General features: G+C 76.4%; 54 protein-coding genes (1 of these 54 running past the window's edge). 35 read left to right on the top strand and 19 right to left on the bottom strand.

What is annotated here, in order from left to right; translation table 11 throughout:
• Nucleotides 1-658 carry the 5' portion of a DNA polymerase IV gene (gene dinB / locus KJP73_RS07275; protein WP_213282130.1) on the bottom strand. Its footprint begins 557 nt before the window's first position, so the window shows 658 of its 1,215 coding nt (coding positions 1-658); its start codon is at nt 656-658; the stop codon falls past the left edge of the window.
• A 218-nt stretch (nt 659-876) separates the two neighbouring features.
• Between dinB and KJP73_RS07270 the strand changes: the two genes are divergently transcribed.
• The 12 genes from KJP73_RS07270 (at nt 877) to KJP73_RS07215 (ending at nt 14,274) form a co-directional block, all read left to right on the top strand.
• Nucleotides 877-1,329 carry a hypothetical protein gene (locus KJP73_RS07270; protein WP_213282129.1) on the top strand — a complete coding sequence of 151 codons (453 nt, stop codon included), beginning with the start codon at nt 877-879 and terminating at the stop codon, nt 1,327-1,329.
• A 228-nt stretch (nt 1,330-1,557) separates the two neighbouring features.
• Entirely contained in the window at nt 1,558-2,439 is an 882-nt protein-coding gene (locus KJP73_RS07265; RefSeq protein WP_213282128.1) for a manganese catalase family protein, read from the top strand.
• Between the two features lie 14 nt (nt 2,440-2,453).
• Nucleotides 2,454-3,317 carry a hypothetical protein gene (locus KJP73_RS07260; RefSeq protein WP_213282127.1) on the top strand — a complete coding sequence of 288 codons (864 nt, stop codon included), beginning with the start codon at nt 2,454-2,456 and terminating at the stop codon, nt 3,315-3,317.
• On the top strand, nt 3,314-3,844 hold the full coding sequence (locus KJP73_RS07255) for a phage holin family protein (RefSeq protein WP_213282126.1): 531 nt from the start codon (nt 3,314-3,316) through the stop codon (nt 3,842-3,844). The genes KJP73_RS07260 and KJP73_RS07255 overlap by 4 nt, the downstream gene beginning before the upstream one ends.
• Nucleotides 3,837-4,490, top strand: coding sequence for a DUF3618 domain-containing protein (locus tag KJP73_RS07250; RefSeq protein WP_213282125.1), 654 nt, complete (start codon nt 3,837-3,839; stop codon nt 4,488-4,490). The genes KJP73_RS07255 and KJP73_RS07250 overlap by 8 nt, the downstream gene beginning before the upstream one ends.
• An 81-nt stretch (nt 4,491-4,571) precedes the next feature.
• Entirely contained in the window at nt 4,572-5,003 is a 432-nt protein-coding gene (locus tag KJP73_RS07245; RefSeq protein ID WP_249669182.1) for a DUF6098 family protein, read from the top strand.
• Between the two features lie 60 nt (nt 5,004-5,063).
• The gene (locus tag KJP73_RS07240) at nt 5,064-6,092 is read left to right on the top strand and encodes an ABC transporter ATP-binding protein (RefSeq protein ID WP_249669181.1); all 1,029 of its coding nucleotides are present in this window, start codon (nt 5,064-5,066) and stop codon (nt 6,090-6,092) included.
• The gene (locus KJP73_RS07235) at nt 6,089-6,769 is read left to right on the top strand and encodes an ABC transporter ATP-binding protein (RefSeq protein WP_213282123.1); all 681 of its coding nucleotides are present in this window, start codon (nt 6,089-6,091) and stop codon (nt 6,767-6,769) included. Before KJP73_RS07240 ends, KJP73_RS07235 begins: the two co-directional genes overlap by 4 nt.
• On the top strand, nt 6,766-10,047 hold the full coding sequence (locus tag KJP73_RS07230) for a hypothetical protein (protein WP_213282122.1): 3,282 nt from the start codon (nt 6,766-6,768) through the stop codon (nt 10,045-10,047). The genes KJP73_RS07235 and KJP73_RS07230 overlap by 4 nt, the downstream gene beginning before the upstream one ends.
• A 44-nt stretch (nt 10,048-10,091) precedes the next feature.
• On the top strand, nt 10,092-12,710 hold the full coding sequence (locus KJP73_RS07225; protein WP_213282121.1) for an FtsX-like permease family protein: 2,619 nt from the start codon (nt 10,092-10,094) through the stop codon (nt 12,708-12,710).
• A gap of 213 nt (nt 12,711-12,923) precedes the next feature.
• Nucleotides 12,924-13,187, top strand: a complete 264-nt coding sequence (locus KJP73_RS07220; RefSeq protein ID WP_213282120.1) for a hypothetical protein — start codon at nt 12,924-12,926, stop codon at nt 13,185-13,187.
• Between the two features lie 109 nt (nt 13,188-13,296).
• On the top strand, nt 13,297-14,274 hold the full coding sequence (locus tag KJP73_RS07215; RefSeq protein WP_213282119.1) for a M15 family metallopeptidase: 978 nt from the start codon (nt 13,297-13,299) through the stop codon (nt 14,272-14,274).
• Here the strand turns inward: KJP73_RS07215 and KJP73_RS07210 are convergent.
• Nucleotides 14,265-15,173, bottom strand: coding sequence for a formate/nitrite transporter family protein (locus KJP73_RS07210; protein WP_213282118.1), 909 nt, complete (start codon nt 15,171-15,173; stop codon nt 14,265-14,267). The two genes, KJP73_RS07215 and KJP73_RS07210, sit on opposite strands and share 10 nt — an antisense overlap.
• A gap of 117 nt (nt 15,174-15,290) precedes the next feature.
• On the opposite strand from KJP73_RS07210, the gene KJP73_RS07205 reads away from it, so the two are divergent.
• Both KJP73_RS07205 and KJP73_RS07200 read left to right on the top strand, forming a co-directional pair.
• Nucleotides 15,291-16,937 (top strand): GGDEF domain-containing protein, encoded by a 1,647-nt coding sequence (locus KJP73_RS07205; RefSeq protein ID WP_213282117.1) that lies wholly within the window; start codon nt 15,291-15,293, stop codon nt 16,935-16,937.
• A gap of 40 nt (nt 16,938-16,977) precedes the next feature.
• Nucleotides 16,978-17,775: an NAD-dependent epimerase/dehydratase family protein gene (locus KJP73_RS07200; protein ID WP_213282116.1), complete on the top strand. Its 798-nt coding sequence runs from the start codon at nt 16,978-16,980 to the stop codon at nt 17,773-17,775.
• Nucleotides 17,776-17,830: 55 nt separating this feature from the next.
• Here KJP73_RS07200 and KJP73_RS07195 read toward each other — a convergent pair whose 3' ends face one another.
• Nucleotides 17,831-18,439 carry a DinB family protein gene (locus tag KJP73_RS07195; protein WP_213282115.1) on the bottom strand — a complete coding sequence of 203 codons (609 nt, stop codon included), beginning with the start codon at nt 18,437-18,439 and terminating at the stop codon, nt 17,831-17,833.
• 50 nt (nt 18,440-18,489) lie between these two features.
• On the opposite strand from KJP73_RS07195, the gene KJP73_RS07190 reads away from it, so the two are divergent.
• From KJP73_RS07190 to KJP73_RS07170, 5 genes are all read left to right on the top strand, one after another.
• Entirely contained in the window at nt 18,490-19,485 is a 996-nt protein-coding gene (locus KJP73_RS07190; RefSeq protein WP_213282114.1) for a phosphotransferase family protein, read from the top strand.
• A gap of 115 nt (nt 19,486-19,600) precedes the next feature.
• A complete protein-coding gene (locus KJP73_RS07185; RefSeq protein ID WP_213282113.1) occupies nt 19,601-20,395 on the top strand; it encodes an ANTAR domain-containing protein in 795 nt (264 codons plus the stop codon).
• Between the two features lie 177 nt (nt 20,396-20,572).
• Nucleotides 20,573-21,280, top strand: a complete 708-nt coding sequence (locus KJP73_RS07180) for a GAF and ANTAR domain-containing protein (protein WP_213282112.1) — start codon at nt 20,573-20,575, stop codon at nt 21,278-21,280.
• 138 nt (nt 21,281-21,418) lie between these two features.
• Nucleotides 21,419-21,958, top strand: a complete 540-nt coding sequence (locus KJP73_RS07175) for a flavodoxin family protein (RefSeq protein ID WP_213282111.1) — start codon at nt 21,419-21,421, stop codon at nt 21,956-21,958.
• 48 nt (nt 21,959-22,006) lie between these two features.
• The gene (locus tag KJP73_RS07170) at nt 22,007-22,861 is read left to right on the top strand and encodes an aminotransferase class IV (protein WP_213282110.1); all 855 of its coding nucleotides are present in this window, start codon (nt 22,007-22,009) and stop codon (nt 22,859-22,861) included.
• A gap of 21 nt (nt 22,862-22,882) precedes the next feature.
• On the opposite strand, the gene KJP73_RS07165 is transcribed toward KJP73_RS07170, so the two are convergent.
• Both KJP73_RS07165 and KJP73_RS07160 read right to left on the bottom strand, forming a co-directional pair.
• Complete coding sequence (locus KJP73_RS07165; RefSeq protein WP_249669180.1) at nt 22,883-24,058, bottom strand: M20/M25/M40 family metallo-hydrolase; 1,176 nt, start codon at nt 24,056-24,058, stop codon at nt 22,883-22,885.
• A gap of 92 nt (nt 24,059-24,150) precedes the next feature.
• A complete protein-coding gene (locus KJP73_RS07160; protein WP_213282109.1) occupies nt 24,151-25,437 on the bottom strand; it encodes a sensor domain-containing phosphodiesterase in 1,287 nt (428 codons plus the stop codon).
• Nucleotides 25,438-25,575: 138 nt separating this feature from the next.
• Between KJP73_RS07160 and KJP73_RS07155 the strand changes: the two genes are divergently transcribed.
• Nucleotides 25,576-25,785: a hypothetical protein gene (locus tag KJP73_RS07155; RefSeq protein ID WP_213282108.1), complete on the top strand. Its 210-nt coding sequence runs from the start codon at nt 25,576-25,578 to the stop codon at nt 25,783-25,785.
• 80 nt (nt 25,786-25,865) lie between these two features.
• Here the strand turns inward: KJP73_RS07155 and KJP73_RS07150 are convergent, their stop codons facing one another.
• The 3 genes from KJP73_RS07150 to KJP73_RS07140 form a co-directional block, all read right to left on the bottom strand.
• Entirely contained in the window at nt 25,866-26,450 is a 585-nt protein-coding gene (locus KJP73_RS07150) for a Dps family protein (protein WP_213282107.1), read from the bottom strand.
• A 97-nt stretch (nt 26,451-26,547) separates the two neighbouring features.
• Nucleotides 26,548-27,450, bottom strand: a complete 903-nt coding sequence (ligD, locus tag KJP73_RS07145) for a non-homologous end-joining DNA ligase (protein ID WP_213282106.1) — start codon at nt 27,448-27,450, stop codon at nt 26,548-26,550.
• Nucleotides 27,450-28,376, bottom strand: a complete 927-nt coding sequence (locus tag KJP73_RS07140) for a DNA ligase (RefSeq protein ID WP_249669185.1) — start codon at nt 28,374-28,376, stop codon at nt 27,450-27,452. The genes ligD and KJP73_RS07140 overlap by 1 nt, the downstream gene beginning before the upstream one ends.
• Before the next feature lie 75 nt (nt 28,377-28,451).
• Here KJP73_RS07140 and KJP73_RS07135 point away from each other — a divergent pair, with 75 nt between their 5' ends.
• The 5 genes from KJP73_RS07135 to KJP73_RS07115 all read left to right on the top strand — a co-directional run bounded on the left by KJP73_RS07135 (nt 28,452) and on the right by KJP73_RS07115 (nt 32,654).
• Complete coding sequence (locus tag KJP73_RS07135; RefSeq protein WP_213282104.1) at nt 28,452-29,465, top strand: Ku protein; 1,014 nt, start codon at nt 28,452-28,454, stop codon at nt 29,463-29,465.
• Nucleotides 29,466-29,468: 3 nt separating this feature from the next.
• Nucleotides 29,469-30,536, top strand: coding sequence for a PHP domain-containing protein (locus KJP73_RS07130; protein WP_249669179.1), 1,068 nt, complete (start codon nt 29,469-29,471; stop codon nt 30,534-30,536).
• Between the two features lie 187 nt (nt 30,537-30,723).
• Complete coding sequence (locus KJP73_RS07125) at nt 30,724-31,005, top strand: HU family DNA-binding protein (protein WP_179686257.1); 282 nt, start codon at nt 30,724-30,726, stop codon at nt 31,003-31,005.
• A gap of 137 nt (nt 31,006-31,142) precedes the next feature.
• Nucleotides 31,143-31,547, top strand: coding sequence for a Fur family transcriptional regulator (locus tag KJP73_RS07120; RefSeq protein ID WP_213282103.1), 405 nt, complete (start codon nt 31,143-31,145; stop codon nt 31,545-31,547).
• Between the two features lie 42 nt (nt 31,548-31,589).
• The gene (locus KJP73_RS07115) at nt 31,590-32,654 is read left to right on the top strand and encodes a threonine aldolase family protein (RefSeq protein ID WP_213282102.1); all 1,065 of its coding nucleotides are present in this window, start codon (nt 31,590-31,592) and stop codon (nt 32,652-32,654) included.
• Nucleotides 32,655-32,745: 91 nt separating this feature from the next.
• Here the strand turns inward: KJP73_RS07115 and KJP73_RS07110 are convergent, their stop codons facing one another.
• Entirely contained in the window at nt 32,746-34,593 is a 1,848-nt protein-coding gene (locus tag KJP73_RS07110) for a DEAD/DEAH box helicase (RefSeq protein WP_433995155.1), read from the bottom strand.
• Nucleotides 34,594-34,873: 280 nt separating this feature from the next.
• Nucleotides 34,874-35,290: a CoA-binding protein gene (locus KJP73_RS07105; protein WP_213282100.1), complete on the bottom strand. Its 417-nt coding sequence runs from the start codon at nt 35,288-35,290 to the stop codon at nt 34,874-34,876.
• 174 nt (nt 35,291-35,464) lie between these two features.
• On the opposite strand from KJP73_RS07105, the gene KJP73_RS07100 reads away from it, so the two are divergent.
• From KJP73_RS07100 to KJP73_RS07065, 8 genes are all read left to right on the top strand, one after another.
• Nucleotides 35,465-36,076 carry a CDP-alcohol phosphatidyltransferase family protein gene (locus KJP73_RS07100; protein ID WP_213282099.1) on the top strand — a complete coding sequence of 204 codons (612 nt, stop codon included), beginning with the start codon at nt 35,465-35,467 and terminating at the stop codon, nt 36,074-36,076.
• On the top strand, nt 36,073-37,095 hold the full coding sequence (locus tag KJP73_RS07095) for a DUF881 domain-containing protein (RefSeq protein ID WP_249669178.1): 1,023 nt from the start codon (nt 36,073-36,075) through the stop codon (nt 37,093-37,095). Before KJP73_RS07100 ends, KJP73_RS07095 begins: the two co-directional genes overlap by 4 nt.
• Nucleotides 37,092-37,424 (top strand): small basic family protein, encoded by a 333-nt coding sequence (locus tag KJP73_RS07090; RefSeq protein ID WP_213282098.1) that lies wholly within the window; start codon nt 37,092-37,094, stop codon nt 37,422-37,424. Before KJP73_RS07095 ends, KJP73_RS07090 begins: the two co-directional genes overlap by 4 nt.
• 5 nt (nt 37,425-37,429) lie before the next feature.
• On the top strand, nt 37,430-38,224 hold the full coding sequence (locus KJP73_RS07085) for a DUF881 domain-containing protein (RefSeq protein ID WP_213282097.1): 795 nt from the start codon (nt 37,430-37,432) through the stop codon (nt 38,222-38,224).
• Between the two features lie 144 nt (nt 38,225-38,368).
• Nucleotides 38,369-38,881 carry an FHA domain-containing protein gene (locus KJP73_RS07080; RefSeq protein WP_213282096.1) on the top strand — a complete coding sequence of 171 codons (513 nt, stop codon included), beginning with the start codon at nt 38,369-38,371 and terminating at the stop codon, nt 38,879-38,881.
• A complete protein-coding gene (ftsR, locus tag KJP73_RS07075; protein ID WP_349628296.1) occupies nt 38,878-39,687 on the top strand; it encodes a transcriptional regulator FtsR in 810 nt (269 codons plus the stop codon). The genes KJP73_RS07080 and ftsR overlap by 4 nt, the downstream gene beginning before the upstream one ends.
• Before the next feature lie 57 nt (nt 39,688-39,744).
• Entirely contained in the window at nt 39,745-40,311 is a 567-nt protein-coding gene (locus tag KJP73_RS07070) for a bifunctional nuclease family protein (RefSeq protein ID WP_213282095.1), read from the top strand.
• A 142-nt stretch (nt 40,312-40,453) separates the two neighbouring features.
• Nucleotides 40,454-41,038 carry a MerR family transcriptional regulator gene (locus tag KJP73_RS07065; protein WP_213282094.1) on the top strand — a complete coding sequence of 195 codons (585 nt, stop codon included), beginning with the start codon at nt 40,454-40,456 and terminating at the stop codon, nt 41,036-41,038.
• 79 nt (nt 41,039-41,117) lie between these two features.
• Here the strand turns inward: KJP73_RS07065 and KJP73_RS07060 are convergent, their stop codons facing one another.
• Genes KJP73_RS07060 through KJP73_RS07030 form a run of 7 tightly spaced genes read right to left on the bottom strand, consistent with a single transcriptional unit; the run spans nt 41,118 to nt 51,580 of the window.
• Nucleotides 41,118-41,924, bottom strand: coding sequence for an endonuclease/exonuclease/phosphatase family protein (locus KJP73_RS07060; RefSeq protein WP_213282093.1), 807 nt, complete (start codon nt 41,922-41,924; stop codon nt 41,118-41,120).
• Entirely contained in the window at nt 41,921-45,337 is a 3,417-nt protein-coding gene (locus KJP73_RS07055; protein WP_213282092.1) for a GH36-type glycosyl hydrolase domain-containing protein, read from the bottom strand. The genes KJP73_RS07060 and KJP73_RS07055 overlap by 4 nt, the downstream gene beginning before the upstream one ends.
• Nucleotides 45,330-46,202 (bottom strand): hypothetical protein, encoded by an 873-nt coding sequence (locus KJP73_RS07050; protein ID WP_213282091.1) that lies wholly within the window; start codon nt 46,200-46,202, stop codon nt 45,330-45,332. Before KJP73_RS07050 ends, KJP73_RS07055 begins: the two co-directional genes overlap by 8 nt.
• A complete protein-coding gene (locus KJP73_RS07045) occupies nt 46,199-48,442 on the bottom strand; it encodes a glycoside hydrolase family 3 N-terminal domain-containing protein (RefSeq protein ID WP_213282090.1) in 2,244 nt (747 codons plus the stop codon). Before KJP73_RS07045 ends, KJP73_RS07050 begins: the two co-directional genes overlap by 4 nt.
• Nucleotides 48,442-49,347 carry a carbohydrate ABC transporter permease gene (locus KJP73_RS07040; protein WP_213282089.1) on the bottom strand — a complete coding sequence of 302 codons (906 nt, stop codon included), beginning with the start codon at nt 49,345-49,347 and terminating at the stop codon, nt 48,442-48,444. The genes KJP73_RS07045 and KJP73_RS07040 overlap by 1 nt, the downstream gene beginning before the upstream one ends.
• On the bottom strand, nt 49,344-50,294 hold the full coding sequence (locus tag KJP73_RS07035) for a carbohydrate ABC transporter permease (protein WP_213282088.1): 951 nt from the start codon (nt 50,292-50,294) through the stop codon (nt 49,344-49,346). Before KJP73_RS07035 ends, KJP73_RS07040 begins: the two co-directional genes overlap by 4 nt.
• Nucleotides 50,291-51,580: an extracellular solute-binding protein gene (locus KJP73_RS07030; RefSeq protein ID WP_213282087.1), complete on the bottom strand. Its 1,290-nt coding sequence runs from the start codon at nt 51,578-51,580 to the stop codon at nt 50,291-50,293. The genes KJP73_RS07035 and KJP73_RS07030 overlap by 4 nt, the downstream gene beginning before the upstream one ends.
• A gap of 187 nt (nt 51,581-51,767) precedes the next feature.
• Here KJP73_RS07030 and KJP73_RS07025 point away from each other — a divergent pair, with 187 nt between their 5' ends.
• Nucleotides 51,768-52,850 carry a LacI family DNA-binding transcriptional regulator gene (locus KJP73_RS07025; RefSeq protein ID WP_213282086.1) on the top strand — a complete coding sequence of 361 codons (1,083 nt, stop codon included), beginning with the start codon at nt 51,768-51,770 and terminating at the stop codon, nt 52,848-52,850.
• Between the two features lie 10 nt (nt 52,851-52,860).
• Here KJP73_RS07025 and KJP73_RS07020 read toward each other — a convergent pair whose 3' ends face one another.
• A complete protein-coding gene (locus KJP73_RS07020; RefSeq protein WP_213282085.1) occupies nt 52,861-53,631 on the bottom strand; it encodes a ParA family protein in 771 nt (256 codons plus the stop codon).
• A 102-nt stretch (nt 53,632-53,733) separates the two neighbouring features.
• Here KJP73_RS07020 and KJP73_RS07015 point away from each other — a divergent pair, with 102 nt between their 5' ends.
• The gene (locus tag KJP73_RS07015; protein WP_213282084.1) at nt 53,734-54,408 is read left to right on the top strand and encodes an MBL fold metallo-hydrolase; all 675 of its coding nucleotides are present in this window, start codon (nt 53,734-53,736) and stop codon (nt 54,406-54,408) included.
• Nucleotides 54,409-54,579: 171 nt separating this feature from the next.
• Here KJP73_RS07015 and KJP73_RS07010 read toward each other — a convergent pair whose 3' ends face one another.
• A complete protein-coding gene (locus KJP73_RS07010; RefSeq protein WP_213282083.1) occupies nt 54,580-55,845 on the bottom strand; it encodes an endo-1,4-beta-xylanase in 1,266 nt (421 codons plus the stop codon).
• Nucleotides 55,846-56,117: the final 272 nt, after the last annotated feature.

Genomic DNA, 56,117 nt, shown 5'->3' with positions numbered 1-56,117 from the left:
CCGCGACGAGGATCTGCCGGGGCAGGGCCGCCACGTCGCCCGCCGTGGCGAGGCCGTACGCGTGCAGCTTGCGGGCGGTGACCTCGCCGACCCCCCAGAGCTGCTCCAGCGGCAGCGGGTGCAGGAACGCCTCCTCGCCGTCGGGCTCGACCAGCAGCAGACCGTCGGGCTTCGCGACGCGGCTGGCGACCTTCGCGAGGAACGGCGTGCGGGCGACGCCCACGGTGATCGGGAGGCCGACCTCGTCGCGGACGCGCGCCCGCAGCCGCGCCCCGATCTCCAGCGGCGGGACGTCGATGCGGTGCAGCCCGTGCACGTCCAGGAACGCCTCGTCGATGGAGACGCCCTGCACCGCCGGCGTCGTGTCCTCGAAGATCGCGAAGACGGCGCGGCTGGCGGCCACGTACGCGTCGAACCGGGGGCGCACCACGACGAGGCCGGGGCACAGGGCGCGGGCCTGCCGGCCGCTCATGGCCGTCCGCACGCCCCGGCGCTTGGCCTCGTAGGACGCCGCGAGCACCACGCCGCCGCCCACGGCCACGGGCCGGCGGCGCAGGCGCGGGTCGTCCCGCTGCTCGACGGCCGCGTAGAACGCGTCGAGGTCGGCGTGCAGGATTGCCGCGCGCCGTGCCCCGCCGTCCTCGATGCCGTCGTCCATAGAACACATGTTCGACCCGGGGTCTGACACGGACGCGTCCCCGGTCGCCGAGATGGCAGAACGCGCCTGCCCGACCGGGGGAGCGCCCAGGCGCGCCCTGCCATCTCGGCGAGGAGGGGAGCGGGAGAAGGGCGGGAGCGGGGAGCAGCGGAGCGCGGGAGGCGGCGTCGCAGCGCGGCCGACGCGCGCCGCCGGCACGTCCGGCCGACGATGGCCGCATGACTCAGGACCACACCCCCGCCGACCGACCCGACCCCGGCCACCTGCCCCCGGACGGCGTCCCCGACGACGTCGTGGAGGCCGTCGGCGGCGTCACGGCGGCGTTCGAGGTGATCGAGCACGCCCGCGGCATGCTCTACGCGTTCCACCGCCTGGTCGGGCGGGCGGACGCGGAGCTGGCCGAGGCGCTGGACCGGCTCGAGGCGGCCGGCCACCCGGAGCTCGCCGACGAGCTTCGTGCCGAGATCGTCGGGCGCAACGTGCTCGAGGGGCGCTGGACGTTCCAGATCGTGGAGGACTTCGACGACGGCTACTACCGCGCCTTCGCGGACGCCGAGCGCCGCACCCGGGAGCGTCTGGTGGCGGGTCGCCGGCACGTCTACGAGTCGCAGCTGAAGGAGCGGAACCGCACCCACGGCCTGCCGGGCCACGAGGCGCGCCCGACGGCCTGAGCAGGCCGATGACGAACGGTTCGCGAACCGTTCACGTGGCGCGTTCGCCCGTTCGGACCTAGCGTCGAACACGGCGGGGACGTAGGGCCCCCCTGATCGCACCGACGGAAGAAGCCCGTCGGCGCCACCCCCGGTGACGTGGGCGGATGCCGAGGAGGCGCCTGCCCGCACGGCCGGGCTCTCGCAGAACCAGGACGATGCCCCGGTCGACGGGGCGCGGAGGTCGCGATGTTCTTCCACCGTCAAGAGCTGCAGCACAAGGCCAGCCCCGACAAGCCGGACGCGGTGTACGCCCGCAAGCTCCAGGAGGTCCTGGGCGGGCAGTACGGCGAGATCACGGTCGCCATGCAGTACGGGTTCCAGTCCTGGAACATCCACATCCCGGGCAAGTACAAGGACCTGCTGTACGGCATCGGCGCGGAGGAGTTCGGCCACGTCGAGATGCTGGCGAAGATGATTGCCCAGCTCCTGGAGAAGGCCCCGATCGGCATCACCGAGGAGGCCGTCCAGAAGGACCCGACCGTGGCAGCGGTCATCGGCGGGACCGACCTGCAGCACGCGATCGTGGCAGGCGCCGGCGCCCGCCCGGTGGACTCGATGGGCAACCCGTGGAGCGCGGGCTACATCACCGCGAGCGGCAACCTGCTCGCGGACTTCACCGCGAACGCGAACGCCGAGATGCAGGGCCGCGTGCAGGTGGCGCGGCTCTACCACATGACCGACGACCACGGTGTGCGCGACCTGCTCGCGTTCCTGCTGGCGCGCGACACGATGCACCAGAACCAGTGGATCGCCGCTGCCCGGGAGCTGCAGGAGGAGGGCCACGAGGGCATCCCCGTGCCGAGCAACTTCCCGGTCGGGCAGGAGGACCGCGACGTGTCCTACCAGTACATCAACTTCTCCGACGGGCCGGACGCCGACAAGGGCTCGTGGGCATCCGGCCCCACCCCGGACGGCCTGGGCGAGTTCACCTACGTGGCGGAGCCGCCGGCCGGTGTGCCGATGCCGCCGCCCACGCAGCCGGATCCGCGCCTGTACGGCACGTCCGCCACGCCGAACCCGGTGGAGAAGGTCGCGGGCAAGCTCAAGGACACCCTCAAGAGCGAGTGAAGGGGAGTAACACGATGAGCACGAACGACACCGGCGGACGAGCCGCCGCGGCAGCGGGCACCGCCCGCGACGAGGCGTCGGGCCTGGCCCACGCCGCCGCGGGCAGCGGCCAGGACCTGCTGCACGAGGTGAAGGGACAGGCCGGCGACGTCGTCTCCGAGGCGACGGGACAGGCGCGTGACCTGCTCGGCGAGGCCCGTGCGGGCCTCCAGGGGCAGGCCTCGAGCCAGCAGGCCAAGGCCGCTGCCGGCCTGCGGTCCCTGGGCGACGAGCTGGGGCGGATGGCCGACAGCTCGGAGCAGGGCGGCCTGGCCGCCGACCTCGTGCGCCAGGTCGCAGGGCGCACGGGCACCGTGGCCACCTGGCTCGAGGACCGCGAGCCGGGTGACCTGCTGAGCGAGGTCGCGAACTACGCGCGGCGCAAGCCCGGCACGTTCCTCGTCCTGGCCGCCGGGGCCGGCGTGCTCGCGGGTCGCCTGACCCGGGGCCTGAAGGACGCGTCCTCCGGCGGGAGCACGGGCACGACGGGCGGCACGGGCGCCCCGGCGCGCGTCAGCGGCTACCCCGCCGGCTCGCCCGCGGCGACGACGCAGGACCTGTCCGGGGCGCTCGGCGCCGCCGGCGGGCCGGGCGTGGTGGCCGGCGGAACGGCCGTCGTCTCCGACATCGACGCCGAGTCCGGCGGGCAGCACCGCGAGCCCGGCCCGGCCCTCGGCGACACCTGGGCACCCGTGGCGCCGAGCGAGGAGCAGGCGTGGGAGGCCGCCGGCGGCGACGCCCCGGTCGCGACGACGCCCGAGTACCTCCCGGACGCCGACGACGCGGGCACGGCCGGCGGCGACCCGCTCGCGGGCGTCCGTCGTGAGGACCAGCCATGACCGGGCCGGGGGACCCGACCGTCGCGGCGAGCCCGGGGGCCAACCCCCTCGGCGCGACCGGCACGACCGGCGCTGCGGGTGCGACGGGTGCGACCGGTGCCGCGGGCACCGTCCCGCCCGCCGGACCGGGCCCGGACGCGGCCGACGACCGCCCGTCGATCGGTGACCTCATCGGCGCGGTGACGGAGGACCTGTCGCTGCTCGTGCGGCAGGAGGTCGAGCTCGCGAAGGCCGAGCTCACGCAGAGCGCCAAGCGCGCCGGGACCGGCAGCGGCCTGCTCGCAGGCGCGGGGGTGGCAGGGCACTTCGTGCTCCTGTTCCTGTCCGTCGCCCTGTGGTGGGGGCTGCCGATCGGCAAGGCGTGGTCGGCCGTGGTCGTCGCCGTGATCTGGGGCATCATCGCCGCCGTCCTCGCCCTGCGGGGGCGTGGCGAGCTCCGCCGGGTGAAGGGCGCGCCCCGTACCGCAGACACCGTCAAGAAGATCCCGAACGCCCTGAAGGGTGACGAGGAGGCGAACCATGAGTGAGGACCCGGAGCAGATCCGCCAGCGGATCGAGGCCACGCGGGCGGACCTGTCGGCGAACGTGGACGCGGTCGGCGACGCGCTCGACCCGCGGCAGATGGCGCAGAGGCAGGCCGACAAGGTCAAGGGCCGCGTCAGCGCCGTCAGGGAGCGGGTGATGGGCACCGTGCAGGACACCCGCGAGTCGGTCTCCGGCAGCGCGCACGGCGCGGCGCACGGCGTGCAGGGCTCGGCGCAGTCGGCGGTCGACTCCGCCCGGTCCGCGGCGGGCTCCGTCGCGGCCGGTGTGAAGGGCGCCCCGTCGACGGTCGCGCAGAAGGCGGAGGGCAACCCGCTCGCCGCCGGGCTCGTCGCGTTCGGCGTGGGCCTGCTGGTCTCCTCGCTGCTGCCCTCCTCGCAGAAGGAGCAGCAGGCGGCGCAGGCCGTCAAGGAGCAGGCCCAGGCCGCCGTCCCGCAGGTCAAGGAGGCCGCGCAGAGCGTCGCCGACGACCTGCGCGAGCCGGCCCAGCAGGCGGTGCAGGCCGTGAAGGACCGCGCGACCGAGGCGGCCGGGACGGTCAAGGAGCACGGCACCGAGGCCGCGTCCGACCTGCGCGACCAGGCGCAGTCGTCCGCGCAGACGGTCCGCGAGGCCCCGCAGCAGGGCTGAGCCACGACACCGACGCCCCGCCGGAGCTGTTGTCCGGCGGGGCGTCGGCGTCCCCCCAGGAGGAGGAGGAGGAGGTGCGGCATGACGGTGGAGGGCGGGGCGGACCTCGCTCTGGTGCAGCGGCTCGACGAGCTCGTCGAGCTGGTCGAGGTGCTGGGGACGACGGCGTACGTGCGGGTCAGCGCAGGCCCCGAGGCGGACGCCGGCAGCCCCAGCACGGACGGCGAGAGCGGGGCGACGCTGCCCGGGCTGAGCGTGAACCGGCTGAGCCCGGAGCCCTGGTGGCAGCGCCCGGTGCGCCAGTGGGTCGCGCGGCAGATCTGCCAGTACGTGCACCTGGCCGGCGGCGAGCGGTACCCGTGGGTGCTGACGGGCCGGGAGGTCGGCCGGGGGCCGGACAGCGAGCCGCTCGTGACCGACGTGCACCCCGTCGCGCGGCTGGCACCCCCGCTGGTGGAGGAGGCGGTGCGCGAGTACCACGCGGCCCTCGACGCCGGACGGATGCCCGGCTGACCCTGCCGGTGGCGCGCGCCGGACGGTAGTGTCCGCGGCGTCGCGTCGATGGAGGGCACCGTGCAGCAGAGCGTCGTGGAGCGGCTGGGCGCGGGCCTGGCCGCTCCCGCCGAGTTCGGGCGCGAGGCGCTGGTCGTGTGCGACGCGGTGGTGCGGATCTTCCGCTCGGGCGGGGTCGAGGTGCAGGCGCTGCAGGGCCTGGACCTGCTGGTCGAGGCGGGCGAGATGATCGCCGTCGTCGGGGCGTCCGGTTCCGGCAAGTCCACGCTCCTGCGCATCCTGGCGGCCGCCGACGCGCCCAGCGCCGGGCGGGTGCGCGTCGGCCCCTGGGACCTCGGGGCGCTGAGCGCCGCCGACCGTGTCGCGTACCGGCGGACCGTCGTGGGCTCGATCCGCCAGCAGACCGCGCGGAACCTCGTGCCGTACCTCACCGCCCGGCAGAACGTCGCGCTCCCGCTGACCCTCGCCGGCCGGTCGCGGCGCGCCGCCCGGACCCGCGTCACCGACCTGCTGGAGCTCGTGGGGCTCGCGGACGCCGCGGAGCGCCGGCCCGGGGAGCTGTCCGGCGGCGAGCAGCAGCGCGTCGCCATCGCGGTGGCGCTGGCCAACGCCCCGCGGCTGCTCCTGGCGGACGAACCCACCGGCGAGCTCGACACCGCCACGGGGCAGCAGGTGTTCGACGCGCTGCGCGCCGCCCGGCGCGAGACCGGCACGACGGTCGTCGTCGTCACCCACGACCCCGCGGTCAGCGGGCAGGTGGAGCGCACGGTGGCGATCCGCGACGGTCGCACCAGCAGCGAGGTCCTGCGGCGCGAGCACGTCGCCGAGGACGGCGTGCGGGGGGTCGTCGCCGAGGAGTACGCGGTGATGGACCGCGCCGGCCGGGTCCAGGTGCCGCGGGAGTACCGGGAGGCCCTGGACCTGACCCGCCGCGTGCGGCTGGCCCTGGAGGCGGACCGGGTCGAGGTGCGGCCCGACGGGTCCGGCCGCCGCGACCGCGACCACCGCGACATCGCCGCCGCGCCCACGGCCCCGGCGGAGCGCCGTCCCCGCGACGGCCGCCGCCGCAGCCGGCGGGGTGCCGCGTGACGGCACCGCTGGTCCGCGTGCGCGGCGTGACGCGCACCTTCGGGTCGGGACGGTCCGCGGTGCACGCCCTGCGCGGCGTCGACCTCGACGTCGCCCCCGGAGAGCTCGTGGCGCTGGTCGGCCGGTCCGGCTCCGGCAAGACGACCCTGCTGAACGTCGTCGGCGGCCTGGACCGCCCCGACGCGGGGACGGTGCACGTCGACGGCACGGACGTCACGACGCTGGACCGCGCCGGCCAGGTGCGCCTGCGCCGGGACGTGCTGGCGTTCGTGTTCCAGACGTTCGGCCTGGTGCCCGTGCTCAGCGCCGCCGAGAACGTCGCCGTCCCGCTGCGGCTGCGGTCCCTGCCCGTGGCCGACCGGGAGCGCCGCGTCGCGCTGCTGCTCCGGCTCGTCGGCCTCGAGCACCACGCCGGCCTGCGCCCCGACGAGCTGTCCGGCGGGCAGCAGCAGCGCGTCGCCATCGCCCGCGCGCTGGCCGGCTCGCCGCGGCTGCTGATCGCGGACGAGCCGACCGGTCAGCTCGACACGGAGACGGGGCTGGCGGTCATGGCGCTCATCCGCGGGGTGGTCGAGGCGGAGGGGATGGCCGCGGTCGTGTCGACGCACGACCCGGTGATGATCGACCTCGCCGACCGGGCCGTGCGCCTGGTCGACGGGCACGTGCTGCCCGCATGAGCACGGCGTGGGCGGCCGCCGCCCCGGGCACGGTGCTGCGGCGCGCCCGGTCCCAGCGCGGGGTGCTGCTCGCCGTGACGGCGACGGCGCTGGTGGCGCTCACGGTGCTGGCGACGTGCGGCCTGCTGCTGACCGCCGGGCGCCGCGACGCCCTCGACGCGGCACTGGCCGAGGCCGCGTCGGGCCGCACCGACGTGGTCGCGCGCCTGGCGCCGGCGCCGCAGGAGTCGGACCCGGTGGCCGCCGCCGGGCTCGCCGCCGACGCCGGCGCGGTCGTCGCGGACGTCCTCGCGCCGCTGCCGGCGCGCACGTCGACCTGGACGGAGTCGCCGTTGCTCGCGCTGCCGGGCACGGTGGCCGGCGCCGAGGGCGAGCCGGCGTTCGCGTACCTGGCGGACGCGCCGGGGGTGCAGGACGTGGCGCGGCTGGTCGACGGCGCGTGGCCCGCCGCGGCCGGGGAGCCCTGGCAGGTGGCGGTCCCCGCGACCACCGCGCAGGCCCTGGGGCTGCGGGTCGGCGACACGCTGACCCTCGCCGCCTCGGCGGACTCCGGCCCGGGCGCCGTGGCCGCGACCACGGTGCGGGTGACCGGGGTGTTCGTCCCGGACGCCCCGGTCGGTGGCACGTCGCCGTGGGACCGCGACCTGCTGGGCGGCGCGGGCGTGGACCCGGACCACGACCGCCCCGGCACGTCCGGCCGGCGGCAGTCGCCCGCGGCCGGGCCGTTCGTGCTCCCGGAGGGGTCCCTGGCGGCGCCCGGGCCGGCGGCAGGCGCGCCATCCGGCCCGGGGCCGGGCACGGGCGTCGGCGCGGTCAGCGTGCTCGCGCGGCCCGACGCCGTCGGCGCGTCGACCGCGGCCCTCGCGGACGTCGCCCGCAGCACCCCGCGGCTGCGCGCGCTGCTGTCCGAGCGGCTGGCCGAGCGCACGACGCGCGTCGTCGTGCGCACATCGCTGCCGGCGGAGCTCACCGCTGCGACCACGCAGCACCGCGTCACCGGCGCTGCCGTGCTCGTCGGCGGGCTGGTGTGCGCGGCGCTCTGCGGGGCGGCGCTGCTGCTGGCCGGGCGGCTGCTGGCCGTCCGGAGGTCGGCCGAGCGCGCCCTGCTCCTGGACCGCGGCGCCGCGGCCGGTCAGGTCGCGCTGCTCGCGGTGGTGGAGGCGGGCGCGCTCGTGCTCGTGGCGGCGGTCCTCGCCGTGCCGGCGGCGCTGGCTGCCTACCGCGCGCTCACGGCGCTGCCCGTGCTGGCCGACGCCGGGCTTCGGCCGGCCGACGCGCCGACCGGGGCCCTGCTGGGCACCGTGGCGTGCGGCGCCGTGGCGCTCGGCGTCGCCCTCGTCGCGCCCGCCACCCGCACCCCGGGCGGCCGGCGGGGTGCCGCGCGGGCGGGGCGGCGGTTCGCCCGGTCCGGGGGCGACGTGCTCCTGCTGGCCCTGGCGGTGCTCGCCGGACTCCGGCTGCGCGCCGCTGACGGCTTGAGCGATGCGGTGCGGGTGCTCGCGCCGGTGCTGGCCCTCCTCGCGGTGTCCGCCCTCGGGCTGCGGCTGCTCCCGCTGCTGGCCCGCGGGGCGGAACGCCGGGCGCGGGGGTCGCGGGGCTTCGTGCTGCCGGTCGCGGCGGTGGACGTCGCCCGGCGCCCCCGCGCGGCGACCGCCCTGCTGCTCACCGTCCTGGCCACCGCCGGCGCCACGTTCGGTGCGTCCTGGGCGGCGACGTGGGACCGGTCGCAGCAGGAGCAGGCCGACGCGGGGGTGGCGGCCGCGGTGGTCGCCGCCGACCTCCCCGGGACGCTGCTCGACCAGGGCGCGCTCGCGCGGTCCGCCGACGGGTCCGCACTGCCCGCCACGGACCGCGCCACCGCGCTCGGCACGCTGGTCGGCGCCGGGTCGGGGGAGGCCGCGACCCGGCTGGTCGCCGTCGACACCACGGCCGCCGAGCTGACGGGACGCCTGCCGGCGGGCGGGACCTGGGCCGGGCTCACCGCGGGACTCGCGCCGCAGACACCGGCCGACGCGGTCCCCGTGCTCCGGGACGCCGGCGGCGTGCCCCTGGAGGTGACGGGGTCCGCGAGCGGTGCGGTCCCGCTGTCCGTCACCCCGACCGTGGTGCTGGACGACGGGCACGGCGCACGCGTCGCGGCCGCCGGCGACCCGGTCCCGCTGGACGGCGTCACCCACCCGCTGCACGCGGTGCTGCCGGGCGGGAGCGACGCCCCGGGCACGGTGCACGTCGTGGCGGTGCTGCTGCGCGTGACCGCGGACGTGCCACCCGGCGACGACGGAGCTGCGCCCGCGGACGCGACGGTGACCGTGTCCTGGCGGCCGGCTCCCGGGTCCGGCGACGGGCCCGCCGGCTGGTCCGGTGTCCCGACGACGGAGGCGTCGGAGACGCTCGAGGCCGTGGCGGCCGACGTCGACGCGGCAGGCGTCACCGCGTCGACCACGGTGGACGTCACCCGCGCGGGGCTCGTACCCGCCGACCTCGTGGTCTCCGGCCTCGGGCGCCCCGGCTCGCTGCCGGTCCTCGTCAGCGCCGACCTCGCGCGTGCCGCGTCGCTCGAGGTCGGCGACGCGCTCGACGTCCTCGCGGGCACCGCGACGCTGCCGGCGCGGGTCGCGGGCGTCGCGCCGTACGTGCCGGGGGTCCCGCGCGGTCCGGCGCTGCTCGCCGACCTCGACGCCCTGTCCCGCGCCGCGCTCACCCAGGCCGACGCGTCCGCGCTCGTCGACCGCTGGTGGCTCGACGGGACGCGCCCGGCGGCCGCGGCCGCCGCGCTCCGGGACGCGGGAGCGACCGTCACGGTGCGCGCGGAGGTCGCCGCGGACCTGCGGGACGGCCCGCTGCGGGTCGGGGTGCTCGCGGCCCTCGGGCTCCTGGTGACCGCCGCGGTGGCCCTCGCACTGGTGGGCGCGGTCCTGCACGCCGCCGGGACGGCCGACGACCGGGGCCCGGAGGTGGCGCGGCTCCTGGCGCTCGGGGCGTCGCCGCGGTCCGTGGTCGGGGTGCACCTCGTCCAGCACGCGGCGGTGGACCTGCTGGCCGTCGCCACCGGGGCGTGCGCGGGAGCGGTGGTCGCCCGCGCGCTGGCCCCCGCCCTCACGGTGTCGGACACCGGTGCGGCACCCGTCCCCGGCGCGCTGCCCGTCTGGCCGTGGCCGGTGGAGGCCGGCCTGCTCGCGGTCGTGCTGGTCGGGTCGACGGTGGTGGTGCTCCCGGTCGTGCTCGGCCTCGTGCGCCGGGCGGCCGCGGCGCACCTGCGGCTCGGGGACGTCGAGTGACCGGCCGGCACCGTCGGAGGCCGGCGTCCGGCGCGCGCGGACCGGTGTCCGGGCTCGACCTGGTGACGCTGCCGCACCGCGCGGCGGCGCACGCCGGGCCGCTCGCGCTCGTCGCCGTGCTGGTCGCGATCGCCACCGCGCTCGGGTCCGCCGCCCCGCGTGGGGTCGCCCGGGTGGCGGACGACGCCGTCGCGTCCGCGGTCGAGCGGGCGGGCAGCCGCGCGGACGTCGTCGTCACCGCCGCGACCGGCTACGAGGACACCGCCAGCGCCACGAACCCTGACGCGGCGTCGGACGCGGCGACCGCCGCCAGCCAGCTCGAGGCGGGCCTGCACGCGCGCCTCGGCGACGTGCTGGCGCCGCCGGTCGCCGTCACCGCGTCCGTGCCGCTCGCGCTGAGCGGGCCGAGCACGTCGGGGGCGACGGCCACCGGGTCCACCACGGTCCGCCTCGCGTGGGCGCACGGCGCCGGTGACGTCCGGTGGACCGCCGGCACCGCCCCGCAGGACCAGGACGACGCCGTGCAGGTCGGGCTGTCGGAGGCCGTCGCCGAGGCCCTGGACGCCGGCGCGGGCAGCACGCTCCTGGCCAGCGACGCCGACGGCCGCACCGTCACGCTCGCGGTCAGCGGGGTGTTCCGTGCGCCGGAGCCGGACGACCCGCGGTGGACCGACCTGCGCGACCTCCTGGCACCCACGACCGCCGTCGTGGGACCGGCGACCAGCACGGCGGTCGCGGCGCTGCTGTCGGACGCGTCCCTGCCCGGCGCGCTGGCGGCGCTCGACCCCCGGACCGTGGTCCGCACCGTGCGGTTCGCGCCGGTGCCCGCACGGATCGGCACCGCGGAGGCCCGGCTCGCGCTGAGCGAGCTGCCCGCGGTGCAGGCCGCGCCGGTGGTGCTCGGCTACGCCGCCGCGCGCGCGAGCGTCCACACCGACCTGGACGGGACGCTGGCCGCGGCCCTCGCGGACGTCGACGACGCGCGCGACGCGACCGCCGGCCTGGTCATCGGGACCGCGACGGTCACCGCGCTGCTGCTCGCCCTCACGGCCGGCCTCCTGGCGCGGCGACGCACCGACGACCTCGCCGCGCGGCGCACCCGCGGCGCCACGCTGCCCGCGCTCACCGTGGAGCACACCGTCGAGGCGGTCGTCGTCGCCGTCGTGGGCGGGGTCGCGGGCGTGCTGGTCGCGCGCCTGCTGGTGCCCGGCCCCCTCGTGCTGACGCAGGCGCTGCCCGTCGCCGCCGTGGCGGCCGTGACCCTGCCCGTCGCCGTGCTGCACCGGGTCCGGTCCGCCGCCGACCCGGTGCCGCGCCGGTCGGACGACGGCAGTGCAGGCGGCGGTCCGCGCGACGGGAGCGGCGCGCGGCGCACAGCGGCGGAGCTGGCCCTCGTCGTGCTGGCGGCCGGGGCGCTCGTCGCGCTGCGGGGCCGCGAGCCGGGTGGCGCCCCGGACCCGCTGGCCTCCGCCGCGCCCGTGGCGACCGCCGCCGTGGGGGCGCTGGTCGTGGCGCGGCTGCTGCCCCTGGCGCTGCGGCGGCTCGCCCCGGCGGTGCGGCGGGCCCGCGGCGCCGTGCCGGTGCTCGCGCTCGCCCGCGCCCGGTCGGACGGCCCGGGCGCGCTGCCGCTCCTCGCGCTCGCGACGGCGGCCGCCCTGGTCGTGGTCGCCGCGTCCGGGGCGCAGCGCGTGGGACGGGACCAGCAGGTCGCCGCCCTGGAGTCCGTGGGTGCCGACGTCCTCGTGCACGGTGCACCCGACGCCGGACTGGCGGCGTCCGCCGACGCGTGGTCCCGCGCGGCGGGCGTCACCGCCGTCGTGGCGGGGAGCGTCGCGGACGACGTGCCCGCCGTGACGGACGCCGGCCGCACGCGGGTGCGCCTCGTCGCGGCGGACCCGGCCGCGCTCCGGCGCCTCGCGGCGGTCACCGGCGGCCCGGCGACCGCGACGACGGACCGGGGAACGGGCGCGCCCGGGGCCACCGGCGCCGCCGTCGAGGTCACGTGGGCCGGGGAGGACCGCACCGTGCACCCGCTGACCGGCGTCCCGGCGCCCGGCTGGGGCGCCGTCGCGGGTCCGGCGGGGGAGCGCGCAGTGCTCGTCGTCGACGTCGCGGAGCTCGGCGGCGTCGAGCAGGCCGCACCGGACACGGTGTGGCTGGCCGGGCCCGGGGCAGCGGCGGCGGTGCGCGCGCAGCCGGCGGACGGCGAGGTGCTGGTCGTGCAGCGGTCCGCCGTCCTCGCCGGGCTCGCGTCGGAGGTGCTGCCGCGCGCGCTGGTCGTCGCCGGCCGGGCGACGGCGGTGCTGCTGCTCGTGCTCGTCGGGCTCGCGGTGCTGGTCTCGGCCGCCCGCGGGGGTCCGGGACGCCGGCGGGCGCTCGACACCCTGCGCACCGTCGGCCTGACCGACCGGGAGGCGGCCGCCGTGGCGGCGGGCGAGGTGCTGCCGGGCGTCCTGGTCGCGACCCTGGCCGGGGCCCTCGTCGGCGCGGGCGTGTCGGCCCTCGTCGCGGGTCGCGGCACCGGCGCGGCACCGGACGTCGCGTGGGCGTGGGCCGCGCTGCCGGTGGCCGTGGGGACCGCTGCCGCGCTGGTCGTCGTCGCCGTCGAGCAGGTCCGGGGCGGGACGCACCGGCTGGGCGACGTGCTGCGCGCGTCCGGCTGACCGCCGCCGCCGCACGGCTCCGTCGCCACCTACTCGCCCACCCGGGCACCACTCAACGGTCCCGGTCCCACCACCCAGGCCCCACTCAGAGGGTGCCCCACGAGCACCCCACATCGGCACCGGCCACCACTCAGCCCGCGCGTGGCGACCACGATGGACGGCGACCCCGCGGCCGCTGGACGGCCCCACCCCCTGCCCACCCGGGAGCGTCCCATGAGAGCACTGCTCGGCACGTCGCCCGTCCTGGCCGGCTCCGCCGCCCCGCTCACGCAAGCCCGCCTGCTCGCGGCCCTGCTCGCGCGGCCGATGCCGGGCGAGGAGCTGGACCGGTGGGTGCGGCGGAACGACGGCGCGGGTGCCGTCGACGCGCTGCTCGCGGCGGGCTCGGTCCGGCGCACCGCCGGGGGCGGCCTCGCGCTCGACGGCCGCCGCCGGAGCACGGCGCTGGACGCGCTGGCCCGCGACCTCCGGCTCTGACCGCAGGTCCGGCCGCCCGGCAGCGGCTGGCGGGGTGGGCTGGCACTCGGGACCCGTTCCGACGGACACTGGGGTCGACCCCGCCCCTTCCGTGACCAGGAGCACCGCCGTGACCTCGCGCCCGCAGCACGCCCGGGGACGGGTCGCGGGCGCGCACCGGAGGCGCCAGGGCGCGCCGCGCGCCGTCGCCCGGGCCGGTCAGGTCGCCTCCACGGTGGCCGTCGGCGTCCTGGCCGTCGGGTTCGCGCTGCAGGGTGCCCCGGCGGACGAGCCCGACCGCCCGGCGGCGGCCTCGGCCGTCGAGGCCCCGGTCGCCGCGGCGCCTGCCGGCCCCGGACCGACGCGGTCGTCCGAGCCCTCGGTGAGCCTGGGACCCGTGCCGCAGCCCACGGGGGCCGTCGACCCGGCGCAGGACCGCCTCGCGGGTCCCGCGCCCGCGCTCGTCGTGCCGAGCGCGCCCGCCACGACGCTCACGCCGCCCGCCGTCGTGGGGCTCGACCTGACGCAGCAGTCGACGTCGGACCCGGCGAGCCCCTGGGTCGTCGTCAACAAGGCGCTCCCGCTGGCACCGGCGGAGTACGCCCCGGCGGACCTGGTCGCCGTCGCGGGGTACGAGGTGCGGGCCGCCCTGCAGGACCCGCTGAGCCGCATGCTCGCCGCCGCCGCGGCCGACGGCGTCCGGCTGGAGCTGCGCAGCGGCTTCCGCTCCTACGCGTACCAGGGCGCCGTCCACGCCGACTGGGCGGCGCGGATCGGGCAGCCGCGCGCCGACGAGGTCTCCGCCCGGCCCGGGCACAGCGAGCACCAGACGGGCCTCGCGGTCGACGTGGGCAGCGGCACCCGCCCCGACTGCGACTTCCAGGCGTGCTTCGACCAGACCCCCGAGGGGCAGTGGGTCGCGGCGCGAGCGACGGAGTTCGGGTTCCTCGTCCGGTACACGGCGGCGAACCAGGCCGTCACCGGCTACGCGCCCGAGGGGTGGCACCTGCGCTACGTCGGCACGGACGTGGTCGCCGAGATGCAGCGGCGGGGCGTGACGACGCTCGAGGAGCTGTTCGGCCTGCCCGGCGGCCCCAGCTACCCCTGAGGCTCCTGCGTCGCCTGCGCCCGGGGCGACCCCGGGGTGCTCGTCCCCGCCCCGCCGCTGCGCAGCCACTGGGAGTCGTCGTTGACGTAGGCGTAGTACAGCCCGATCAGGAGCCCGCCACCGATGAAGTTGCCCACCAGCGCGATGCCGACGTTGCCCGCGGCGGCCGCCAGGTCCAACCCCTCGCGCAGGCCGACGATCGAGAACAGCACCGTGTTGGCGACGGAGTGCTCCAGCCCGATGAACGCGAAGATGAACACCGACGTGATCATCACGAGGCACTTGGTCACGTCGTCCTTGATGAGGCCGTTGTAGACCAGCAGCATCGCCACGTTGATGCAGAAGTTGCACAGCACCGCCCGGATCAGCAGGTCCACCCAGCCGGCCGGGCCGTCCGTGACGTACGCGAGCTTGTGCGCGACGGAGTCGACCATCTCGTCCAGCGGCGCCCCCTCGACCAGGGTGGAGAACCGCAGCAGCACCGCGACGAACAGCCCGCCCAGCAGGTTGCCGAGGTAGCACAGGCCCAGCAGCCGCAGGGCCCGTGCCCACGAGGTGCGACGGTGGTAGGCGCCGATCGAGACGATCATCATGTTCGAGGTGAGCAGCTCGGACCGCGAGTAGTAGATGAACACCAGTGCCCAGCCGAACGCGACGGCACCGATGAGCCGCCCGAACGGGCGCAGGCTGGAGTCCCCGACCTCCACGGCCGAGAAGGCGGCGAGCACCGCGTAGAACGTCGCGTACAGCAGCCCGATCAGCACGCCCGCCATCGCGGCCCGCTGCAGGTACCGGCGCGCGAGGCCGCCGGACATCGTCGTCTTCGTCTCCAGGACCTCGAGCGCGGTGCTGATGAACTGCTTGCCCGGGAAGAGGGACTGCGGGTCGGGGGTGCTCACGCCGGACACCGTGCCACAGGTCCGGGTGAAGAGCGCGTGCCGGGCTCATCTGCGCTGGTCCACGGCCCGATGAGGTGATCGACCCCGCGACGGACCGCGGGCGAGGAACGAAGGACCATGGCGGCCGACGCGATCGAGACGGGCACCGCTGCACCCACCGACTGGGAGGCGGCCGTGGACCGGCTCGCCCTGCTGGCCGACTCCGACGCCGAGGCGTGCGTCCGCCGCGCGGAGCAGCTGCTCCCGCTGGCCGTGGCCCAGCGCGCGGCCGGTGCGGAGATGCGCCTGAGCTACCACGCGGCCGTCGCCTACCACGCCCTCGGCCACGACCGGCGCGCCCTCGACCACGCCCGGCGGGCCGAGCACCTGGCGCGGGAGCGCGGCGCCCTGGTGTGGGAGTCGCGGGCGCTGTCCCGGCAGGGCGTCGTCCACCACGACCTCGGGCACGTCGAGGACGCCGTCGACCTGCTCACGCGGGCCGCCGAGCTGCGGCGGGAGGCCGACGACGTGGCGGGCACCGCCGACGTCCTCACCGTGCTCGGCTCCGTCTACACCGCGATGCCGCACTTCGCCCCGCAGGCCGCGGGGGTGCTCACGCAGGCGCGGCGGCTGTGGCTGCAGGCGGGAGACCCGGACCGCGCCTCGATCGCGCTGGCGAACCTCGCGCGGACGTTCGTCGAGACGAGCCGCCGCCTCGCGGCCGACAACCCCCGCGGCGCCCGGGCGTCGGCGCGGCGCGCGCTCGCGCTGGCCCTGGAGGCCGTGGACGAGGCCGACGCGGCGGGGCTCAGCCGCACCGCGCTGGACGCCCGGTTCACCGCGGCGGTCGCGCACGCCCTGGCCGGGGACACCGGCGCCTGCTGGACCGTGCTCGACGCGGCCGCGCTGATGCTGGCACGGTTCCCGTCGACCGGTCAGCAGCTGACCCTGCACCGCATCCGCGCCGTCCTGCTGGCCACGTCGGGCGGCTTCGAGGAGGCCGTCGCGGAGGCGCGCGCCGGGATGGTGCTGTGCGACGGGCTGCGACGGCCGGCGGAGCGGATGGAGCTGCTGCGGGTGCTGGCGGACGCCCACGAGGCGCTGGGCGACCCGGTCGCGGCCCTCGCCGCCCTGCGGGAGCTGCACGACCTGACGTCGCGGCTCGGGGACGCGCAGGCGGAGCGCCGGGCCGCGCTGCTGGGGGCACGGATGGAGGTGGAGCAGGCGGAGCGCCAGGCGGAGGCGGAGCGCCGGCGGTCGGAGGCGCTGGAGGAGAGCAACGCCCGGCTCGCGCACGAGGCGGCGCACGACGCCCTCACGGGGCTCGCGAACCGCCGCACGCTCGACGTCGAGCTCGAGCGCTGGTCCGTCGAGCGCCCGACGTTCGCGGTCGCCCTGCTCGACATCGACCACTTCAAGCACGTGAACGACACCTGGTCGCACCAGGTGGGGGACGCCGTCCTGGTCCGGGTGGCCGACGCCCTGCAGTGGGCCCTGCGGCGCGACGACCTGGCCGCGCGCTACGGCGGCGAGGAGTTCGCGGTGCTGCTGGCGGGCGTGGGCGCGCCGACCACCGCGGACGTCTGCGAGCGGCTGCGGGCCACGGTGGCCGGGCTGCTCTGGGACGACCTGATGCCGGGTCGCGGGCTGACGGTCAGCATCGGCGTGGCGGTCCGGCAGCCCGGGGAGCCGGTGGCCGGCGCGCTGGCGCGGGCGGACGCGGCGCTCTACCGCGCGAAGGCGGACGGCCGCGACCGCGTCTGCGTGGCGGGCCCGACGGCCTGACGACGGGCGCGCCGCGCCCGGGCGCCGCAGACTGCGGGGCATGGAGCAGCGGGACATCGTGGTGACCGGCGGTGCCGGGCGGATCGGCGGCTACCTCCGCTCGGCGGACGGGGGGCTGGCGGCGCGGGGGTGGCGCCTGCGCCTGGTGGACGCGGACCGGCCCGATCCCGCGCCGGGCCCGGGCGAGACGTTCACCGCCGCCGACCTCACCGACGAGGACGCGCTCGACCGGCTGGCTCCCGCGATGGCCGGCGCCGACGCGGTCGTGCACCTCGCCGGCATCCCGAGCGAGGACACGTGGACGCGCATCCGGCGCGCCAACATCGACGGCACGTACCGGGTCCTGGAGGCCGCCCGGCGGGCGGGTGTCCGCCGCGTCGTGCTGGCCAGCTCCAACCACGCGGTCGGCTACTACCCGACCGGGCAGGAGGCGCCGGTCGACCGCACACCCCGTCCCGACTCGTTCTACGGCGTCTCCAAGGTCGCGGGCGAGGCGCTGGGCAGCCTGTACGCCGACAAGTACGGGCTCGAGGTCGTGTCCCTGCGGATCGGCCTGTGCGACGAGCGGCCGCGGACGACGTTCGACCTGGGCATCTGGCTGAGCCCCGGCGACGCGGTGCGGCTGACCGACGCGGCGCTGCGCGGCGCGGTGGCGGGACCGACGATCGCGTACGGCATCTCCGGCAACACCCGGGCGTGGTGGGACCTGTCCACCGCGCGGGCGCTCGGGTACGTGCCGGAGGACGACGGCGAGGCGTTCGCCGACGACGTCGAGCCGTACGACGGCCCCGAGGGCGTGCTGGGGCACGCGATGGTGGCCGCCGACCCGCTGGCGTGACGCGCTGCGCGACCACTCAGCCCGTCAGCCCCGGCGTCGCCTGCTCCGCCACCGCTCAGCCCGCCTGCTCCGGGGCCGCCGGCTCCTGCGCCGCGGCGTCGCGCGCCGCCGCCTCGATCCGGGCCCGGTGCGCCGCCCAGGCGTCGGCGCCCCGGGCCGGCACGTTCGGGTCCTGCGGGCCGTTGCCCATCGCGCCGTCGATCGTCTCGCGCAGGATGTCGGCGTGGCCGGCGTGCCGGGCGGTCTCGGCGACCAGGTGCACGAGGATCCGCTGCAACGTCACGTCGGCGTTCTCCGGCCGCCACCACGGCACGTGGCCCGGGGCGTCGAGCGGCAGCGCCTCGATCGTGGCGTCCGCGTGCGCCGCGGAGAACGCGTGCAGCTCCCGCACGGACGCGAGCGACTCGTGCGCCGGGACCCACATGTCGGCCTCGGGCTCCGCGTCGTCCGCAAACCAGGGCAGGTCCCGCCCCGAGGGGCGCCCGAACACCACGCCGAGGTAGTCCAGCTGCACGCTCGCCACGTGCTTGACCAGCCCGGCGAGGTTGGTGCCGCTCGCCGTCATGGGGCGGCGGGCGTCGTACTCGCCCAGGCCGTCCAGCTTGGCCAGCAGGTCCTCGCGCTGCCGGCGCAGGTAGTGGTGCAGGGTCGCCTTGTCGTCCATGACGCGAGTCTGCCCGCCCCCACCGACACGCCGCCGCTAGCGTGACCTGCATGTCTCCCGTCACCGTCGACCACGACCAGCTGCTGCGCGACGCCCTGCCGGCGGTCCTCGCGCCGATCGGCGAGGTCGTGCACCTGGAGCCGCTCACCGGCGGACTGTTCGCGACCACCTACCGGGCGACGCTGCGCGACGGCACCCGCGTGGTCGCCAAGACGGCGCCGACGGACACGGACCGGCTGCTCACCTACGAGCGCGACCTGCTCCGCACCGAGGCCGAGGTCTACCGCCGTGCCGCGGACCGGCCCGACCTGCTGATGCCGCGGCTGCTGCTGACGGACTTCACGCGCACCGCGGTCCCGTCCGACGTCGTGGTCGCGAGCCACCTCGACGGCGTCCCGCTGACCGCGTTGGCCGAGGACGGCCGGCTCCCCGACGAGGTCCGGCAGCGGGTGCAGCCGCAGCTGGGCGCGCTCATGGCCCGCCTGCACACCGTTTCGGGGGAGCGGTTCGGCTACCCCAACGCCGACAGCGGCCTCGTCGGCGGCACCTGGCCCGAGGCGTTCGGCCGGATGGTCGAGGCGCTCCTGGTGGACGCCGGCCGGTGGGGCACGCAGGTCCCGGCGGACGAGGTCCGCGCGACGCTCCACCGGCACGAGGGTGCGCTGGCGGAGGTGGAGCGGCCGGTCCTCGTGCACACCGACCTCTGGGCGGGCAACCTCTTCGTCGACCCGGAGACGCTCGCGCTCACGGGCATCATCGACCCCGAGCGGGCGGTGTGGGGCGACCCGCTGCTGGAGCTCGCCGGCGCGGACCAGACGGGCCGGGGCCCGGTGCCCGCCGGGCTGCTCGCCGGGTACGCCGAGGCCGGGGGAGCGCTGGCGCTCGGCACCGCGTCGGGCGAGGTGCGGCTGCTGCTGGCGCGCCTGTACCTGGCGCTCGTGATGCTCGTCGAGATCGCGCCGCGCGGGTACACCGGCGCCGGGGCCGACGCGCACCGTGCGACCTGCGCGGGGAACCTCCGCGCGGCGCTGGACGCGCTGGCCTGACCCGCTGGCCCGGCCGGTAGCCCGACCTGCTGCCCGACTGCTGCCCGACCCGCTGGCCCGGCCCGCACGGGCGCGCCCGCGTGCGGGCGGCGGCGAGCCACCGGAGACTGGCCCCGTGACCGAGCGCGTGCACCTGCTGCGGGCGTTGGCGCGGGCCGTCGCCGACCAGGGCGCGGGGCCGGTCGCCGAGCGGATGTGCCGCGCGGCGGTCGAGCTGCTGGACGGGGACGGTGCGGCGCTGACGTGCTCGCCCACGGAGCCGACCCGGTTCACCGCGTGCGCGACGGACGAGCTCGCGGCCCGTCTGGACGAGGCCGAGGAGGTCGTCGGGGACGGCCCCGGCCTGCGCGCGTTCCGGGAGCGCCGGTCGGTCGGCGCGGTGCTCGGCCGCGGGGCCGCGTCCGGCGCCCCACCGGGCGGCAGCGGCGGCGGGGCAGACGTCGAGGACCTCCCGGCCTTCGAGGTCCTGGCGGGACAGGTCGCCCCCGGAGGGGTGCACGTGCGCGCGTGGCCGGTCCGCGCCTGGCCGTCCCCGTCGTGGCCGGAGCAGTCGTGGCCCGAGCAGTCGTGGCGGGCGCACGGCACGCCGGAACCCGTCGCGGTCCTCACCGTGCACGGGGTGCCCGCCCAGCGCGGGACCGACCTGGTCGCCGACGGGCAGGTCCTCGCGGACGCGCTCGCCCCGGTGCTGCTCGGCGCGGCGGCACTGGGTGCGAGCGACCGCGCGGACCTGCACCTCGCGGTCGGGATGGTCGTGGGGCAGACCGGGCTGCCCCCGGACGACGCGCACGCGCTGCTCCGGGGGCGCGCCTGGTCGCAGGACCAGCGGCTCGCCGACGTCGTGCGGCAGGTGCTCGACCGGCGGGTCACGTTCCCCCGGCCGGACGGCCCGGGCCGGCCCGCGGGCTGAGCGGGGGCGTCACCCCACCGGGCGACGCGGCAGGGCCCGCGGCCACGTCGTGGGCCGAACCGTGGTTCGCAGCGCCTCGCCCGTGCCACCATGGCCGTGCGTGCCGGCAGCGCACGCATCTGCAGCGGCCCTCGGCGAGGAGGCCCGCACCTGCTGCCGCTCAGGGGGCGTAGAGACATGGCCGAGGTGTGCGACGTGTGGCCGGGCACGGAACCGGCGAGGAGCGTGCAGGCGCTCCTGGACGACCTGGCGGAGATCGTGGCCGGTCGGACCGGGAGCGGCGTGGAGGCGTCCGCGTGGGCGAGGCGGCGCGGGACGGACTGGCTCATCACCAGCTCCGGCGAGCGGGCGGACCGGTGCGACGCGGTCGTCGTGGGGTCCGACGGGCCGTGGCGGGCGGTGCTGGACACGGCGGCCCCCGTGGTGGTGCCCGACCTGCGCGCGTCGCAGGAGTGGCACGCCTGGCGCCGCACCGCGCTGGGCGAGGGCTTCGGCTGCGTGGTCGCCGTGCCGGCCCCGCTGGCCCGGGGCGGCCACGCGGCGCTGTCGCTGTACCTGGACGAGCCCGGCAGCTGCGGGCCGGAGGTGGTGCGCCGCGTCGACGGGTTCGCCCAGCAGATCGCGTCGCTCATCGACCTGCACAGCACCATCCCGGCGCGCGAGCCGGTGCCCCCCGCGTCGGCCGCCAACCGGCGGACCCGCGCGTCGGTGCAGCACGCGGTCGGCGTCCTGATGGAGGTGCACGGCTGCGACGAGGGCGAGGCGCGGCGCGTGCTCGGCGCCCTCCAGCGCGCGCAGGGCCGGCCGCTCGACGTCGTCGCCGCGGCCGTCGTGGCGCGGACGGTCCACGAGGCCGGCGCCCGGCCGGTCCCCGCGGGGGACTGACCCGGTCCCCGCGGCCGACTGACCCGGTCCCCGCACCCGGGACCGTCGACCCAGGTCGCGCGGCGCACCGGGCCCTAGCGTCCTGGGCAGAGCCGGTGCGACGGCGCACCCGGCCGGAGCGCGACGCGGGAGGGCGCCATGCGGGCGCACGTGGTGTACGAGAGCATGTTCGGCAACAGCCAGGCGGTCGCCGAGGCGGTGGCGCGAGGGCTGCGCGCGGCGTCGCCGCACCTCACGGTCGAGGTGGTGAACGTCCTGGACGCCCCCGACGCCCTGCTCACCGACCTGCTCGTGGTCGGCGGTCCGACGCACGCGTTCTCGATGAGCCGGCCGCAGACCCGGTCCAGCCGGCAGGAGCACCTGACGACGCCGGAGGCCCGGGAGCGCGCGGAGGCCCTGCCGGGGGCGGACACCGGCCGCGGGGTGCGCGAGTGGCTCGACCAGCTGACCGGCCTCGACGGGGTCCCCGCGGCCACCTTCGACACGCGGGTGGACCGGCCGCTCCCGAAGCGCGCCGCCGCGGGCATGGCCAAGCGGCTGCGCGCCGCGGGGTGCAGCCTGGCCGCTCCGCCCGAGGGGTTCCACGTCACGGGTATGCACGGTCCGCTGGTCGACGGCGAGCTCGACCGGGCGGAGGCGTGGGCCGGGGAGGTCGCCCGCACGGCGCTGGCCGGCTGACCCGCGCGTACGCTGCGCGGGAGGGCACGGACGAGAAGGAGCGCAGCGGTGAAGGACGTCACGTCGACGCAGTTCTGGGTCAACGGCAGCCTGGTCCCCGAGGCCCGGGCCACCACCTCGGCCCGCGACCACGGCTTCGTGGTGGGCGACGGCGTGTTCGAGGCCGTGAAGATCGACCACGGCCGGATCTTCGCGCTGTCCCGGCACCTGGAGCGGATGGCGCGCTCGGCCGCGGGGATCGGCCTGACCGGGTTCGACGTCGAGACGGTGCGCCGGGCGGCGCACGAGGTGGTCGACGCGAACCGCGACCTGCTGACCAGCGCCTTCGACCTGCTGCGGATCACCTTCACCGGCGGGCCGGGTCTGCTCGGCAGCGGCCGGGTCGACGGTCCGCCGACGCTCGTGCTCGGCGTGACCCCGGGGCACGACCCGGACCTGGCGACGTCCGTGATCACCGTGCCGTACCGCCGCAACGACGTCGGCGCGCTCACGGGGCTGAAGACGACCTCCTACGGGGAGAACGTGCTCGCGCTCGCCCAGGCCCACGCCGCGGGCGCCAGCGAGGCGGTGTTCGCGAACACCCGCGGGCAGCTCTGCGAGGGCACCGGGACCAACGTGTTCGTCGTCCGGGACGGCGAGCTGCTGACGCCGCCCCTGTCGTCCGGCTGCCTCGCCGGAGTCACCCGGGCGCTCGTGCTCGAGTGGTACGGCGGCCGCGAGGCGGACCTGCCGTACGACGCGCTGACCACGTCCGACGAGGTGTTCCTCACGTCGACCGGCCGCGACGTGCAGCCGGTGGTCGCGGTCGACGGCGTGCCGGTCGGCGGGGGCGCACCCGGCCCCGTCACCCGGGCCGCGGCCGCGGTCTTCGCCGAGCGGCAGCGGGAGCGCACCGACCCCTGAGCGCCAGGCCGGCCGCCCCGCTCACACGCGGTGCAGCACCGCCGCGAGCAGGGCGGCCCGCTCGGCGATCGACCCCAGCAGTACGTGCTCGGTCGCCGCGTGCGCACCGCCGCCGCGCGGCCCGAAGCCGTCGAGCGTCGGCACCCCGGCCGCCGCGGTGAGGTTGGTGTCCGCGGCGCCCGGTGCCGGACCGCCGGTGACCCGCTGGCCGATCGCCCGGGCCGCCGCCGTGACGTCCGCGAGCAGGCGGTCGGACGCCGGGCCGGGCTCCCACGGGGGCCGGTGGGACAGCACCCGGGCGCTCACCCGTGCGCCGGTCCGGAGCGGCTCCGGCGCCGTGAGGCCGGCGAGCACCGCGCGCTCGGACGCCGCGGTCACGAACCGCAGCCCCAGGTCGGCGTGCGCGTGCTCCGCGACGACGTTGGTGCGACCGCCGCCCTGCAGGGTCCCGACGTTGACCAGCACGGACGGGTGTCCCGCGAGGTACCGGCGGGCGGCGAGGAGCTGGTCCACCAGCTCGTCGGTGGCGGACACGCCAGCCCCCGGGTCGACCGCGGCGTGCGCGGCCCGGCCCGCGACCTCGAGGCGCAGCCGGGTGGACCCCCGGCGGGCGGTCTTGAGCCCGCCGTCCGGGGTCGGCGCCTCGAGCCCGAGCGCGTACGCCGCACCGGCAGCCGTCGCGCGGACCAGGTCGGCCGACGCGGGGGAACCGACCTCCTCGTCGGGGGTGACGAGCAGCCGCACGGGACGGTGGTCGAGCCCCAGCCCGCGGAGCAGCGCCGCGGCGGACAGCGCGACGACGATGCCGGCCTTCATGTCGTAGGTGCCGGGCCCGTGCAGCACGCCGTCGCCGTCCCGCCGGACGGGGACCGTGCCGGCCGGGTGCACGGTGTCGTGGTGCGCGAGCAGCACCGCGGGGGAGTCGCCCGCCCGCGCGCCGCGGCCGGGGAGCTCGAGGCGGACAGCGTCGGCGGTCGACGGCGCCGTCGGCACCCGCCCGCCGGCCAGGCTCGTCGCCGCGCCGTCCGCGACGACCAGGTCCGCGAGGGCGTCGAGCGCGGCCACGTCGCCCGTCGGGGTCTCCAGCGCCACGTAGCGCAGCAGGCGCTCGACGTCGGTGGGCAGCCGGTCCCGCGCGGCGCGCGGGAGCGCCGCGAGCCCGGCGATCCCGTCACCGACGGAGGGGCGGTCGCTCACGCACCGGACGCTAGGCCCGCGGCCCGGTCCACGCGACCCGGTCCCGGCGGCGGCTCGCCCCGCGGGGCTCAGCCCCCCGCGAGCCCAGCGGCTCAGCCGCGCGACTCCGCCCCGAACCGTCGCAGGAGCGACTGCGCCGCCTCGGCGACCAGGCCGTGGTCGTGCGTGACGGCGAACTCGAACTCCCGCGCGCCGTCGGCGCGGTCGCCGGGAACGGTCCACGGGGTCGCGGCGACCTCCCGCCCGACGAGCGCGACGGACTCGTGAGCGCCGAGGACGACGACTGCCCACTCGCGCGCGAGCTGCTCGGTGGGGCCGACGGTCGCCCACCGCACCCCGTCCGGGACCGCGGCGGGCAGGCCGGTGCCGAGCGCGCCGACGAACGGCAGCCGCTGGGCGAGCCGGCCGTACCGGTCCGACGAGCGGCCGGTGAAGAACCGCTCGTCCTGGAACGCGCCGAGGAGGAGCGGCGGGACGCGGTGCGCGAGGGCGGCCTGCTCCAGCGTGCGGGACAGCGGCAGGAGCAGGTGCTTGGGCGCGAGCCGCACCGCCCGCCGGGAGGCGACGATCTCGTACGGGGTCGCGCTCCCGCCGAGCGGGGCGTGCGGCCGGGGCAGGCGCCCCCCGTGCCGCTCACCGGCCGGGAGCTCCCGCGAGGGCCGGCCGAGGTACCAGCCCTGGCCGAGGTCGGCGCCGAGGACCAGGGCGCGCGTCAGGTCCTCGCGCGTCTCGATGCCCTCCGCGACGACCCGCGCACCGGTGGCCTCGGCCCGCGCGCGGACCGCGCCGGCGACCGTGATGGTCTCCGGGTCCTCGAGCGTGCGCAGGAGCTGGAGGTCCAGCTTGATGATCTCGGGCGCGAGCAGCGGGATGAACGCCAGGGACTCGGGGACGGCGCCGACGTCGTCCAGGGCGATCGCGCAGCCCGCGGCGCGCAGGCGCCCCGCGGCGTCGAGCATGCCGGCGGGGTCGAGGGCGAGCGCCCGTTCCGTGATCTCGACGACCACGCGCACCTGCGGCCCCCGCTGGGCGAGCGTCGCCAGCACCAGGGGGAGGTGCCGGGACAGCGTGCGGGGCTCGATGTTGAGGAACAGCGTGTGCGAGGCACCGCCCGAGGCGGCCGCGGCGTCGGCCAGCGCCCGGGACATCGCCGCCTGCTCCAGCTCGCCCAGCAGGCCGTCGGCCTCGGCCGCGTCGAGCACGTCCAGCGGCGACGCCCACCCCGAGCCCTCAGGGGTGCGCAGCAGCGCCTCCCGCCCGAGCACCTCGCCCGTGGCGAGCTCGACCACCGGCTGGTACGCGCAGCTCACCCCGCCGGTGCGCAGCAGCTCCGGGACCGGGAGGCGGCGGGGGCGCTCCGGGGCGGACAGGAGGGTCACGACCTGCCCATCGGCTGGTCGCGCGGCGATGTGAGGGCTCGGCGGGAGAAGTGTCTGTCTGATGCAGGTGTCGGCGGGGAGGCGTCGCGACCGTGCGCCGCACTGGTCCCGCGGGCCCGGACGGGGTACAACCGGAGCATGACCTCGCGCCCCCGCAACCTCACCTCCGACCCCGCCGCCGAGCACCTCGCCGAGCCCCGCACGTCGGAGGCCGAGCTGCGCGCCGCCGACGCGCGCTCCGGCGGCGACCCCCGGCGCGCGCCCCGCTCGCTGCGGGACAGCGAGCTCGTCCCCGACGACGAGGCGATCGCCGCCTCCGACGACTGGGACCAGGCCGAGCGCCTCTGACACGAGCACCGGCAGCACGAGGCCCCGGTCACCCTGCGGTGACCGGGGCCTCGGCGGTCCCTGGGGCGTCCTGGGGGGCGTCAGCGCGAGGCCGCACCCTTCGCCGCGGCGCCGGCCTGGCGCGCCGCCTCCTTCTCGCCGTGCGCGGCGTGCGTGGACAGCTCGCCGCCCGCGGACTCGAGGTGCGCCCGGACGAACCAGTGGAACAGCTCGAGCTCGTGCAGGTGCCCGACCAGCAGGTCGTTGGTGACGGTGTCGAGGTCCTCGGTCTCGTCGGCCGCGGCCCGGTGGTCCTCGATGACGCCGACGTAGACCTCGTCCAGCGCGCCGAGGTGGTCGATCGCACCGGCGCGACCGATGGAGTAGTCGTCCCAGGTGCGGTCCTGGACCAGGGCGCCCGGGGTCCCGATGGGCGCGACGCCGAGGGTGGCGATGCGCTCGGCGATGGCGTCGACCATCGCGCGCACGGCGTCGACCTGCGGGTCGATCATCTCGTGCACCGCGATGAAGTGCGGGCCCGTCACGTTCCAGTGGATGTGCTTGAGGGTCAGCGCCAGGTCGTTCAGGGCGTTGAGGCGCTTCTGCAGGACCGCGGCGACCTTTCCGCCGTCCTCGACGGAGAGCGTCGGGACGGTGTACTTCGGCGTTTCGGTGCGGCGAGCCATGTCGTGTCCTCCTCGTGAGTCTCGGCGTCCGACGACGCCGGCCGCACCCCACGCTGCCGCAACCCGCGCCCCGCCGCAATCGCTGGTCGCGGCGGCATCAGGCCTGGTCGAAGGGGTCACCCTCGGTCTCGAGCCGGTCCAGCACGTCGGCGGGCGACAGCTGCGTCAGCCCCGGCCCGATCTCGTCCCACCAGCGCGGCGCCGCGACCGCCGGCTCCTCGCGCCCGCGCAGCGAGTACGGCGTGATCGTCGTCTTCGCGGGGTGGTTCTGGCTCCAGTCGAGCAGCACCTTGCCGCCGCGGAGCTCCTTGCGCATGACCGCGACCACGAGGTCCGGCTGCGCGGCGGCGAGCTCGTGCGCGAGGTCGCGCGCGTACTGCCGGACCTCCATCGCGGTCCGCCGCCCGGTGAGCGGGGCGTAGAGCTGCATCCCCTTGCTGCCCGACGTCACCGGGACGGTCGACAGGCCGTCCTCGCGCAGCCGGTCGGCCACCAGGTGCGCGACGCGGGCGCACTCGTCCAGCCCCGCCGGCGCACCGGGGTCGAGGTCGATCACGAGCCGGTCCGGGTTCCGCACCCCGCCGCGCGGCCCGACGGTCCACTGCGGGGTGTGCAGCTCGATGGCGCCGGCGTTGGTCGCCCACACCAGCGACGCGACGTCGTCGAGGAACGGCAGGTCGAGCTCCTTGCCCTCGTCGTCCTCGTTGCCCGGGGCGGCGGGCAGGGTCTGCCGGCGCAGCCACGGCGGGGCGCCCCGCGGGGTGTTCTTCTCGAAGAAGGTCTCGCCGCCGACGCCCTCGGGGAACCGGATGCGGGTCACCGGCCGGTCGTGCAGCTGCGCGAGCAGGGCGGGCGCGACCCGGACGACGTAGTCGATCGCCTCGGCCTTGGTCATCCCGGTCGACGGGTAGAGCACCCGGTCCAGGTGCGTCAGCCGCACGTCCCGGCCGTCGATGCGCACGCGCTGGGGCGGCTCCCTCGGCGTGGTGGGCGGGGTCATCAGGCCTCCCAGGGGTCGACGCCGGCGTCCTCGCGCCGCCCGCGGATCACGGGCTGGCGCAGCCGTCCGGACGGCGTGCGGGTGAGGTAGCGGACGTCGAGCACGATCTCAGGCTCCACCCACACGGTGCCGCGGGTGTCGACCGGCTCCAGGCGGTCGGCGAACGGGGAGGTGGCGCGCTCCAGCGGCCGGAGCAGCGCGGTGAGCTCGCGTGCGGCGGCGCCGGCGAGGCCGCTGCCGGCCCGGCACAGGAAGTGCAGGTCGCCGTGCGCGTCGGGCGCACCGAGCAGCACCGCGCCGAGCCGCCCGCTGCCGGTGGTCTCCGGCCGCCAGCCGCCGACGACGGCCGTCCGGGTGGTGTGGTGCACCGCCTTGAGCCAGTCGGCCGAGCGCCGCCCCGCCTGGTAGGTCGACCGGGCCCGCTTCGCCACCACGCCCTCCAGGCCCTGCCCGCGGGTGGCCTCCCAGATCAGGCCCCCGTCGGCGTAGACGGGGGAGAGCTGCACGTGGGCGGGCAGCTCCAGCCCCTCCAGCGCGTCGCGCCGCTCGGTGAACGGCAGCCGCGAGAGGTCCTCGCCCGCCAGCACCGGGACGTCGAAGACCAGGTAGCTCACGGGGGACCGCGCCGCCAGCGCCGCGGCCCGCGTCCGGTCGCGCACGTGCATCCGCTCGGCGAGGGCCGGGAACGACGGGACGCCGTCCCGCATCGCCACCACCTCGCCGTCGAGCACCGTGCCGGCCGGCAGGTCCGCCAGCCCGCCGAGCTCGGGGTACGCGATCGCGGCGTCCCGGCCGTTGCGCCCGAGCAGCCGGAGGCGGTCTCCCGTGGTGTCTGCCAGGATGCGGACGCCGTCCCACTTGACCTCGAACAGCCACTCCGGGCCGTCGGGGAGGTGCCCCGGAACGGGCACAGGGGTGGCGAGCATGGGCAGCACGGGTCCATCCTGCCCAGAGCACGACGTTTCGTCGCGGGGGACGGCCCCGCCGGGAAGGTGGTAGCTGTGCGCGCGATCTGGAAGGGCGCCGTCGCGTTCGGGCTGGTCAACGTGCCGGTCAAGCTGTACGCCGCGACGGGCGAGCACGAGGTGCCGCTGCACCAGGTGCACAAGAAGGACGGCGGCCGCATCCGCTACAAGAAGTTCTGCAGCATCGAGGACGAGCCGGTCGAGTACTCCGAGATCGCCAAGGGGTACGAGACCGACGACGGCCGGCTGGTGGTGCTCACCGACGAGGACCTCGACCAGCTCCCGCTCGCCACGGAGCGCGAGATCGAGGTCATCGAGTTCGTGCCCGGGGACCAGGTGGACCCGATCCTGCTCGGCAAGACCTACTACCTGGAGCCGGACCGCACGGCCGCCAAGCCGTACGCGCTGCTGCGCGAGGCGCTGACCAGCACGGAGCGGATGGCCGTGGTCAAGGTCGCCCTGCGCCAGCGCGAGTCCATGGCGGTGCTGCGGGTGCGCGACGACGTGATCTGCCTGCAGACGCTGCTGTGGCCGGACGAGGTGCGCGAGGCCGACTTCCCGATCCTCGACCAGGACGTCACCGTGCGGCCCCAGGAGCTCGCGATGGCGTCGTCGCTGGTGGAGTCCCTCGCCGGCGACTTCGACCCGTCCGGGTTCGAGGACCGCTACCGCGCCGCGCTGGAGTCCGTGATCGAGGCGAAGGTGTCGACCGGCAGGACGCAGGAGGTCCCGCAGAAGGAGGACGACGGCGAGGCCGGGAAGAGCGGCGAGGTCGTGGACCTGCTGGCCGCCCTGCAGCGCAGCGTGGAGAAGGCGCGGGCCGGTCGCGGCGACGGCACGGACGACGCCGCCGAGTCCGCCGGCGCCGCGCCGGAGAAGCCCGCCGCGCGCCGGTCGTCCGGCCGGAAGAAGGCCGCGGCGGACGACGACGCGGACGAGGCGCCCGCCAAGAAGCCCGCCGCCCGCAGCGCCTCCCGCACGAAGAAGGCCGAGCCGGAGGAGGCGCCGGAGGAGAAGCCCGCGCGCCCCCGCCGCAAGCGGGCGTCCTGACGCGTGGCGGGCACGACCGGCGCCGACGCCGCCCGGGTGCAGTCCGACGTCGTCGCCGCGCTCCGGCGGGCCGCGTTCCTGCTGGAGCGCGGCGGGGCGACCTCCTACCGGGCGGACGCGTTCCGCGCGGCGGTCCGCACCCTGGAGCGCACCGCCGCGGCCGAGGTGCAGGCGCGCCTGGCCGCCGGGACGCTGACCGACCTGCCGGGCGTCGGGGCGCGGACCGCCGAGGTCGCGACCGCCGCGGCGCAGGGCGGGCCGGTCCCGTACCTGGTGGACCTGGAGCAGCGGTACCCCGCGGCGGAGGCGACCGGACCCGGCGCGGAGCTGCGCGCGGCGCTGCGCGGCGACCTGCACGCGCACAGCGATGCCAGTGACGGGTCGACGCCGATCCAGGAGATGGTGCTGGCCGCCATGGACCTGGGCCACGAGTACCTGGCGATCACCGACCACTCGCCGCGCCTGACCGTCGCGAACGGCCTGTCGCCGGCGCGGCTGCGGGCCCAGCTCGACCAGGTGGAGGCGCTGAACCGGGCGATCGCGCCGTTCCGGGTGCTGACCGGCATCGAGGTCGACGTCCTCGACGACGGCGCGCTGGACCAGGAGCCCGAGCTGCTGGACCGGCTCGACGTCGTCGTCGCCTCCGTGCACTCCAAGCTGCGGATGGACTCCGCGGCGATGACCCGCCGCATGCGCGCGGCCGTCGCGAACCCGCTGGTGGACGTGCTGGGGCACTGCACCGGCCGGCAGCTCACCGGCAGGCGGCAGCGCCCGGCCAGCGAGTTCGACGCCGAGGCCGTGTTCGCCGACTGCGCCGAGCACGGGGTCGCCGTCGAGGTGAACTGCCGGCCCGACCGGCTCGACCCGCCGCACGCGCTCCTGGACGTCGCGGTGGACGCCGGCTGCCTGTTCACGGTCGACACCGACGCGCACGCACCGGGTCAGCTCTCGTGGCAGGCGGTGGGCTGCGACCGCGCCGCCGCGCACGGCATCGGCCCCGACCGGGTGCTCGACGCGTGGCCGCTGGACCGCCTGCGCGAGCACCTCGACGGCCGCCGCACCGGTCGCTGAGCGGAGCCGGGCGGGCCACCCGCGGGACACACGGCCCGACACGCCGCCCGACACGCGGGGGTGTCGCGTTGCAGGAAGCGGCCCACCTGCCGTTATGGTCGTCCGCGTCGGTCCGCCGGATGCTGACGCCCCGAACCGGGGCCACGAGCGGCCCGCACGCCAAGTTCGATCCACAAGGAGCACATCCGTGAGCGTGAACCGCACCGAGCTCGTCCAGGCCATCGCCGCCAAGGCCGGGCTCACCAACACCGCTGCCGACGCGGCCCTCAAGGCCTTCCAGGAGGTCCTCGTCGAGCAGCTCAGCGCCGGCGAGAGCGTGACCATCCCGGGTCTGCTCGCGGTGTCCCGCGCCGACCGTGCCGCGCGCACCGGCATCAACCCCCAGACCGGCGAGAAGCTCGACATCCCCGCCGGCTTCCGCGTGAAGCTGACCGCCGGCAGCGCCCTCAAGCGCGCCGTCGCCAGCTGACGACGCACGCAGCACCGCGGGCCCCGCGCCCGTGACCCCCGCGAGCCGGGGACCCGCACCGGGTCCCCGGCTCGTGGCCTAAGATGGTCAGCCGCCCGCACCAGACCCTGGTGGGCGGGGCGAAGGGAGCACGCACGATGGCCGTCACGCAGCGCACCACCCGGCAGCGCACGGAGATCCTGTCCCTCCTCGACGACCTCGACGAGTTCCGCAGCGCCCAGCAGCTGCACGACATGCTGCGCGGCCGCGGCTCCACGACCGGCCTCGCGACGGTGTACCGGGCCGTGCAGACCCTGGCCGACGCCGGCGAGGTCGACGTGCTGCGCTCGCCCGACGGCGAGGCCGTGTACCGCCGCTGCGTCCGGCGCAGCCACCACCACCACCTCGTGTGCCGGTACTGCGGCAAGGCCGTCGAGATCGACGGGCCCGGCGCCGAGGCGTGGGCGACGCAGGTCGCGTCCGCGCACGACTTCTCCGACGTCGAGCACACGATCGAGCTGCTCGGCACCTGCGCGGAGTGCCGCGCCCTGCGCGCCGGCTGACGGGCGGACGGCCGGACGCCGCACCCCCCGGGCTGCGGCAGGATGGTCGGCGTGGACAGACTGCACGACCCCGACCGACGCGAGCTCGGCTCCGACAACTACGCCGGGGTGCACCCGGAGATCCTCGCGGCCCTGGCCGCGGCCAACGAGGGGCACGTCCCCGGGTACGGCGCCGACCCGTACAGCGCGCACCTGCAGGAGGTGCTGCGGGCGCACTTCGGGCCCGGCGCGACCGCGTACCCGGTGTTCAACGGCACCGGCGCGAACGTCCTCGCCCTGCAGACGATGCTCCCGCGGTGGGGGGCCGTCATCTGCGCGGAGACGGCGCACATCAACACGGACGAGAACGCGGCGCCCGAGCGCGTCGGCGGCCTCAAGCTGCTGACCGTCGCGACGCCCGACGGCAAGCTCACCCCGGAGCTCGTGGCCCGGCACGCGCACGGGTTCGGCGACCAGCACCGCGCCCAGCCCGGGGTCGTGTCGATCACGCAGGCCACGGAGCTCGGGACCGTCTACACCCCCGACGAGATCCGGGCGATCACCGAGCACGCGCACGCCCTCGGGATGCGGGTGCACCTCGACGGCTCCCGGCTGGTCAACGCCGCGGCGTCGCTCGACCTCCCGCTGCGCGCCCTCACCACCGACGTGGGCGTCGACGTCCTGTCGCTCGGCGGCACCAAGAACGGCGCGCTGTTCGGCGAGGCGGTCGTCGAGCTGACGCCCGGGTCGACCCCCGGCATCGAGTTCCAGCGCAAGGTCGACATGCAGCTGGCGTCGAAGATGCGCTTCGTGTCCGCGCAGCTGATCGCCCTGTTCGAGGGCGACCTGTGGCTGCGCTCGGCCCGGCACGCGAACACCATGGCGGCCCGGCTGCGCGCCGGCGTCGAGGGGGTGCCCGGGGTGCGGATCACCCAGCCGACCCAGGCGAACGCGGTGTTCGCCGCGCTGCCGGTGGGCGTCGCGGACGAGCTGCGCGCGGTGCGGCGGTTCTACGACTGGAACGCCGCCACCGGCGAGGTGCGCTGGATGTGCGCGTTCGACACCCGCGAGCAGGACGTGGACGACTTCGTCGCCGCGGTCCGCGCCGCGGTCGCCACCGCGGCCTGACCCCGCGGCCTGACCCCCGCCGCCGGAGACGGCACCGCCCCGCCGACCTCGAGGGTCGACGGGGCGGTGCGGTGCTCGCGGGGCGGTGTGCTCAGCGCGGCGTCGAGGTGTGCCGGGGGCGCGCGTCGCGACCGCCGTCACGGTAGCCGCCGTCGCGGCCGGCCGGGCGACCGGCCGAGTGGTGGCTCGTGCCGCTGTGCGGCGGCCGCGAGGCGCCGGTGCTCGGTCGCGGGGCCCGCGGGCCCTCGTCCACGCGGATGCGCAGCGGGCGGCCGGCGACGCGGGCGCGGCCGATCCGGTCGAACGCCTCGGTGGAGAGGCCGCCGGGGATCTCGACCAGGGAGAACGTCGAGAAGATGTCGATCTTCCCCAGGTCCTTGCCGGTGAGGCCGCCCTCGTTGGTGAGCGCACCGACGATCGCACCGGGCTGGGCCCCGTGCTGCTGGCCGACCGCCAGGCGGTACCGGGGGCCGGTGCCGCTGGTCCGGGCGGCGCTGCGACGCCCGTCACCGGCGGCGTCGCGGCCGCGCGGGGCGCCACCGCGCTCCGGGGTGAGGTGGGCGCGGGACAGCGCGTCGTCCAGGTCGTCGCCCTCGGTCGGACGGGGCGCGGGGCCCTCGTCGCCGACCGCCAGCGCCGCGAGGACGGCCACCAGCTCGGCGGTGTCCACCTCGGGGTGCGCGGCGAGGAACTCCGCGGCAGCCGTGCGGTACAGGTCCAGGCGGCCGAGCGCGCTGCGGGCCGGCACGCGGCCGAGCAGCTGCGTCACCCGGTGCGCGGAGACGTCCGCGGGGGAGGGGATCTGGATCTGCTCGAGCTGCTGGCGCGTGGTGCGCTCGATCGCGCGAAGCTTGCCCTGCTCGTTCGGCGTGACGAAGGTCAGCGCCTCGCCCGTGCGGCCGGCGCGGCCGGTGCGGCCGATGCGGTGCACGTACGCCTCGGGCTCGCCCGGGACGTCGAAGTTCACGACCAGGCCGATGCGGTCGATGTCGAGGCCGCGGGCCGCGACGTCGGTGGCGACCAGCACGTTGATCGCGCCGGAGCGGACCCGCTCGACGATCTTCTCGCGGTCGCCCTGGGCCACGTCGCCGGAGATGTAGGCGGCCGCGACGCCGCGCTCGACGAGCGAGACGGCGACGTCCTCGGCGGCGCTGCGGGTCCGGACGAACACGATGGCGGCGTCGGCGTCCGAGACGGCGAGCACGCGGGCCAGCGCGCCGGCCTTGTGGCGGAACGGCACGACGGCGTAGGTCTGCTTGACGCTCGTGACGGTCGACGACTGCCGGGACACGGTGATCTCCACCGGGTCCACGAGGTGCTGCGCCGCGACCCGGCGGATCGCGGGCGGCATGGTCGCGGAGAACAGGGCGACCTGCTTGCCCGCGGGCGTGGCGGACGCGATGCGGTCCACGTCGTCCACGAAGCCCATGCGGAGCATCTCGTCGGCCTCGTCGAGCGCGAGGAACCGCACGGAGTCGAGCTTGAGGCTGCCGCGGTCCAGGTGGTCGATGATGCGGCCGGGGGTGCCGACGATCACCTGGGCGCCGCCGCGGATCGCGCGCTGCTGCGGCAGGTAGGGGGAGCCGCCGTACACGGGCACGACCTCGAGGCCGGGCATCCGCGAGGCGAACGACTCGAGCGCCTCGGCCACCTGCATGGCGAGCTCGCGGGTCGGCGCCAGGACGATCGCCTGGACCTCGCGCAGCTCCGGGTCGACCGCGGCGAGCAGCGGCAGGCCGAACGCGGCGGTCTTGCCGGTGCCGGTCTGCGCGACACCGGTGATGTCGCGGCCGGCGAGCAGCGCCGGGATCGCCTCGGCCTGGATCGCGGTCGGGGTGGTGAAGCCGAGCCCCAGGACGGCCTCGCGCAGCGGGGCGGGGAGGTCCAGGTCCGCGAACGTGAGCCCGGCGGGCTCGATCGGCTGGGTGGTCTCGGGCATGGCGGGGTCGAGCACAGACGTCATCGGGTCAGCACCGTTTCGTGTCGCTGGGAGGAGCTGCTGGCCGACCGGTCCGGTCGGCTACGCGGTCGCACTCCCACACCCACACATCACGAGGCCGCACCGCATCACGAAGAAGGGGGGTGGGGCCTCGGCACGCACATCACGGGACACTGCGACGAACTCCGAAGTGGTCCCAGCCTACCGCCCGGTCGGCCCGGACGCAGGGGAGGCACGCGGTGACGTCGGGCACAACGCCGCCCGGGGGCACGCGCCGCGCTCAGCCGAGGCCGAGCCGTCGGCCCTCGATCGCTGGGCAGGCGTCCATCACGACCTCCAGCCCCGCGGCGGTCGCCCGCGCGGCGGCCGCCTCGTCCACCACGCCGAGCTGGAGCCACACGGCCCGCGCGCCGGACGCGACGGCCTGGTCGACGACGTCACCGGCCAGCGTGGAGTTGACGAACACGTCGACGACGTCGGGCGGGCCGTCCAGGTCGGCCAGGCGCCGCACCCCGGCCGCGCCGTGCACGGTCTCCGCCCGCGGGTGCACCGGGACGATCCCGTGGCCCAGCTGCTGGAGGTACGCCGACACGCCGTACGCGGCGCGTGCCCGGTTCGTCGACAGCCCCACCACGGCCCACGTCCCGGGCGTGGTGAGCAGGCGGCGGATCACGGCGGGGTCGTTGACGTGGGCCATGGGGTCAGCGAAGCACAGCGGGCCGCCGGGCGCCCGCAGCCCCTGGGGGCGGGGTGGGTGACGGCTGCGAGGTGACTGCGTGGGTGCCTGAGTGGGTGCCTGCGTGGTGGCCCGAGGGTGGGACCCGGGTGCGTAGGATGGGGCGTTGATCAGGACTGACGAGGTGGGAGAGCCGTGGCGGAGCAGGACGTGGTGACCGACCGCGTCCTCACCGTGCCGAACGTGATCAGCCTGGTGCGGCTGCTGATGGTCCCGGTGTTCGCGGTGCTGATCGCGCAGGGGCACGACGGCTGGGCCCTCGGGGTCCTCGCGGTGTCCGGTGCGAGCGACTGGCTCGACGGCGTCCTCGCCCGGCGGCTGGGGCAGGTCTCGCGGCTCGGGCAGGTGCTCGACCCCGCGGCGGACCGGCTGTTCATCCTCGTGACGCTCCTCGGCCTGGCCGCGCGCGGCGTCGTGCCGTGGTGGCTCGTCGCGGTGCTGCTCACCCGCGAGGTCATGCTGCTCGTCATGCTCATGGTGCTCGCCCGGCACGGCTACGGCCCCCTCCAGGTGCACCTCGCGGGCAAGGCCGGCACCTTCGCCCTGCTGTACGCGTTCCCGCTGCTGCTGCTCGCGCACTGGGGCGGGATCACGGGTGCCACCGCGTCGGTCCTCGGCTGGGCGTGCGCGTGGTGGGGCGTGGCCCTCTACTGGTTCGCCGGCGCGCTGTACGTGCGCCAGGCCTGGACGCTGCTCGGCCGCCGCGGCGACGCGGACGCGGGCGAGCCCCGCACGGTGGCCGTGTGAGCGCACGCGGCGCCGGCCGCCCCGCCCGGGACCCCGCCAGGTCGCCGGGCGGCCCCGCCGTGTGGCGACGCCCGGACGCCTCGATGTCGCTGCTGACCGAGGTCACCACCCACCCGCTCGACCCCGAGTACGCCGACGCCGCGGCACGGCGTGCCCGGGCCGGCCGCACCCGTCGCCGCGGCGGGGCGGGCACCGCGGCCGTCGCCGTCCTGGCCGTCGCCCTGGGCGCGGCGACCACGTGGTCCGTCGTCGCCCTGCGCGCCCCGCAGCCGTCCGCCCTGGCCGCCCGCGAGGTGCTGGCCGGGCAGATCGCGGAGCGCACCGCCGAGCTCGACGAGCTGCGGGAGCGCAGCGCCACCCTGGCCGAGGAGAACGCCGCGATGCAGGAGGCGGCCCTGTCGGCCGCGGACTCGCCGCTGCTCGACCAGCTCGCCCGGGACTCCGTGCTGTCCGGCGCGTCCGCGGTCGTCGGGGACGGGCTGAGCATCACCCTGGAGGACGCCGAGCAGGTGGACGGCGAGGACGACCCCGACTCGCGCGTGCGCGACTCCGACCTGCAGATCGTCGTCAACGGGCTGTGGGCCTCCGGCGCGGAGGCGGTCGCCGTCAACGGCCAGCGGCTCGGCCCCACGACCGCCATCCGCACCGCGGGCGACGCGATCCTGGTCGACGTGGTGCCCCTGGTCGGGCCGTACACGATCCGGGCGGTCGGCGACCCGCAGGACATGCAGACGCGGATGACCCGGACGTCCGGCGGCCAGCTGCTCGCGGTCCTGCAGTCCACGTACGGCATCCGCACGCAGGTGTCGGCGCAGCGCGACATGGAGCTCCCGGCCGCCTCCACGGTGACCCTGCGCTCGGCGGAGCTGCCCGACGGGGTGCCCGTGGTGCCCGAGACGCGGGGCGCGGGGGAGACCGGCCTCGCCGCGCCGTCGGGCACACTGTCCTCCGGGACGGCGCCGCGCGCCGCCCCCGCACCCGGGTCCGCCGGGCAGGACGACAGCGAGGGGGACCTGTGATCGCGGTGATCGGGCTGGTGGTCGGCGTCATCGCCGGCCTCGTGCTGGAGCCGACCGTGCCGGCGGCGCTGCAGCCGTACCTGCCGATCGCGGTGGTCGCCGCGCTCGACGCGCTGTTCGGCGGCCTGCGGGCGGTGCTGGACGGGCTGTTCGACGACCGGGTGTTCCTCGTGTCGTTCCTGTCGAACGTCGTGGTCGCGGCCCTCATCGTGTTCCTCGGCGACCAGCTCGGCGTCGGCTCCCAGCTGTCCACCGGCGTGGTGGTCGTGCTGGGCATCCGGATCTTCTCGAACGTCGCCGCGATCCGACGGCACCTGTTCAAGGCGTGACGGACATGAGCAGCCCGAGCGAGCCCGAGCCCCGGGACGACGCCGCCGCACCGGCGCAGCCCGCCGCGCCGACGCCGGTCGTCGGCTGGCGCGCGCTCGCCGGCGCGCTGCGGCCCCGCGCGACGCGCGCGCAGGTGCTCACCGGCGTGCTGTGCGTGCTGCTCGGCTTCGCGATCGCCGTGCAGGTGCGGCAGACCGACACGACCACCCTGTCGACGATGCGCGAGACCGAGCTGGTGTCCCTGCTCGACCAGACCACCCGCCAGGCCGACGAGCTGCAGGACCAGGTGTCCGAGCTCGAGCGGACCCACCAGGAGCTGCAGTCCGGCTCGACCAGCCGCGAGGCGGCGCTGGAGGCTGCGACCCGGAGCGCCGCCGCGCAGGGCATCCTGTCCGGCCGCCTGCCCGCCGAGGGCCCGGGCGTCACGGTGACGATCGGCGACCCGGGCGGGTCGGTCTCCGCGCTCACGCTGCTGAACCTGCTCGAGGAGCTCCGCAACGCCGGTGCCGAGGCCGTGCAGCTGAACGACCAGCGCCTGACGGCCTCCAGCTACGTGCTCGGCACGGACGCCGGGATCGAGGTGGACGGCTCGGTGGTGTCGCCGCCGTACCGCTGGGTGGCCATCGGGGACCCCGACACGATCGCGACGGCGCTGGCGATCCCCGGCGGCGCGCTCGCCAAGGTGCAGATCGACGGCGGGACGTCCTCGGTGCAGACGCAGGACCGGGTCGAGGTCACCGCGACGCGCGCGGTGCCGGAGCCGGAGCACGCCACGCCGCGGACCGCCGACGACGGCTGACGGGCGGCCGATCGGGGCCGACGACCGCTGGGGCGGACCCGCCACCCGGCCGGCGGACTGTGCTCGGAGCGCCCGGGCGCATAGGCTGTCCGGGACCCCGGTGCAGGTCGGGGCCGGTGCGCACAGCAGGTCTGGGAGGGTGTCATGAGCGACGAGCAGCAGGTGCCGGGCGGCGGGAGCCGCCCCGCGCCCGACGGGGCGTCGGTGCCCGCCACGCCGGACACCACCATCAGCTTCGGCTCCCTGGGCGGGCTGGAGCACGACGCGGGCGGCCCGGTCGGGCTCACCGCCGAGCAGGCCGCCGCCGTCCAGGCGCTCCCGCGCACGTCGGCGCTGCTGGTCATGCAGCGCGGGCCGAGCTCCGGCGCGCGGTTCCTCCTGGACGCCGACCGCACGGTCGCGGGCCGCAGCCCGAGCGCCGACATCTTCCTGGACGACGTGACCGTCTCCCGCAAGCACGCCGAGTTCGTCCGCGAGCTCGACGACTTCGTGGTCCGCGACGTCGGCTCCCTCAACGGCACGTACGTGAACCGGGAGCGGATCGACTCCACGGTGCTGCGGGCGGGCGACGAGGTGCAGATCGGCAAGTTCCGCATGACCTTCCACCCGAGCCCCGCGGCGCGACCGGGCGGACAGCCGGCCGACCCCGCGCAGTGAGCCCGGCCCGCCCCGCCCGTCACGACGCGACAGCCCCGCACACCGCCCGCGCGGCCGAGGACGCCACCGCCCGCGACGACGCCGCTGCCGGCGAGCCCGGGCCCTGGCCCCGGGGGCTGTCCCGGCAGGCCACCATGCGGATCTCGGACGTGCTGACCGCGCTGCGGATCGAGTTCCCGGCGGTGACGAACTCCAAGCTCCGGTTCCTCGAGGAGCAGGGCCTGGTCGAGCCGGTGCGCACGCCGTCGGGGTACCGGCAGTACAGCCCGGCGGACCTGGAGCGGCTGCGGTTCATCCTGCGCGAGCAGCGGGACCGGTACGTCCCGCTCAAGGTCATCGGGGAGCGGCTCGCGGCGCTCGACGCCGGCGTCGGCACGGAGGCGCTGTCGCCCGCGCTGATCGTCACGGAGGACGGCGTCCCGCGGTCCGGTCCCGTCGAGGCCCGGTACACCACGGCCGCCCTGGCCCGCGAGGCCGCGGTGGACGAGCAGGTGGTGGTCGACCTGGTGCAGGCCGGCGTGCTGCGACCGTCGGCCTCGGGCCACCTGGACGCGTGGGCGAAGGAGGTCGTGCTGGCCGCGGCGGCCCTCGCGGAGCACGGCATCGAGGCCCGCCACCTGCGCAGCTTCCGGAGCGCGGCGGACCGGCAGATCGACATGGTCGAGACCGTGGTCGCCCCGTGGCGCGGCCAGTCGTCGCCGTCCGCGCGCGGCCGGGCGAGCACCGTCGCCGCCGAGGTCGGCGAGCTCTGCACGCGGCTGCACACCGCCCTGGTGCGGGCGGGCGTCGCGGATCTCGCGCCGTAGGCGGCGTGTCGCGTCCCACCGGTGCACGGACCCGCCCGCGGACGTAGCGTGGGCGACATGCACGAGGACGACCTGGTCGAGCTCGAGGTGCTCGGCGTGCGCCGGCACCCCGGCGACGACGAGCTCGTCGTGCTGCTCCTGGAGCCGGTGGGGGAGCTGATCGTGCCGATCGCGATCGGCCCGAGCGAGGCGGGTGCCATCGCCACCGCTCAGGCCGGGGTGGTGCCGCCGCGGCCGATGACGCACGACCTGCTGCGGGACGTGCTGGCGACGCTCCAGGTCCGGGTGCAGCAGGTCGAGATCACCGAGCTCGTCGGCGGCGTGTTCCACGCGGCCCTGGTCCTGGGCGACCGCCGGCTGCGGGTGGACGCGCGGGCGTCGGACGCGATCGCGCTGGCGGTGCGCGTGGGGTGCCCGGTGCTGTGCGCCACGGACGTCCTCGCGGAGGTCGGGGTGGAGGCGTCGCCGGTGTCGCCCGACGAGGCGGAGGGGGCCGCGTCGGACGACACGCCGGAGGAGCAGGTGGCCCAGTTCCGCGAGTTCCTGGACCACGTCTCGCCGGACGACTTCGAGCAGCCGGGGCCCGGCGGGCAGGACCGAGGTTCAACCTCAGGTGGAGGGTAAGACACGCCGTGCGCGACACGCCGGAAACCGCGGGTGCCGCGGTCGTTGACCGCCCCTGGTGGCGGCCCTAGCGTTGCACCCAGAACAGCAGAGACCGCGACGCCGCACCGGCGTCGACGGTCGCGACGAGTGGAGGACCCCCGTGACCGGCACCGAGCAGACAGCCCCGGCTGCCGGCGGCATCCCCCAGCGCGCCCAGGGCCTGCTGTTCGGCGACGACCTCCCCGACCTGGACGTGACCACCGGCTACCGCGGGCCCACGGCCTGCCGCGCGGCCGGCATCACCTACCGGCAGCTCGACTACTGGGCCCGGACCGGCCTGGTCGAGCCCTCCGTGCGCCCCGCGACGGGCTCCGGCACGCAGCGCCTGTACTCGTTCCGCGACATCCTCGTGCTGAAGGTCGTCAAGCGGCTGCTCGACACCGGCGTCTCCCTGCAGCAGATCCGCGCCGCCGTCAGCCACCTGCGTGAGCGCGGTGTCGAGGACCTGGCGCAGATCACCCTGATGTCCGACGGCGCGTCCGTGTACGAGTGCACCTCCGCGGACGAGGTCATCGACCTGGTGCAGGGCGGCCAGGGCGTGTTCGGCATCGCGGTGGGCCGGGTGTGGCGCGAGGTCGAGGGCACGCTCGCCGAGCTGCCGACCGAGCGCGCCGAGGACGACTCGCCCGTCGGCACGGGCCACGACGAGCTCGCCGAGCGTCGCCGGGCCCGCACCGCCGGCTGAACCCCGCACGACGACGGACGGCCGGGACCCGCGCAGGGTCCCGGCCGTCCGTCGTCCGTACGCGCCCGAGCGGAGGGGGTCAGGGGGACCCGCCGGCCGCGTCGCCGCCCAGGCGGAGCGTCGCGACGACCGGGTCGTGGTCCGACGGGAAGCGGCCGCCCGGCCGCGCGTCGAGCACCGCGTAGTCGTCGACCACGACGTCGGGGCCGACGAGCACGTAGTCGATCCGCCGTCGCGCCCCGGGGAGGGGGCGGTCGGGGTCGACCAGCGGCGTGAACGTCGTCTCCGGGCCGGACGGGGGCGTGACGCTCACGGCGCGCGCGTCGACGAGCCCGCCGCCGAGCAGCGCCCGCAGCGGCTCCGAGCCGGGCTCGGCGTTGAGGTCGCCGGTGACGACCACGCGACCGGTGCCCGCGATCGTGCGGATCCGGGCGAGCAGCAGCCGCGCCGACTCGAGCCGCGCCCGCGTGCCCTCGTGGTCGAGGTGCGCGTTGAACACGAAGAACGTGGCACCGGTGTCGAGGTCCAGGAACCGGCCCCACGTGCACAGCCGGCGGTACCCGGGCGCGTCCCAGCCGACGCTCGGCTCGTCGGGCGTCGGCGAGAACCAGAAGTCGCCGGAGTCGACGACGCCCAGGCGGGCGGTGCGGTACAGGATCGCGGAGTGCTCCCCGGTCGTCCCGCCGTCGCGCGACCGCCCGAGGGCGGCGAACCCGGTGCCCGCCGTCAGGGAGTCGAGGTGCGCGCGGGTGCCCTCCTGCGTGCCCAGCACGTCGACGTGGTCCAGCGCGGCCCGCACCAGCGCCGCCCGGTCGTACGTCGCCGTCGTGGGCCAGTGGGCGACCCAGAGGTTGTACGAGCCCACCCGGAGCGGCGGCCAGCTCACCGCGCGGACCCCGCCGGCGTCCGGACCTCCAAAGTGCCGGCGCCGTCGAGCAGGGCCAGGTCGAGCGCGGCGCTCGCCCACCGGTAGGGGTGCGGGACCGGCGTCGTCGGGGCCAGCTCGCCGTCCACGCGGACCTCGACAGCCGTCGCGGCCGGGTCGACCCGGTACCGGACGGTACGCCTGGCTCCGCCGAGCACGAGCGCGACCTCGAGGCCGTCGTCCTCGGGCGCGAGCGTGGGGCCGACGACGAGCGTGTCGTGGCGCTCGTCCAGGCCGAGCAGCCCGTGCACGACCTGGCGCAGGTAGATCCCGGGACCCGAGGAGTAGACGCGCCACCCGTCGGCCGTCGGGACCTCGCCCGTGCGGAGCAGCTCGAAGTCACGGGCGGCGGTGTAGCGGTCCGGGAAGGCGGCGTCCGAGGACGACGTGTAGCAGGTCCGCTGACGCCGCATCGCGCTCGGGACGCGCGTGCCCATGGTGATGGGTGACAGCCGCAGCAGCTCGTCGCCGACGTCGGCGCGGCCGAGGGCGGCCAGCGCCTCGGCCCAGCGGATGTGGGCGTGGGCGTACATCAGGCCGACCTCGCGGCCGAAGAACGCCGCCTGCTCGGCGCGACGGAACGACTCGGTCTCGCCGTCCGCGAACCGCGTCGGCCGGTCGGTGAGGCGCACACCGTCCGGGAACAGGAGGTGCTCCCGGACGATCGCCTCGTGGCGGTCCGCCTCGTCCTGGTCGAGGATCCCGGCGAGCACGAGCTGCGTCATGGGGATCAGCCGGTAGGTCAGCCCCGTCGCCGTGTCGGCAGGGTGGATCACCGGGGTCGCGACGCCGTCCGTGACCGTCACGAAGCCCGCCGCCACGCCGTCCGGGAGCATGAGCCGGCGGAGGTCGGCGGTGATCGCGGCGGCGGCCGACGCCATGCGCGCCACGAGCGCGGCGGCCTCCGGCACGGGGCGCAGCTGCTCCGCGGCGAGGCCGAGGGCCTGCGCGGCGAGCGCGGTCGTCCACGTCGACGCCATGGACTCCCGCATGTCGGAGCGGGCCGGCTGCAGCGTGTCGTCCCAGTCGCCCTCGCCGTAGGCCGGCAGCGCCGTTCCGGGGACGCGGTCGGTCTCGATGCGCGCGACCAGGGCGTCCAGGTGCTCGGCCACCGTCGCGGGCTCGCCCGTGCGGAACGGCACCACCGCGTCGAGGACCGCGACGTCGCCCGAGGCGCGCAGGTACTGGCCGAGCGCGAACAGCGGCCAGTGGATGACGTCGCCGTGCGCCTCGGGCTGCAGGATCTCGGCGTACTCGTCGAACATGAACCACTGCGGGAACGTGCCGTCGACGGCCTGGGAGCCCAGCACGCGCAGGACGATGTCGCGGCAGGCGCCGAGCAGGCCAGCGGCCAGCAGCAGCTCGAACGGTCCCTGGCAGACGTCGCGCGTCCCCCACGCCGCGCCCTGGTACTGCTCGAGGCCGTGCGGGACGAGCCAGTGGACGCGCGCGTCGTTGGCCCACCAGGGCAGCAGGGTCTCGAGCTCCGCGAGGCGGGAGCCCGCGGCGACCTCCAGCCCGCGCGTGAGCCGCGCGAGCGTGGCGCGGTGACCGGCCGCCTCGCGGGCCGCGTCGAGCCCGGTGGCGACGAGCTCGCGCGCGAGGTCCGCGGAGGCGCCTCCGGCACGGTCCGCCGTGGTGGCGACCCGCAGCGCGGTGGTCGCGGTCGCCCGCACCGTGACGACCGAGGTGCCGCGCGCCGCGCCGTCCGCGAAGAGCGGGGCGTCGCCGTCGACCTGCGCGCCCGGCGTGGCGGCGAGGACGTAGGCAAGACCGGGGTGGTGCCGGCCGGTGGGGGTGGCCGGGTCGGCCGCCAGGACGACGACACCGTCCTGGTCGCGGGCCTCCCAGCTGCCGCCGCCGAGCTCGACGGCGGTCGTGACCAGGAGGTCGACGGGCGCGGTCGCCGTGATGTCGAGCAGCAGCCCGTCGCGGGACGCGTCGGCGACGGTGCGCACCTCGACGCGCTGCCCGTCGAGGGCGTAGATCCAGCGGGCCTCGCCGACGTCGAGCACGAAGGCGGAGGGCGCGCCGAGCAGCCGCCAGTCCCCGTCGACCCGGACCAGGACCCGGACGCCGTTGGACCGCAGCAGGTTGAGGTGGTTGCGGTGCACCGTCGTGAGGGTGTCGAACGTCGTGTTGCCGAGCACGGTGTGCGACCCGAACACGCCGTGCGCGAAGACGGTCGTCGACAGGACGGGCCGGTCCGGGGTGAGCGAGTCGCCGGCGAGCAAGACGTGCCCGTGGGGCCGCAAGAGCTCCAGGTCCTTCTCCCCGCGGACCACGTGGACGCCGTCGTCGGTGAAGAAGGACAGAACCCGGCCGGACTCGTCGCGCTCGACGTACCGCGCGCCCGTCCCGAGCCGCAGCAGGTCGTCGTCGCTCAGCGGGTGGCCGCCCAGCAGCGGAGCCGTGGCCAGGAGGGAGCGCTCGTGCACGGAGTTCGTGGCGGCGCCGGCGTGGGGGGCGGCGTGCGCGGCGGTGACCGCTGCGGCGGTCGCGTCCGCCAGGGCGACCAGGCGCGACACGTCCTCCTCGACGTCCGGGAGGACGTCCAGCAGGGCGCCGCGGCGGTCGGCCAAGTACCGGCCGACGACGTGCAGGACCGCCGGCTCGGACAGCGTGGTCGGCCGTGACAGCAGCCCCGCCATCGCCATCTCGTGCTGGCGCACGCGGCCGGGCCACGGCGCGCCCGTGAGGAAGGCCGGGGTGTGGCCGGCGCGGGCCGGCGGGGCGTAGAGGTCGAACCCGTCCGTCCCCGCACCCACGGCACCCTCGGCGACGGCGTAGGCGAAGAGCGGGAGCACCGGGGCCGACGCCATGGTCTGCCGGGACAGCACGACCGTGCCGAGCCGGGCCGACTCCGCGAGCCGGTGCGCGACGTACTGCGAGACGTAGGGCTCGGAGGACGACGCGGCCTGCGCGGGGGCGAGCGACAGGTCCTGGACGGCGGCGACGTCCCACGTGGCGGCGGGGGCACCAGCAGCGGCACCGGCACCGGCGGAGAGCTCCACCCGCCAGACCAGCGCCGGACCGGACGGGTCGAGGACGAGGTGCACCGTCCAGCAGGCGCCCAGCCCGGAGCCGGTCCAGCGGACCACCCCGTCACCGGCCTGCCAGGTGGTGCCGGACCTGCTGCCCGTCAGCGGGACGTGGTCGACGGTGCCGTCCGCGGACGTGCGGCGCAGGAAGAGCCCGGCGATCCCGGCGTCGTGGTCGCCGATCCGGTACTGGTTGACGAGGTGGCCACCGGGGGCGCCCACCTCCGCGACGTCGCCCGCCGCGGTGAGCCGGACGGTGAGGCCACCGCCGGCGTCGACGAGGTGCGTGCGGTCCGTGCGGTCGGGGTGGATGCGCGTCGAGAGGTCAGTCATGGTGGGGTCCCAGGGGTTCGGGCGGGCGAGGGGTGGCCGGGCGGTCGGCGAGGAAGCGGCCGGCGGCGTCGCGCAGCACCGGGGCCGCGGTCCGGTACCAGAGCCACACCCACACGCCGGCGACGACGGTGAGCAGGAGGTCCGACGTGGCGGTCGCGACCGCGACCGCGCCGATGACGAGCACGAGCGTCCCCAGCGACGCGCGCCACCGCGCGACCACGTAGAACGCGGCCGCCTGGGCGGCGTCGGCCAGGGAGAGGTGGAAGAACGTCCGCAGCGCCAGGGCGTGCAGCGCGAGGACCACGAGCAGGACGCCGGCCCCGGGGGCGAGGCCCGCGGCGACGGGCGGGACGCCGGCGTCGCGGCCGGCCGCCGCGACGAGGGCGACGACGCCGACCAGGACGCAGACCGGCACCGAGACGGCTGCCGCGTCCCGCCAGCCGAGGCGGTACCCGCGCAGGAACGCCCGCGCGACGGGGACGTCCGGGTCCACGTAGTGCTCCCGCACGGCGTACAGCCCGGCCGACAGCGCTGGTCCCGCGGGGACCGCGGCGAGCACGACCAGCCAGGTGAGCGAGGGGTCCGGGCGGAGCAGGAGCGCGAGCAGGGCGAGCGGCAGGTTCGCCGCGGTCAGCAGCGCGGTCAGGCCCGCGCCCCAGACGAAGGCGGTCACCGCGCGGCCGAACGGGCCGTCGCCCACCTCGTCGCCCGGGCGGGGGCCGCCGAGCGCCTCCGCCCAGCCGCGCGGCCGGCCGGGGAAGGTCGCCGGGTCGATGGGGCCTGGGTCGACGGGGCCTGGGTCGACGGGGCCCGGGTCGACGGGACCGGCCCCGACAGGGCCGGCGCCGACGGGGGAGGCGGTCACGAGCTTCCGCCCGGCACGACCCGGAACCCGGCGCGCAGGAGGTCCTGCGGGCGGCTGCTGGGCCCGACGAGCAGGTCGACCTCGCCCGGCTCGACGACGCGCCGGCCGGCGGCGTCGACGATCGTGCACGCGCTCACCGGGAGCTGCAGGTCGACCCGCGCCTGCTCGCCCGGCGCGAGCTCGACCTGCGTGAAGGCCTTGAGCTCGCGGTCCGCCCACGACGCCGAGGTGATGAGGTCGCTGATGTAGACCTGCACCGTCTCGAGGGCGGGTCGCCGGCCGGTGTTCGTCAGCGTGACGTGGGCGCGGACCGTGTCCGCCTCGGTCACGACGGGTGTCTCGACGACCAGGTCGGCGTACTCGACCGTCGTGTAGGACAGGCCCTGCCCGAACGCGAAGGCGGGCTCCTGGGTGAGGTCGGCGTAGCGCACGCCGTGCTGCCCGCGCACCTGGTTGTAGTAGGTCGGCTGCTGCCCGGCGTGCCGGGCGAACGAGATCGGCAGGCGGCCGCTCGGCTCGATCAGCCCGAGCAGCAGCTCCGCCAGCGCGCGGCCGCCGGTCATCCCCGGGTTGGCGGCCCAGACGATCGCGTCGGCGGTCATCGCCGAGGGCGGCAGCACCAGGGGCTTGGACGCCTGGAGCACCACGACCATCGGCTTCCCCGTCGCCGCGAGGGCGTCGAGGAGGGCGATCTGCCCGCCGAGCAGCTCCAGCGTCGCGGTCGACCGGCCCTCGCCCACGAGCTCGATCTGGTCGCCGACCACCGCGACCACGACGTCCGCGGCCTGCGCAGCGGCGACGGCCGCGTCCAGCTCGGCGGCGTCGACGGGCGCGGGGACCGCCACGTGCGGGCGCGGCTGCCCGTCGGGGAAGAACGGGCCCTCGGGGTCCTCCTCGTGCGTGACGATCGAGGCGCCCCGCGCGTGCGTGACGGTCCACCCGGCCGGGACCGCCGCGCGGATGCCGTCCAGGGCGGTGGTGATCATCTCCCGCGGCTGCCCGTGCGCCATCGCGGCGACCTGGCCCGAGGACCCGGCCCAGTCGCCCAGCTGGTTCTGGGGGTCGTCGGCGAGGGGGCCGACCACCGCGACGGTCGCCGGGTGGCCGGTGGCCAGCGGCAGGACGCCCTCGTTGCGGAGCAGAACCAGGGAGCGCCGGGCGATCTCGAGGTTGAGGTCCTGGTGCGAGCCGACGACCGACCCCATGGACGCGAGGTCGGGGCGCCGGCGGTCCTCGAACAGCCCCAGCCGGAACTTCAGGGCGAGGATGCGCGAGACCGCGACGTCCAGGTCGGCCTCGGTGATGAGCCCGCGCGCGAGGGCCTCGAGGGCGCCGTCGAAGAACCCGGCGGTCGTCATGATCATGTCGTTGCCGGCCTTGACCGCGGCGGCGGACGCACCCACGTAGTCGGGCTGCACGTGCTGCTCCCAGACCATGCGCCCGACGTTGTCCCAGTCCGTGACGAGCATGCCCTCGTAGCCCCACTCGCCGCGGAGCACGTCCGTGAGGATCCACTCGTTGACGGTGATCGGGACGCCGTCGATGGTCTGGTAGCCGAGCATGAAGGTGCCGCAGCCCTCGCGTGCGACCCGCTCGAAGGGCGGCAGGAACCACGCGCGCAGCTTGCGGGGGGACAGGTCCGCCTCCGAGGCGTCCCGCCCGCCCTGCGTCTCCGAGTACCCGGCGAAGTGCTTCGCGGTCGCGAGCACCGCCGTCGGGTCGGCGAGCCCCTGGCCCTGGTAGCCACGGACCGCCGCGCTGGCGAGCTCGCCGATGAGGAACGGGTCCTCGCCGAAGGTCTCGCCCACGCGGCCCCAGCGCAGGTCGCGGGCGACGCACAGCACGGGGGAGAAGGTCCAGTGCAGGCCGGTCGCCGCGGCCTCGACCGCCGTGGCGCGGGCCATCCGCTCGACGAGCTCCGGCGACCAGGAGGCCGCCATGGCGAGCTGGGTCGGGAAGATCGTGGCGCCGTCGCAGAACGAGTGGCCGTGGATGGCGTCCTCGCCGACGAGCAGGGGGATCCGGAGCCGGGTGCGGTCGGTCAGGTCGTGCGCCTCGAGGATCAGCTCGGGGGAGGCGTGCAGGATCGACCCGACGTGCTTCTCGAGCACCTGCTCGGCCAGCCCGTCCGGCGCGGACAGCTGCATCATCTGGCCGACCTTCTCCTCGGGCGTCATGCGCCCCAGGAGGTCGGCGACCCGGTCGGCGACGGGCAGGGTCGCGTCGAGGTAGTCCGTCATCACTTGATCCCCGTCATCGCGATGCCCTGCACGAAGTGCTTCTGCATGGCGATGAACACCACGAGCACCGGCACGATGATCAGGACGGAGCCGGCCATCTGGAGCCCGAACTCGGCGCCCTTGTCACCCGTGGGGCTGGTGTAGAGCGCCAGCGCGACGGGCAGGGTGTAGAGCGAGTCGCGCTGGGAGACGATCAGCGGCCACAGGAACCCGTTCCACGAGCCCATGAAGGTGAAGATCGCCAGCGTCGCCAGGGGCGCCTTGCACAGGGGCATGACGATGCGGGCGAAGATCCGGAACTCGCCGGCGCCGTCGATGCGCGCCGCGTCGAGCAGGGAGTCGGGGATCTCCAGCATGAACTGCCGCATGAGGAACACGCCGAACGCGCCCACCATGCCGGGCAGGATCATGCCCCAGTACGTGCCGACCATGTTGAGGTTCGCGACCAGCACGAACTGCGGGATGAGCGTGACGATGCCGGGCACGAACATCGTCCCGAGGACGACCGTGATGAGCACCTTCTTGCCGGGGAACTCCAGCTTCGCCAGGGCCCAGCCGACCATCGAGCAGAACAGCAGCGTGGTGGCGACCGCGACGACGGCGAGGAACACCGAGTTGAGGAAGTACCGCGTCATGTCGAACTCGAAGAACCACGCGCGGAAGTTGTCGAGCGTGGGCGCCTGCGGCCACCACGTGATGGGCCGCCGCATGATCTCGGCGTTGGTCTTGAACGCTCCGAGCAGCATCCAGGCGAACGGCAGGAGCGTGCCGGCGAGGCCGACGGACAGGACGACGACGAGGGCGATCCGTCCGGGCGTCAGGCGCTTGCGGCGGCGGCGGACGACGGGCGCGATCGGCACGGCGGTGGTGGCCGGCGCCAGAGGGGTCGAGGTGGTCATGGTCATGTCCTCTGCCGGAAGAACCGGAACTGGATGATGGCGAAGATGCTGATGATCGCGAAGAGCACGTACGCGCCGGCCGCGCCGACCGAGTAGCTGCCCCACTGGAACTGGTTGAACACGTAGAGGGCGATCGACGTCGTGGACTGCAGCGGACCGCCGTTGGTCATCACGAACGGCTCGTCGAAGAACTGCATGAACCCGGTCGTCGTGAGGATCGCGTTGAGCAGGATCGTCGGCATCATCATCGGGATGGTGATGCGGAAGAACCGCTGGACCGTCGAGGCGCCGTCGACCATCGCGGCCTCCTTGACCTCGGAGGGGATGGCCTGCAGCCCCGCGAGGAAGATGACCATGCTCGACCCGATGCTGCGCCACACGGCCATGAGGGTCAGCGCGGGCAGGGCGGTGCGGGTGTCGCCGAGCCAGTTCGGGCCGTCGACGCCGATGTCCGCGAGCAGCGAGTTGATCAGGCCGTTCGGCTGGTACATGATCCGCCAGACCACGGCGACGGCGACGATCGTGGTGACGACCGGCGTGTAGAAGCCGACCCGGAAGAACGTGGCGGCCCGGCGGCCGAGCGCGTTGAGCATGACCGCGAGCACCAGCGCCGAGAACAGCGACAGCGGCACGCCGACGACCACGAAGCCCAGGGTGTTGCGCAGGGCCCGCAGGAACGTCGTGTCGCTCAGCACCGTCGCGAAGTTGCCGAGCCCGATGAAGTCGACCGCGAACGGGTTGCGGATGTCGTTGACCCGCAGGTCCGTGAAGGCCATCCCGAACGAGCTCACCAGCGGGACGAGCCCGAACACGCCGAACGAGAGCACGAACGGCGCGGCGAAGAGCCAGGCGACGAGGGCGGTCCGGCGGCGCCGGGCGGTCAGGGAGACGGGCTTCCCCGACCGCCGCGGCGTCGCGGGCGGCGTGCGCCGCTCGGTGGTGGTGCTGGTCACCAGCCGAAGCCGATCTGGTCGGCCTCGGCCTGGATCGCCTTCGCGGCCTCCTCGGAGGTCAGCTCGCCGTGCGCGACGCGCTCGCTGTAGATGCCGATCTGCTCGGCGATCTGCGCCCACGACGGGTAGCTCGGGGTCTCCACCGTGTGCGGCATCTGCTCCTTGAGCACCGACATCACGGGGCTGTCCAGGATCGGCTCGTACTCGGCGGACTCGACGCGGGACGGGAACGAGCCGGCGATGTCGAACAGCGCCTTCTGCTGCTCGTCCTCGAGGAGCCACTGCAGGAAGAGCCACGAGGACTCCTGGTTGTCCGACGACGAGAACACGCCGAGGTTGCCGCCGCCGATGTACGAGTCGTTGTTGGCGGGGCCGGAGGGCAGCGGCACGTACGCCACCGACTCCTCGGTGAAGCCCTCGGGCGCGGCGCCGGTGTCGATGAGCTCCTGGTAGGTGCCGACCATCCACGGGCCCGAGATCAGCAGGGGCTGGGCGCCGTTCTCGAACGTCGCCTCGGACTCCGACAGCGGCGCCTCGCCGCGCGCGAAGAAGCCCTGGTAGAAGTCGAGCGCCTCGACGAACTCCGGGGTGTCGAAGGTCCACTTCTCACCGTCGGTGACCTCGCCGCCGGCCTGGGACAGGAACGGGATGATCACCTGCGCCGGGTTCTCGATCGGCCGGGGCAGGCCGAGCCCGTACGCGTCGCCCTCGCGCGCCGCGAACGCCGCGCTCAGCTCCTCGAGCTCCTCCCACGTCGTCGGGGCGTCGAACCCGAGCTCGGCCGCGAGGTCCGCCCGGTAGAACAGGAACCGCGTCTCGACGTACCAGGGCACCGCGTACCGGCCGTCCTCGCCCTCCACCGACGCGACCGCCGCGGGGTAGAACTCGTCGGGGTCGAACACGTCGTCCGGGACGGGCGCGAGGCCGCCCATGGCGATGACCGAGGCCGTCTGGTCGGCGCCGGTCATGACGATGTCGGGCCCCGTGCCGGAGGCGACGGCCGTCTGGTTCATCGTGATGATCTCGCCCCACGGGATCTCCGTGACCTTGATCGTCGCGTCGGGGTTCTCCTCGGTGAACTGCTCACCCAGGGTCGTCAGCGCGTCCCCGTTGCCGGCCGCCGCCCAGATCTCGATCTCGCCCGTGGCCTCGTCGGCCACGGTCCCGGCGCCCGCCTGACCGCCACCACCGCCGTCGTCCGAACGCCCGCACGCGGCGAGCGGCGCGAGCGCCAGGGTCGACACGGCGACGGCCGCAAAGGCGCGCCTGAACGTACGACGAGTCATGTGTTCCTCCTTGAACGATGTCTTCGCCAGTCCGACCGTCGGCGCCCTGACCTGCGCGATCGGTTCGGAGATTGCTTGTAATGCGCTTTACAACACGGGGAATCTAAGCGTGTAGACTCCCGGTGTCAACCCGGTCTTCGCCACGTGCACCGCCGCGTGGGAGCCACTCGTCGTCGAGGAGCCTCGCGTGGCACGCCGCCCCACCGTGTACGACGTCGCCGAGCGTGCCGGGGTGTCGATCACCACCGTCTCGTTCGCGTTCCGGCAGCCCGGGCGCGTGCGCGCGGCCACCCGCGAGGCGGTCATGGAGGCCGCCCGCGAGCTCGGCTACGTGCCGTCCGGGAGCGCCCGGGGCCTGGCGCGGGGGAGCACCGGCGCCTTCGGGCTGTACGCGTTCGACCTCATGCTCGCCGACGCCGACCCGCGCACCACGGCGGTGCCTGCCGACGCGTCCGAGGTGGGCGAGGGCGACCCCCGCGTCTTCCCGCTTTACGTCGACGAGGTGGAGCGGGGCTTCGCCCTCGAGTGCCGCGAGACCGGCCGCGCGCTGCTCCTGGCCTCCGGCGCGCCCAGCGGCTCGGCCGTGTACGACATCGCCGGACGCGTCGACGGGCTGGCGATCTTCCCCGGCACCCACAGCCTCGACGCGGTGCACGCCATCGCGCAGTCGATCCCGCTGGTCGCGTTCAACACACCCGGGACGGACGCGTCGTTCAGCCACGTCTCCGTCGACAACCGCGAGGGCGTGACGCGGATCGTCGAGCACCTCGTGCAGGCCCACGGGGTGCGGGACCTCGCGTTCGTCGGCGAGGGGTCCATGTACGACTTCGCGGAGCGGCTCACGGGGTTCCGGCACGCCGTCGACGCGCTGCTGCCGGACCGCCCCGCGAGCCCAGCCGGCCGCGAGGGGCTGGAGACCACGGAGTGGGCCACCGCGCTGCGGGACCTCGCCGTCGCCGACCGCCTGCCCGGGGCGCTCGTCTGCCAGAGCGACCAGGTGGCGCTCGTCGCCCTCGACCTGCTCGCCGAGCACGGCGTCGACGTCCCCGGCCGGGTCCGCGTGACCGGGTTCGACGGCATCCTCGCCGGCAGGCTCTCGACGCCCATGCTGACCACCGTGCGCCAGCCCTTCGAGCACATGGGCCGCATCGCGGTGCGGCTGCTGGCGGACCGGCTGTCGGACCCGGAGGGCGCGACGGTGTTCCGGACGCTGCCCACCCGGCTCGTCACGCGCGCGAGCTGCGGCTGCGGCGCCCCGGTCGAGGCCTAGCCGGGTCCTGTCAGGTCCGCGGCGCGCGCAGCGCCCGGTCCAGCAGCTCCTCGAACACGCCGGCCAGCTCCCGGGCACCGGCGCCCGGCCAGGCGTGCACCGGCTGCGCCGCACCCTGGGCCTGCTGCAGCGCCGCCCGCTCCGGCACGAACGGGGTGAGCACGAGCGGCCCGTAGAGGCGGCGCAGCTCCTCCAGCCGGAACGCCTGCTCGATGGACCGGGCCTTCACCCGGTTCACGACGACGCCGAGCGGCTGCAGCTGACCGGCCGGCCCGCGGCGCAGGTCGTCGATCGTGCGCATCGCCCGGCCGACGGCCGTCACGGAGAACAGCCCCGGCTCGGTCACGACGACGGCCCGGTCGCACGCGGTCAGGCCGGTGCGGGTCAGGCCGCCGAGCGACGGCGGGCAGTCGACCAGCACGAGGTCGTAGTCGTGCACCCACGCGAGGGCGAACCGCAGGCGGTCGACGTCGGCGACCGCCCCGTCGTACGCGTCGTGCCGCGAGGAGGCAGCCGATCCGACCAGCACGTCGAGGCCGGCCTCCGCCCACGCGCTGGGCGCCGTCGCGGCGGCGAGGCTCTCCGCGGTGGGCGAGTCGAGCAGGGAGGCCACGTCGCCCGCGGCGGGCCCGGTGGCCAGCGCCAGCGTGCTGTCGCCCTGCGGGTCGAGGTCCACCACCAGCGTGCGCAGCCCGCGCTCCAGCGCCGCCGAGGCGAGCCCGAGGGTCACCGAGGTCTTCCCCACGCCGCCCTTGAGCGAGCACACTCCCAGCACCAGCACGCGGACACGGTAGCCGCACCCCGGCGGTTCGCGGAATCGCACCCCGCCCCGGGCCCGCCCTCCGGTCGACGTGCGCGCCCACCTGGGGCGATGCTGACGCCCATGACCGACGCGATCACGATCACCAGCTGGGGCCACGCCTGCATCCGCCTCGAGCGCGACGGGCAGCACCTCGTCGTCGACCCGGGGGCGTTCGGGGACCTCGCCGTGCTCGACGACGCCGACGCGGTCCTGGTCACCCACGAGCACGTCGACCACGTGGACCCGCCGAGCCTCGTCGCCGCGCTGCGGTCGCGCCCGCACCTGGAGGTCCGGGCGCCGGCGCCGGTCGTCGCGCAGCTCGTGGAGGCCGGCGCCCCCGCCGACCGGGTGCATGCCGTGGCCGCGGGGGACGCCTTCACCGCGGCGGGGTTCGACGTCCGCGTGTTCGGCGAGCGGCACGCCGTGGTGCACCCGGACGTGCCGACCGCCGCGAACGTCGCCTACGTGGTCGACGGCGCCCTCGTGCACCCCGGCGACTCCTTCACCCCGCCGCCCGCCGGCGTGGAGGTCGACCTGCTGCTCGTCCCCGTCGCCGGACCGTGGATGAAGCTCGCGGAGGCCATCGACTACGTGCGCGCCGTGCGGCCCCGGGTCGCGGTGCCGATCCACGACGCGATCCTCAGCGACCGCGGGCGGGCGCTGTCCGACCGGATGGTCGGGGGCCTCGGCGGCGCGGGGGAGTACCGCCGCCTCGTCCCCGGCGAGCCGTACCGGTGGGAGGCCCCGGCACGCTGACCCCGGGTGGGCGGGTCAGGCCGTCCGCGGCCCGCGAGGTCGTCAGTCGTGCACGAGGTCGTCAGTCCTGCGGGACGACCTCGAGCGGTACTGACGACCTCGCCGGACGGGGACTTTGCGGACGGGGACCGTGCGGGCAGGCGCCGCCGGTCGGGGGGTCGGGGGGCAGGGTCAGGGGGTGAGGGGTGCGGTGGTCGTCGTCGTGTCGGCGGCCAGCGTCAGCGCGGCCGCGCCGGCGGGGGTGGTCACGCGGTAGTCGCCGCGGAACGCGTCGAGCGCGAACCGGCCCGACTCGTCCGTGCGGACCGTCGTCGGCGCCAGCCACCACTCGTCCCGCACCAGCGCCCGCAGCGCGTCGTACGCCGGCTTGGGCGTGCCGTCCGCGCGGACCAGGCCGCACGGCGCGCCGAGCCACGCGCCCGCGTCGGACAGGCCCCAGTACGTCGCGGACTGCACCGCGGGGTGCCCGAACAGCGTCCGGTAGTGCCGCTCCACCTCGTCGGCCTGCCGCGCCTCGCCGTCCGGCGTCGAGGGCCAGGACGGGACCTGGAAGTCGTTGAGGTCCTCGATCTCGGGCGGCATGAGGTCGCCGGAGACCAGCGTGGTCTCGGTCAGGTGCAGGGGCAGTCCGAACCGCGCGAACCGGTCGAGCACCGCCTGCGTCCACTCCTCGCCGCGGTAGCCCTGGTGCATGTGGGTCTGAACGCCGATCGCGTCGATCCGGATGCCGTCCGCCAGGCAGTCCTCGATCAGCCGCTCGTAGTCGGGGGACAGGTCGAAGTCGTTGAGCAGCAGCGTGGCGCCCGGGTCGGCGGCGCGCGCGGCGTCGAACGCGAGCCGCACCGTCGGGACCCGGCCGTCGCGCGCGGCGAGCCGGGTCAGGCCGTTCGGCTCCTTATCGAACACCGGCATGATCACCACCTCGTTGATGGCGTCCCAGGTGCCGACCACGCCGCGGAAGGCGCTGACGTCGCGGGTGATCCGCTCGCGCACGGCCGCCGCGACCTCGTCCTCCGGCAGGTCCACCAGCCACTCCGGCGCGAGGGTATGCCAGGCGAGCGGGTGCCCCTTGACCGCGACGCCGCGCTCGGTCAGCCACCGCGCGGTGCGGAGCAGACGCTCGGTGTCGGGCCGCCCGCGCTCGGGCTCGAACAGCCGCCAGTAGAACGGCAGCGTCGCCGTGTTGAACACGTCCAGCCACCGCTCGACCAGGCCGGGCAGCACGTCCGCCGCGGGGTCGTCCGGGCCCGGGTCCTCGCCGTTCGCGAGGGCGATCATCTCGAAGCCCGTGCAGCCGAGGCCGAAGGCGTGCCGCGTCTGCTCGACGGACACGTCGGCGTCGGCGAGCGGTCGGCCGGCGGCGTCCAGGACCGTGACGACCGTCGAGCCGGTGCGGTGGTCCAGGGCGGCGGGGCGGGGGAGGCGGACGTGCTGCATCGCGGGGGCACTCCTTCGTGCGGGGCGGGGCTCCGCCGGCGGGGGCGCCGGCGGTCGGGGCGGGGGTGGGGGGGGGGGGGCCGCGGGGGGGGCGGGGGGGGGGCGCCCCCGCGCCCCGGGAGGGGGGGGGCGGGAGCGGGGGCCCGTCCCCCGGGTGCCGGCCAGGCAACCGGGGGGCAACCCCCTACCCCGGCGCCCCCACCGTCGGGGTGGGCCGGTGGCGGGGGGGCGGGGGGGGGGCCGCCTCGGCGGGGGCCCGGGGGGGTGTCGGC

The organism is Cellulomonas hominis, assembly GCF_901521055.1.
Lineage (GTDB): Bacteria > Actinomycetota > Actinomycetes > Actinomycetales > Cellulomonadaceae > Cellulomonas > Cellulomonas endometrii.
The sequence above is the reverse complement of the archived record's forward strand: the minus strand, read 5'-3'. Positions and strand labels throughout refer to the sequence as shown.

Coding starts and splice junctions, on each gene's coding strand:
- KJP73_RS07270 (WP_213282129.1), top strand. CDS start 877: ATGACTCAGGACCACACCCCCGCCGACCGACCCGACCCCGGCCACCTG.
- KJP73_RS07265 (WP_213282128.1), top strand. CDS start 1,558: ATGTTCTTCCACCGTCAAGAGCTGCAGCACAAGGCCAGCCCCGACAAG.
- KJP73_RS07260 (WP_213282127.1), top strand. CDS start 2,454: ATGAGCACGAACGACACCGGCGGACGAGCCGCCGCGGCAGCGGGCACC.
- KJP73_RS07255 (WP_213282126.1), top strand. CDS start 3,314: ATGACCGGGCCGGGGGACCCGACCGTCGCGGCGAGCCCGGGGGCCAAC.
- KJP73_RS07250 (WP_213282125.1), top strand. CDS start 3,837: ATGAGTGAGGACCCGGAGCAGATCCGCCAGCGGATCGAGGCCACGCGG.
- KJP73_RS07245 (WP_249669182.1), top strand. CDS start 4,572: ATGACGGTGGAGGGCGGGGCGGACCTCGCTCTGGTGCAGCGGCTCGAC.
- KJP73_RS07230 (WP_213282122.1), top strand. CDS start 6,766: ATGAGCACGGCGTGGGCGGCCGCCGCCCCGGGCACGGTGCTGCGGCGC.
- KJP73_RS07220 (WP_213282120.1), top strand. CDS start 12,924: ATGAGAGCACTGCTCGGCACGTCGCCCGTCCTGGCCGGCTCCGCCGCC.
- KJP73_RS07205 (WP_213282117.1), top strand. CDS start 15,291: ATGGCGGCCGACGCGATCGAGACGGGCACCGCTGCACCCACCGACTGG.
- KJP73_RS07200 (WP_213282116.1), top strand. CDS start 16,978: ATGGAGCAGCGGGACATCGTGGTGACCGGCGGTGCCGGGCGGATCGGC.
- KJP73_RS07195 (WP_213282115.1), bottom strand. CDS start 18,439: ATGGACGACAAGGCGACCCTGCACCACTACCTGCGCCGGCAGCGCGAG.
- KJP73_RS07190 (WP_213282114.1), top strand. CDS start 18,490: ATGTCTCCCGTCACCGTCGACCACGACCAGCTGCTGCGCGACGCCCTG.
- KJP73_RS07180 (WP_213282112.1), top strand. CDS start 20,573: ATGGCCGAGGTGTGCGACGTGTGGCCGGGCACGGAACCGGCGAGGAGC.
- KJP73_RS07175 (WP_213282111.1), top strand. CDS start 21,419: ATGCGGGCGCACGTGGTGTACGAGAGCATGTTCGGCAACAGCCAGGCG.
- KJP73_RS07155 (WP_213282108.1), top strand. CDS start 25,576: ATGACCTCGCGCCCCCGCAACCTCACCTCCGACCCCGCCGCCGAGCAC.
- KJP73_RS07150 (WP_213282107.1), bottom strand. CDS start 26,450: ATGGCTCGCCGCACCGAAACGCCGAAGTACACCGTCCCGACGCTCTCC.
- ligD (WP_213282106.1), bottom strand. CDS start 27,450: ATGACCCCGCCCACCACGCCGAGGGAGCCGCCCCAGCGCGTGCGCATC.
- KJP73_RS07140 (WP_249669185.1), bottom strand. CDS start 28,376: ATGCTCGCCACCCCTGTGCCCGTTCCGGGGCACCTCCCCGACGGCCCG.
- KJP73_RS07120 (WP_213282103.1), top strand. CDS start 31,143: ATGGCCGTCACGCAGCGCACCACCCGGCAGCGCACGGAGATCCTGTCC.
- KJP73_RS07115 (WP_213282102.1), top strand. CDS start 31,590: ATGGTCGGCGTGGACAGACTGCACGACCCCGACCGACGCGAGCTCGGC.
- KJP73_RS07110 (WP_433995155.1), bottom strand. CDS start 34,593: ATGCCCGAGACCACCCAGCCGATCGAGCCCGCCGGGCTCACGTTCGCG.
- KJP73_RS07105 (WP_213282100.1), bottom strand. CDS start 35,290: ATGGCCCACGTCAACGACCCCGCCGTGATCCGCCGCCTGCTCACCACG.
- KJP73_RS07085 (WP_213282097.1), top strand. CDS start 37,430: ATGAGCAGCCCGAGCGAGCCCGAGCCCCGGGACGACGCCGCCGCACCG.
- KJP73_RS07080 (WP_213282096.1), top strand. CDS start 38,369: ATGAGCGACGAGCAGCAGGTGCCGGGCGGCGGGAGCCGCCCCGCGCCC.
- KJP73_RS07070 (WP_213282095.1), top strand. CDS start 39,745: ATGCACGAGGACGACCTGGTCGAGCTCGAGGTGCTCGGCGTGCGCCGG.
- KJP73_RS07055 (WP_213282092.1), bottom strand. CDS start 45,337: ATGACTGACCTCTCGACGCGCATCCACCCCGACCGCACGGACCGCACG.
- KJP73_RS07045 (WP_213282090.1), bottom strand. CDS start 48,442: ATGACGGACTACCTCGACGCGACCCTGCCCGTCGCCGACCGGGTCGCC.
- KJP73_RS07040 (WP_213282089.1), bottom strand. CDS start 49,347: ATGACCATGACCACCTCGACCCCTCTGGCGCCGGCCACCACCGCCGTG.
- KJP73_RS07030 (WP_213282087.1), bottom strand. CDS start 51,580: ATGACTCGTCGTACGTTCAGGCGCGCCTTTGCGGCCGTCGCCGTGTCG.
- KJP73_RS07015 (WP_213282084.1), top strand. CDS start 53,734: ATGACCGACGCGATCACGATCACCAGCTGGGGCCACGCCTGCATCCGC.
- KJP73_RS07010 (WP_213282083.1), bottom strand. CDS start 55,845: ATGCAGCACGTCCGCCTCCCCCGCCCCGCCGCCCTGGACCACCGCACC.